This is a genomic window from Frankia canadensis (genome assembly GCF_900197875.1).
GTDB lineage: Bacteria > Actinomycetota > Actinomycetes > Frankiales > Frankiaceae > Frankia > Frankia canadensis.
Map to the genome: position 1 here is coordinate 1 of NZ_FZMO01000190.1, position 47,001 is coordinate 47,001.

30 protein-coding genes are annotated in these 47,001 nt (G+C 74.5%); 18 read left to right on the top strand and 12 right to left on the bottom strand.

Annotated elements, in window-relative coordinates; all coding sequences use genetic code 11:
- The 7 genes from C1A33_RS16140 to C1A33_RS16170 form a co-directional block, all read left to right on the top strand.
- Positions 1 to 895 (top strand): ABC transporter permease (locus tag C1A33_RS16140; protein ID WP_207770331.1); only part of this gene is annotated, 895 nt, incomplete at its 5' end.
- A complete protein-coding gene (locus tag C1A33_RS16145; protein ID WP_101832317.1) occupies positions 892 to 1,713 on the top strand; it encodes an ABC transporter ATP-binding protein in 822 nt (273 codons plus the stop codon). The genes C1A33_RS16140 and C1A33_RS16145, both read left to right, overlap by 4 nt.
- Before the next feature lie 65 nt (positions 1,714 to 1,778).
- Positions 1,779 to 2,927 (top strand): LLM class flavin-dependent oxidoreductase, encoded by a 1,149-nt coding sequence (locus tag C1A33_RS16150; protein WP_101832318.1) that lies wholly within the window; start codon positions 1,779 to 1,781, stop codon positions 2,925 to 2,927.
- 5 nt (positions 2,928 to 2,932) lie between these two features.
- Entirely contained in the window at positions 2,933 to 3,322 is a 390-nt protein-coding gene (locus C1A33_RS16155; protein ID WP_101832319.1) for a RidA family protein, read from the top strand.
- A complete protein-coding gene (locus C1A33_RS16160; RefSeq protein ID WP_101832320.1) occupies positions 3,319 to 4,410 on the top strand; it encodes an alpha/beta hydrolase in 1,092 nt (363 codons plus the stop codon). Before C1A33_RS16155 ends, C1A33_RS16160 begins: the two co-directional genes overlap by 4 nt.
- The gene (locus C1A33_RS16165) at positions 4,403 to 5,488 is read left to right on the top strand and encodes an LLM class flavin-dependent oxidoreductase (protein WP_101832321.1); all 1,086 of its coding nucleotides are present in this window, start codon (positions 4,403 to 4,405) and stop codon (positions 5,486 to 5,488) included. Before C1A33_RS16160 ends, C1A33_RS16165 begins: the two co-directional genes overlap by 8 nt.
- Entirely contained in the window at positions 5,485 to 6,060 is a 576-nt protein-coding gene (locus C1A33_RS16170) for a flavin reductase family protein (RefSeq protein WP_243407613.1), read from the top strand. The genes C1A33_RS16165 and C1A33_RS16170 overlap by 4 nt, the downstream gene beginning before the upstream one ends.
- A 21-nt stretch (positions 6,061 to 6,081) precedes the next feature.
- On the opposite strand, the gene C1A33_RS16175 is transcribed toward C1A33_RS16170, so the two are convergent.
- The 3 genes from C1A33_RS16175 to C1A33_RS16185 form a co-directional block, all read right to left on the bottom strand.
- Positions 6,082 to 6,462 (bottom strand): PIN domain-containing protein, encoded by a 381-nt coding sequence (locus tag C1A33_RS16175; RefSeq protein WP_243407614.1) that lies wholly within the window; start codon positions 6,460 to 6,462, stop codon positions 6,082 to 6,084.
- On the bottom strand, positions 6,459 to 6,731 hold the full coding sequence (locus C1A33_RS16180) for a hypothetical protein (protein ID WP_423748085.1): 273 nt from the start codon (positions 6,729 to 6,731) through the stop codon (positions 6,459 to 6,461). Before C1A33_RS16180 ends, C1A33_RS16175 begins: the two co-directional genes overlap by 4 nt.
- A 171-nt stretch (positions 6,732 to 6,902) precedes the next feature.
- The gene (locus tag C1A33_RS16185; RefSeq protein ID WP_101832323.1) at positions 6,903 to 7,511 is read right to left on the bottom strand and encodes a TetR/AcrR family transcriptional regulator; all 609 of its coding nucleotides are present in this window, start codon (positions 7,509 to 7,511) and stop codon (positions 6,903 to 6,905) included.
- Positions 7,512 to 7,618: 107 nt separating this feature from the next.
- On the opposite strand from C1A33_RS16185, the gene C1A33_RS16190 reads away from it, so the two are divergent.
- Positions 7,619 to 8,935 carry a TIGR03564 family F420-dependent LLM class oxidoreductase gene (locus C1A33_RS16190; protein ID WP_165818424.1) on the top strand — a complete coding sequence of 439 codons (1,317 nt, stop codon included), beginning with the start codon at positions 7,619 to 7,621 and terminating at the stop codon, positions 8,933 to 8,935.
- 174 nt (positions 8,936 to 9,109) lie between these two features.
- On the opposite strand, the gene C1A33_RS16195 is transcribed toward C1A33_RS16190, so the two are convergent.
- From C1A33_RS16195 to C1A33_RS37460, 3 genes are all read right to left on the bottom strand, one after another.
- Positions 9,110 to 11,329 (bottom strand): NADP-dependent isocitrate dehydrogenase, encoded by a 2,220-nt coding sequence (locus tag C1A33_RS16195; RefSeq protein WP_101832342.1) that lies wholly within the window; start codon positions 11,327 to 11,329, stop codon positions 9,110 to 9,112.
- Positions 11,330 to 11,808: 479 nt separating this feature from the next.
- Complete coding sequence (locus tag C1A33_RS16200) at positions 11,809 to 11,955, bottom strand: DUF1059 domain-containing protein (RefSeq protein ID WP_101832324.1); 147 nt, start codon at positions 11,953 to 11,955, stop codon at positions 11,809 to 11,811.
- A gap of 204 nt (positions 11,956 to 12,159) precedes the next feature.
- On the bottom strand, positions 12,160 to 14,667 hold the full coding sequence (locus C1A33_RS37460; protein ID WP_279354643.1) for a serine/threonine-protein kinase: 2,508 nt from the start codon (positions 14,665 to 14,667) through the stop codon (positions 12,160 to 12,162).
- Between the two features lie 141 nt (positions 14,668 to 14,808).
- Here C1A33_RS37460 and C1A33_RS37720 point away from each other — a divergent pair, with 141 nt between their 5' ends.
- The 3 genes from C1A33_RS37720 to C1A33_RS16220 all read left to right on the top strand — a co-directional run bounded on the left by C1A33_RS37720 (position 14,809) and on the right by C1A33_RS16220 (position 18,107).
- Positions 14,809 to 15,945 carry a flavin reductase family protein gene (locus tag C1A33_RS37720; RefSeq protein WP_115537962.1) on the top strand — a complete coding sequence of 379 codons (1,137 nt, stop codon included), beginning with the start codon at positions 14,809 to 14,811 and terminating at the stop codon, positions 15,943 to 15,945.
- 543 nt (positions 15,946 to 16,488) lie between these two features.
- Positions 16,489 to 17,349 carry a hypothetical protein gene (locus C1A33_RS37465; protein WP_165818425.1) on the top strand — a complete coding sequence of 287 codons (861 nt, stop codon included), beginning with the start codon at positions 16,489 to 16,491 and terminating at the stop codon, positions 17,347 to 17,349.
- The gene (locus C1A33_RS16220; protein WP_101832326.1) at positions 17,346 to 18,107 is read left to right on the top strand and encodes a class F sortase; all 762 of its coding nucleotides are present in this window, start codon (positions 17,346 to 17,348) and stop codon (positions 18,105 to 18,107) included. Before C1A33_RS37465 ends, C1A33_RS16220 begins: the two co-directional genes overlap by 4 nt.
- Positions 18,108 to 18,275: 168 nt before the next feature.
- Here the strand turns inward: C1A33_RS16220 and C1A33_RS16225 are convergent, their stop codons facing one another.
- Entirely contained in the window at positions 18,276 to 19,112 is an 837-nt protein-coding gene (locus tag C1A33_RS16225) for an SGNH/GDSL hydrolase family protein (RefSeq protein WP_101832327.1), read from the bottom strand.
- Positions 19,113 to 19,300: 188 nt separating this feature from the next.
- On the opposite strand from C1A33_RS16225, the gene C1A33_RS16230 reads away from it, so the two are divergent.
- The gene (locus C1A33_RS16230; protein ID WP_341477230.1) at positions 19,301 to 20,044 is read left to right on the top strand and encodes an NADPH-dependent FMN reductase; all 744 of its coding nucleotides are present in this window, start codon (positions 19,301 to 19,303) and stop codon (positions 20,042 to 20,044) included.
- A gap of 90 nt (positions 20,045 to 20,134) precedes the next feature.
- Here the strand turns inward: C1A33_RS16230 and C1A33_RS16235 are convergent, their stop codons facing one another.
- Positions 20,135 to 20,767 (bottom strand): alpha-ketoglutarate-dependent dioxygenase AlkB, encoded by a 633-nt coding sequence (locus C1A33_RS16235; protein ID WP_165818427.1) that lies wholly within the window; start codon positions 20,765 to 20,767, stop codon positions 20,135 to 20,137.
- A 288-nt stretch (positions 20,768 to 21,055) separates the two neighbouring features.
- On the opposite strand from C1A33_RS16235, the gene C1A33_RS16240 reads away from it, so the two are divergent.
- The 3 genes from C1A33_RS16240 to C1A33_RS16250 all read left to right on the top strand — a co-directional run bounded on the left by C1A33_RS16240 (position 21,056) and on the right by C1A33_RS16250 (position 24,084).
- Entirely contained in the window at positions 21,056 to 22,702 is a 1,647-nt protein-coding gene (locus C1A33_RS16240; RefSeq protein ID WP_101832329.1) for an Hsp70 family protein, read from the top strand.
- Positions 22,703 to 22,826: 124 nt separating this feature from the next.
- Positions 22,827 to 23,393, top strand: coding sequence for a sigma-70 family RNA polymerase sigma factor (locus tag C1A33_RS16245; RefSeq protein ID WP_101832330.1), 567 nt, complete (start codon positions 22,827 to 22,829; stop codon positions 23,391 to 23,393).
- 160 nt (positions 23,394 to 23,553) lie between these two features.
- Entirely contained in the window at positions 23,554 to 24,084 is a 531-nt protein-coding gene (locus C1A33_RS16250) for a DUF3592 domain-containing protein (RefSeq protein ID WP_101832331.1), read from the top strand.
- Between the two features lie 28 nt (positions 24,085 to 24,112).
- On the opposite strand, the gene C1A33_RS16255 is transcribed toward C1A33_RS16250, so the two are convergent.
- Positions 24,113 to 27,286, bottom strand: a complete 3,174-nt coding sequence (locus C1A33_RS16255; protein ID WP_423748087.1) for an AAA family ATPase — start codon at positions 27,284 to 27,286, stop codon at positions 24,113 to 24,115.
- Positions 27,287 to 27,315: 29 nt separating this feature from the next.
- On the opposite strand from C1A33_RS16255, the gene C1A33_RS36665 reads away from it, so the two are divergent.
- Complete coding sequence (locus tag C1A33_RS36665) at positions 27,316 to 27,744, top strand: hypothetical protein (protein ID WP_101832333.1); 429 nt, start codon at positions 27,316 to 27,318, stop codon at positions 27,742 to 27,744.
- Between the two features lie 109 nt (positions 27,745 to 27,853).
- On the opposite strand, the gene C1A33_RS16265 is transcribed toward C1A33_RS36665, so the two are convergent.
- Complete coding sequence (locus C1A33_RS16265) at positions 27,854 to 30,409, bottom strand: hypothetical protein (protein ID WP_133150691.1); 2,556 nt, start codon at positions 30,407 to 30,409, stop codon at positions 27,854 to 27,856.
- A gap of 79 nt (positions 30,410 to 30,488) precedes the next feature.
- Between C1A33_RS16265 and C1A33_RS16270 the strand changes: the two genes are divergently transcribed.
- Positions 30,489 to 30,773: a hypothetical protein gene (locus tag C1A33_RS16270; RefSeq protein ID WP_101832335.1), complete on the top strand. Its 285-nt coding sequence runs from the start codon at positions 30,489 to 30,491 to the stop codon at positions 30,771 to 30,773.
- On the opposite strand, the gene C1A33_RS16275 is transcribed toward C1A33_RS16270, so the two are convergent.
- Positions 30,763 to 32,088 (bottom strand): hypothetical protein, encoded by a 1,326-nt coding sequence (locus C1A33_RS16275; RefSeq protein WP_101832336.1) that lies wholly within the window; start codon positions 32,086 to 32,088, stop codon positions 30,763 to 30,765. The genes C1A33_RS16270 and C1A33_RS16275 overlap by 11 nt on opposite strands.
- A 352-nt stretch (positions 32,089 to 32,440) precedes the next feature.
- Between C1A33_RS16275 and C1A33_RS16280 the strand changes: the two genes are divergently transcribed.
- Positions 32,441 to 33,112, top strand: a complete 672-nt coding sequence (locus C1A33_RS16280; protein ID WP_165818426.1) for an EthD domain-containing protein — start codon at positions 32,441 to 32,443, stop codon at positions 33,110 to 33,112.
- Positions 33,113 to 33,138: 26 nt separating this feature from the next.
- On the opposite strand, the gene C1A33_RS16285 is transcribed toward C1A33_RS16280, so the two are convergent.
- On the bottom strand, positions 33,139 to 46,833 hold the full coding sequence (locus C1A33_RS16285) for a hypothetical protein (RefSeq protein WP_101832338.1): 13,695 nt from the start codon (positions 46,831 to 46,833) through the stop codon (positions 33,139 to 33,141).
- Between the last annotated feature and the right edge of the window lie 168 nt (positions 46,834 to 47,001).

Below are 47,001 nucleotides of genomic sequence, written 5' to 3' on the forward strand. Positions count from 1 at the left end.
GCCCGCGGCGTCGCCCCCCGTCCAGCGATCCACCGGCATCGCGGAGACCGACGCTGCCGTGGCGCCGTCCGGATCATCGGCGATCGCCCCGCCTGGCCGGCGCCGGACCGGGGTCCGCGTGGCCATCCGGCGGGTCGGCGACGTCCTGCCGGCGGCGCTGGTGTTCGTCGCCCTGTTCGCCGGCTGGGAGATCTACGTCCGGGTCAGCGGCATCTCGCCGATGACGCTGCCCGGACCGGTCCGCATCGTGCGCCAGGGCTTCGAGTTCCGGGACATCCTGTGGCGGCACACCGTCCCGACGTTCAAGGAGACGGCGGCCGGCTTCGGGGTCAGCCTCGCGGCGGCCTGGCTGGTCGCCACCGTCCTGGACTTCTCCGCCTGGAGCCGGCGGGTGCTCTACCCGCTGATGGTCGCCTCCCAGACGATTCCGATCATCGCGATCGCGCCGCTGTTCGTGATCTGGTTCGGCTTCGGCCTCCTGCCGAAGATCATCGTGGTGGTGCTGGTGACCTTCTTCCCGCTCGCGGTGAACCTGGCCGAGGGCTTCGCGTCGGCGGACGGCGACGCGATGCGCCTGCTGCGCTCGATGGGCGCCGGGCGGGTGCGCTGCTTCGTCACCGTGCGGGTGCCCAGCGCCCTGCCGTACTTCTTCGCCGGCCTGCGGGTGAGCATCGCCTACGCCGTCGTCGGCGCGGTGTTCGCCGAGTACGTGGGCGCCCAGTTCGGCCTCGGCATCTACATGCAGCAGCAGAAGAGCGCGTTCCGGACCGACCTGGTGCTCGCCGCCGTCGGCATCACGTCGCTGCTGAGCATCGCGCTGTTCTTCGCCACCTACCTCGTCCAGCGCCTGGTCATGCCCTGGCAGCGCGCCCTGCGGAGGATGAGCCGATCATGAGTGCACCCACAGCGGACGCGATCCTGGACGCGTCGCCGCGTGCCGAGCAGGGCCCGCGGCTGGAGATCCGGGGGCTCGGCAAGTCCTTCGCCGTGCCCGGCGAGGGCACGCGGTCGGTGCTGCGCGACGTCGAGCTCACCGTGCGCCCCGGCGAGTTCACCGCGATGATCGGGCCGAGCGGATGCGGCAAGAGCACCCTGTTCAACATCATCAGCGGGCTGGAGCCACCGTCGGGCGGCACGGTGACGCTCAGCGGCGAGTCGCTGGTCGGCCGGCCCGGCCAGGTCGCCTACATGCCGCAGAAGGACCTGCTGTTCCCCTGGCGGACCGTGCGGGACAACACCATCCTCGGCCTTCAGGTCGGCGGGATGCGCCGGCGGGCCGCACGCGAGCGGGTCGACGAGCTGTTCGCGACCTTCGGCCTCGACGGTTACCAGGACGCCTACCCGTTCGAGATGTCGGGCGGGATGCGCCAGCGCGCGGCACTGCTGCGCACGGTCGTGATGGACCGGCCGCTGCTGCTGCTCGACGAGCCGTTCGGCGCGCTGGACTCGCTGACGCGCACCGAGATGCAGCTGTGGCTCGCCGGGATGTGCCAGCGGTTCCAGTGGACGATCCTACTGATCACCCACGACATCCGCGAGGCCGTCTTCCTCGCCGACACCGTCCATGTGCTCAGCCCGCGCCCGGCGACGATCGTCCAGGGCATCGAGGTCGACATCCCGCGCCCGCGCGGCATCGACACGTTCACCTCGCCGGGCTTCATCGACATCGAGCGCCGCCTGCTCCACCTGCTCGAGGGCGGCGGAGCGCGCTGAGCGGCGGACCCGCCCGGGCGGCCCGCGCGACCGGCCCGCCCCCATCGCAGCGGAGGCATCACAGCATGAGCAAGCACGTCGAACTCGGGGTCTTCATCCCCGTCGGCAACGGCGGGTGGATCCCATCGGTGACCAGCCCCGACATCCGCTCCACCTACGGCTACAACCGCGAGGTGACCCTGCTCGCCGAACAGCTGGGCCTCGACTTCGCGCTGAGCATGGCCAAGTGGCGCGGCTACGGCGGCAGCACCGGCCACTGGGACTACACCCTTGAGTCGATGACCACGATGGCGGGCCTCGCCGACGCCACGAGCCGCATCCAGATCTGGGCCACCGTCCACACGATGATCTTCCACCCGGCGGTGGTGGCGAAGATGGCCGCCACCCTCGACCAGATCTCCGGCGGACGCTTCGGCCTGAACCTGGTCGCCGGCTCCAACCCGTCCGACCAGGGGCAGATGGGGCTGTGGCGCGACCTGGACCACCGCGGCCGCTACGCGCTGGCCGAGGAGTGGATCACCGCGGCCCGCAGGCTGTGGTCCGAGGACCGGGTCGACTTCGACGGCGAGTTCTACACGCTGCGGGACTGCATGTCCTACCCCAAGCCACGCCGGCACCCCCAGGTGGTCTGCGCGGGCACGTCGGACACCGGCTTCCGCTTCACGATCTCGCACTGCGACGGCTGCTTCCTGTCCGGACAGAGCCACGCCGACCTCGTCAGCCGCGCGCTGCGGGCCAAGGAGATCGCCGCCGAGCTCGGCCGGACCACGAAGACCTACGCGCTGCTGACGGTCATCCCCGGCGAGACCGACGCCGAGGCCCAGGCTCGGGTCGACGACTACAACGCCGGCGTCGACGTCGAGGCGCTGCGCACCCAGGCGTTCGAGTACGGCCAGGACGTCAGGGAGAACACGATGGCCCGGCGCATGGTCCAGAACGGCCGCGACCTGCTCGCCGTGTCGGAGGGCTCCGTGGTCGGCGCGCCGGAGACGATCGCCGCCACGATCGCCGGCCTGGTGCTGGACGGGGACCTCGACGGCATCACCCTCATCGTTCCCGACTTTCTCGACGACCTGCGCACGGTCGCCACCCGGGTGGCCCCCCTGCTCGCCGAGCGCGGCGTGCACACTCTCGCCGCCACCGCCACCGCCACGGCCGCCGCCACCGCCACGGCCGCCGCGTCGACCATGGTCGCCGCCGCCGGAAGGGGCTGACCGCCATGCCGGGCACCGCCGTCGCACCCGACGGCTTCTACCGCCACCCGTCGTTCTCCGCCGCCGTCCTCGCCACCGGCCCCACCCTGTATGTGGCCGGGCAGCTTCCACTCACACCGGACGGGCAGGTCGTCGCCCCCGGCGACATCCACGGCCAGCTCGACCGGGTGTGGACGCAGATCGAGGCGATCGTCGCCGCTGGCGGCGGCAGCCTCGCCGACATCGTCCGCGTCACCGCCTGGACGACCAGCGCCGACTGCGTCAACGCCATCGTCACCGCGCGCGAGCGCCGCTTCGCCGGGCTCACCCCGCCGGCGAGCGCCCTGCTCGTCGTCGCCGGTCTCGCGCTGCCGGGCGCGCTGGTCGAGATCGACGCGGTGGCGGTCCTGCGGTGAGCCGTCCCGCGCCCGGCATCGGCCCGACCGACGCGCCGCCGGCCGACGTGCCCCTGGTCGACGCGCGGTGGCTCGACGCGCGGCTGAGCGATCCGGACGCCGCCGCGGTCGTCGCCCAGGCCCGCGCCCGCGCCGCCGCGGCGGGCCAGGTCGCCCGCCACCTCGCCGGGATCGCCGAGGCCCGGACGCGAGCGCGTATCGGTCGCCCGCCTGCGCCGCGGTCGGACCCGGCGGTGTTCCTCATCGACTACACCCTTGTGGGCCCGGGCGGGCCGCTGCCGGTGCGGTGCTACCGGCCCCGGCACGGCCGGGAGGCGGCGACGGTCGTCTACCTGCACGGCGGCGGGTGGGCGCTCGGCGACCTGGACATCAACGACGGTGTGTGCCGGGTGCTGGCCGACCGCGGCGAGGTCGCGATCGTCAGCGTCGACTACCGGCTCGCACCCGAGCATCCTTTCCCGGCCGCCCTCGACGACGCGCAGGCGGTCGCCGACCTGGTCGCGTCCGGACGGGCGGCTCCCCCATGGCCCATGGGGCCGCTGCCGACCCGGCTGGTCGTCGGGGGTCTCAGTGCCGGCGGCGCGCTCGCCGCCGCGCTGGCCCGCCGCTGCCGCGACGGTGTCGCACCGCCGGCGGCGCATCAGGTGCTGTTCTGCCCGGTGCTCGACTGCGACCTCGACCGCGACTCCTACACCCGCTACGGCGACGGGCTGATACTCAGCCGCGACGACATGGCCTGGTTCTGGGACCTGTACGCGCCCGACCCGGCGGCCCGGAACCATCCCGACGCCAGTCCCCTGCGCGCCGCGACGCTGGCGGGCCTGCCCGCCGCGACCGTCGTCATCGCCGGTGCGGACCCACTACGAGACGAGGCCGTCGCCTACGCGCGGGGGCTGGAGGACGCCGGGGTGGCCGTACGCACCCTGCTCGTCGAGGGCGTTCCGCACGGCTTCGTCTGCATGCCCGCCATCGCGAGCGGCGCCATCGCGCTCGACGCGGCCGCCGACCAGCTTCGCGCCGCACTGTCCGCACCGACCGATCCGACCGCACCGACCGCACCGACAGGGAGAGGACACCAGCATGGCTGACAAGAACGTGGAGTACGGGGTGTTCCTGCCGGTTGGCAGCGGCGGGTGGATTCCGTCGACGACCACGCCGGAACTCGACGCCAGCTACGCCTACAACAGGCGCGTCACCCAGCTGTCCGAACGGCTCGGTTTCGACTTCACCCTCTCCCAGGCGGTCTGGCGTGGGTATGGCGGCCCGAGCGGACATTTCGATGTCAACCTCGAATCGCTGACGACCAGCGCCGGGCTCGCGGAGGCCACCGAGCGCATCGGTGTCTGGTCGACGTGCAACACCGCCCTGTTGCACCCCGCGGTCGCCGCGAAGATGGTCGCCACGCTGGATCAGGTGAGCGGTGGGCGGTCGGGGCTGAACATCGTCGCCGGAGGGAACCGGATGTCGGAGAACCAGATGGGTCTCGGGCTGTCCCTCGACAACGCCGACAAGTACCGCCGCGCCCGCGAGTGGGTCGAGGTCGTGAAGCTGCTGTGGACGGAGAAGTCGGTCGACTACGAGGGTGAGTTCTTCACCCTCACCGACTGCCAGTCCAATCCGAAGCCGCTCGTCGGCATCCCGCCGATGATCTGCGCCGCCGTCTCGGACGTGGGCCTGCGCTTCACCGCGGAGAACCTCGACGGCGCGCTCATCGAGGGCACCTCCCGGGACTCGATGATCGAGCTGGGCGCGCGGGCCCGGCGCATCGGCGAGGAGGCCGGCCGGCATCTGAAGACCTACTGCATCTTCATGGTCATTCCCGGGGAGACCGACGCGGACGCCCGCCGGCGCGTCGAGCTGTACAACGCCGGCCGGGACGACGAGGCGATGAGCCGCATGCTCGCCGAGCACGGCGTGGTCGCCCGGGACAAGAAGGCCGCCGCTGCCACCGCCCACGAGTGGAGCAACTCCACGGCGATCAGCACCGGAACCCTGATCGGCTCGCCGGAAAGCCTGACCGAGCAGCTCGCCGACATCATCAGCGCCGCCGATCTGGATTCGGCCGTGTTCATCATGCCGGACTTCATCGCCGACCTGGAGGTCCTTGGCGAACAGGTGATCCCCGCCCTGGTCCGCGGCGGCCTCGGCCACAAGGTCGCGGCGTGACCGCCGACGTCGAGTCCACCGAGAGCGCCTGGTCGGAGCTGACTGCGCTCGCGGACGGCGGGGCTGACCCGCGGATGCTGCGCCGGGCCTTCGGCTGCTTCCCCAGCGGGGTGGCGGCCATCTGCGGGAGTGACCTCGCTGCCGCGCCGGGTACGGACGGCGAGGGGGCGGCCGCCGGGCCGGTGGGCATGGCGGTCAGCACCTTCACGCCCGTCTCGCTGGACCCGCCATTGGTCTCGGTGTGCCTGCAGACGAGTTCGACGACCTGGCCGCGGCTGCGGCGGCTGTCCCACCTGGGTATCAGCGTCCTGGGCGAGGAGCACGGCGTCGCCTGCCGTCAGCTGTCGGCCCGTGAGGGCGACCGCTTCGCCGGCCTGCCGGTGATCACGACCGGGCGGGGTGCGGTGCTGCTCGCCGGGGCCAGTGCCTGGCTGGAATGCGTCCCGCACGCCGAGATGCCCGCCGGCGACCACGTCATCGCCGTGCTGCGGGTCGTCGCGATGCGCGCCGACCCGCAGATCACCCCGCTGGTCTTCCACGCCAGCCAGTTCCGCCGCCTCGCCGCCTCCTGACGGCCGAGCCCCGACGCGTCCTCAGGCCGCGAGATCGATGATCTCGATGTCCTCCCCTGACCAGTCGGACGGGACGGAGGTCGCGATAGCCACCGTGCCGACGCGTAGGGGCGTGGGCGCGGCGACGTGACGAACGTGCGCCGCCGCCCACGTCCGGTCCCTGGCGACCGCCAGGGCTGCGGCGAGATCGAGGTCGACCAAGGAGATCGCCCGCAGCGAGGCGATGTGCTCGGCGACGCCGCGCCGGGTGCGGTCGGCCTCCACCAGCGCACAGGTCGGCGCATACAGGTAGACGCCGTCGCCCTCGCCGGCCCGGCGGATCAACCGGGAGGCGACGATGTTGCCACGCCCGACCGCGAGCATCGCCGTCGCGTCCAGCACCACGTGGGTGGAGACTCTCACCACGACACCGGGATACCGGCCTGGGCGAACCGGCGCCTGAGCTCGGCGTCGGCTTCAGCCTCCTCCTCGGGTGTCGGGTTGTAGCCGCTGAAGGCGAACAGGGCGGCCAGCGCCCGCTCGGACTGCTCGCGCCGCTCCTCTTCCGTGAACACGTCGGCGGACCGGGCCAACCGCGTGAGGTAGGTCCGCACGGACATTCCCTCGTCCCGGGCGATCCGCACGAGCGCCTCGTGTACATCCTGTGGAACCTGGATGATGGCTTCGGTCACGGCCATGCTTCCTCCGCTAGGAATCCGGACGGACAGTACCCGACCACCGTACGACACGTGACCTGGAAGTGGATCTGCTTTGAAGAAAATACGGTTGCCGCCAACATGATCACCGAGGGAGGCGTACGGGTGCGGCACCCGACCCGGAACCCGCGCCTGCGGTGATGCGGCCTACAGCGATCCGCTCGGCTGGGGGCGCGCCGCGCCCACACCCAGGGAGATGGCGAGCAGTCGGTCGATGAGGTCGGTGTCGTCGGGAGCCTGCTGACTGGCCCAGGCAATGGCGTTGACGAGGCGTAGGAGGTCCGGCGCGTCCACGGTGGGCGGCGTCGTCCCGCTCCGTTTCGACCGGTCGAGGAGCTCGCCCGCTGTGGCGACGAGGGCGTCGTGGCAGGCGGCGAGGGCGTTGCCGTCACCGGGGGCGAACTCCACGGCGAGCTGCGCGGCGAGCAGACCCTGCATCGCGCACGCGTGCGCCGCGAACTCCCGCAGCCAGATCCGCAGGCCGGTATCGGGGTCCTCGTGGGTCGCCAGTTCCCGCCCACGCTGGCACACGCGCTCGACGTCGCCCCGCACGAGGTCGACCAGCAGTGCCTGCAGCGTCGGGAAGTGCCGGTAGACCGTGCCCGGGCCGACCGCGGCTCGCTTCGCGACCTCGTTGAGCGACGCACGCCCGCCGCGCTCGGTGAACACCTCCCGCGCGGCCGCCAGCACCCGGGCCCGGTTCGCGACCGCGTCGGCCCGCTGACGCCGCGGCGCCCCGGAAGCCGTTCCTGACATCCGACCTCCCATTGCCTTCCGGAGAAGTTCTCCATATCGTAGCGACCGGAAAACGGAGAACTTCTCCGGAATCCGTCAACGCGACGGACCCTCTACCTGGAGGCAGTATGGACATCGCCGTGTACGTCGGAGACGTGAGCGGCCCGAGCTCACTGGAGGAGAGCGTCACGGCGGCCCGCACGGCCGCGTGCGGCGGGGCCAGCGCGGTGTGGGCGGCGCAGGCCCTCGGCTGGGACAGCCTCACCCTGCTCGCACTCGTGGGCGCCGCCGTTCCCGAGATCGGCCTCGGTACCGGGGTGGTGCCGGTCGCGCAGCGTCACCCACTGGTCCTCGCCGGGCAGGCGCTCAGCGTCCAGGCGGCCGTCGGCGGCCGGCTCACTCTCGGGATCGGCGCCGGGGTGGGCGCCATGGTCGGGGGAGTGTTCGGTCTGCCGCACGACCAACCGGCGCGCCGAATGCGCGAATATCTCTCCGTGCTCGGTCCGCTCCTGCGCGGGGAGGCGGTCGAGCATCACGGCGAGACGCTCACCGCGGTCGGCCAGATCGACCTTCCCACGACATGCCCGCCGCCGGTGCTCCTGGCGGCGCTCGGACCCCACATGCTGCGGGTCGCCGGCGAGCTGACGGACGGAACGGTGACCTGGATGGCCGGTCCACGATCTCTTGGTCAGCACATCGTGCCCACGCTCACCCGCGCGGCGCGGACCGCCGGCCGCGATGATCCCCGCGTGGTCGCCGGCGCGTTGGTCTGCGTCACCGACGACCGCGACAGCGCCCGCGGCCGGATCGCGGCCCGCTACGCCCTGGCCGGACAGGTCCGCGAGTACCGGGCCGTCCTCGACCGTGAGGGCGTCGGTGGCGCGCAGGACGTCGCGGTGATCGGCGACGAGGACAGCGTCGCGCGACACCTGCGCGGGTTCGCCGACGCGGGTGTCACCGAACTCGCCGCCGCGCCGTTCGGCACCGCGCAGGAGAAGGCCCGCACGACCGCTGTGCTCGCCGGGCTCGCACCGTCCGGCGCCCGGCGCTCCAGGCCGCTGACGACCAGCGACCGCGTGGCGATCCACGAGCTCATCGCGCTGCACGGACACCTGGCGGACGACCGCCGGTCCGAGGACCTCGCACTTCTGTTCACTCCGGACGCGGTCTACGACGTGACCGCTTACGGCCTGGGCGCCGTCGACGGACTGCCAGCCATCGCGCGTCTCCACCACGAGCGTCCCGGCGCCCAACCCGCCGGCCACCACGTCAGCAACATCATCATTGATGATCGCCCCGACGGCACTGCCACCGTCCGATCCAAGGGGCTGGCAGTCATGGCGGACGGCCGAACCGGCACCTGCCTCTACGACGACACCGTCACCCACACCGACGCCGGCTGGCGCATCTCCCACCGTCGCGTTCGGAGCCCACGGACCGACTGACGCCAGGCCTGAACCAAACCAGCCACCGGTGATCCACGAACCCGCGGGTGACGACATCGGGTGGGTGGAACGCGTCGAGGCGGACCGGAAGGCCGGTCCGCCTCGGGTGCGGTGCTGTGGTCCCAACCGCCGCTGCCGCGGGCGGGACCGTGCCAGCAGGACTGGCTGATCTTTTCAGGCGAGGAGGGTGAGGGCCTCGTTGAAGCTGACCGAGGGGCGCATGACGGCGGTGGCCTTCACCGGGTCTGGCTGGTAGTAGCCGCCGAGGTCGACGGGCGCGCCCTGGACGGCGAGGAGCTCGTCGGCGATCGTCTTCTCCTGGTCGGTGAGGGTCTTGGCCAGGGGGGCGAAGGTCGCGGCGAGCGTCGGGTCGTCGGTCTGGGAGGCGAGCTCCTGGGCCCAGTACAGCGACAGGTAGAAGTGGCTGCCGCGGTTGTCGATGCCGCCGACGCGCCGCGCCGGCGACCTGTCCTCGTTGAGGAACGTCGCGGTGGCCCGATCGAGGGTGTCGCCGAGGACCTTGGCCCGCGTGTTGCCGGTGGTCGTCGCGAACTGCTCGAAGCTGACCGCGAGCGCCAGGAACTCGCCGAGGCTGTCCCAGCGCAGGTAGTTCTCCTTGACCAGCTGCTGGACGTGCTTGGGCGCGGAGCCGCCGGCGCCGGTCTCGAACAGGCCGCCGCCGTTCATCAGCGGGACGACGGAGAGCATCTTGGCGCTCGTGCCGAGCTCCAGGATGGGGAACAGGTCCGTCAGGTAGTCGCGCAGCACGTTGCCGGTGACGGAGATGGTGTTCTCGCCGCGGCGGAGGCGCTCGAGGGAGAAGCGGATCGCCTCGACGGGGGCCTTGATCTCCAGGACGAGGCCGGTGGTGTCGTGCTCGGGCAGGTAGGCGCGGATCTTCTCGATGAGGCGGGCGTCGTGCGCGCGGGTCTCGTCGAGCCAGAACACGGCCGGGTCGCCGGTGGCGCGGGCGCGGGTGACGGCGAGCTTCACCCAGTCGCGGATCGGGGCGTCCTTCGTCTGGCAGGCGCGGAAGATGTCGCCGGCGGCGACGGCCTGCTCGAGCACGGCCTCGCCGGCGGCGTTGACGAGCCGGACGGTGCCGGTGGTCGCGATCTCGAAGGTCTTGTCGTGGCTGCCGTACTCCTCGGCCTTCTGCGCCATCAGGCCGACGTTGGACACCGAGCCCATCGTCGCCGGGTTGTAGGCGCCGTGGGCGCGGCAGTCGTCGAGCACGACCTGGTAGATGCCCGAGTAGCTGGAGTCGGGCAGCACCGCGAGGGTGTCGGCCTCCTGGCCGTCCGGGCCCCACATGTGGCCGGAGGTGCGGATCATCGCCGGCATGGAGGCGTCGACGATGACGTCGCTCGGGACGTGCAGGTTGGTGATGCCGCGGTCGGAGTCGACCATGGCGAGGGCGGGGCCCTCGGCGAGCTCGGCGTCGAAGGAGGCGCGGATGGCGTCCCCGTCGGGCAGCGCGGCGAGACCCTTGAAGATGCCGCCGAGGCCGTCGTTGGGCGACAGGCCCGCGGCGGCGAGCACGGCGCCGTGGGCGGCGAACGTCTTCGGGAAGAACGCGCGGACCACGTGGCCGAAGATGATCGGGTCGGAGACCTTCATCATCGTGGCCTTGAGGTGGATCGAGAACAGCACGCCCTCGGCCTTGGCCCGGGCCACCTGCGCGGTGAGGAACTCCCGCAGGGCGGCGACGCGCAGCACGGCGGCGTCGACGACCTCGCCGGCGAGCACCGGCAGGGACGGCAGCAGCACCGTGGTGGTGCCGTCGTCGCCGACCAGCTCGATGCGCAGCGTGTCGTCCGCGGGGAGGACGACGGACTTCTCGGTGGTACGGAAGTCGTCGGCGTCCATGGTCGCCACGTTCGTCCGCGACGACGCGTCCCACGCCCCCATCCGGTGGGGGTGCGCCCGGGCGTAGGCCTTCACCGAGGCGGGGGCGCGCCGGTCGGAGTTGCCCTCGCGCAGCACCGGGTTCACCGCGGAGCCCTTGATCCGGTCGTAGGCCGCCCGGATCTCCCGCTCGGCGTCGGTCTTCGGCTCGTCCGGGTACTCGGGCAGGGCATAGCCCTTCGCCTGCAGCTCGGCGATCGCCGCCTTGAGCTGCGGGATCGACGCCGAGACGTTCGGCAGCTTGATGATGTTCGCCCCGGGGGTCCTCGCCAGCTCTCCGAGCTCGGCGAGCGCGTCGTCGACGCGCTGCGCGGGTTCGAGATGCTCGGGGAAGGTGGCGATGATGCGCCCCGCCAGCGAGATGTCGCGGCTTTCCACGGGTACTCCCGCCGCGGCGGCGTATGCCTGCACAACCGGCAGGAACGAGTACGTCGCCAAGGCCGGGGCCTCATCCGTGTGGGTATAGATGATCGTCGAGTCAGTCACCGACACTCCGCTTCACGTCTACTCCGTCTGGCTATCACGATATGCCGCGCATAGGCCGCCACCTCGGACGCGCACTCGGGTGTGGGCGCTCGCTCGTCGACCAACGAGCGCCATACGATCACCCTTCGTGACGGTCCCGGGCGACCGCAGACGGGGCGCGCCGGAATGCGCGCCTCACGCGGCGACCGGTTCGGAAAGCGGGGTCGACACCGGGGTCGGAGGTCCGCCGCCGGGATCGTACGGCATCGGCCCGCCCGCTGGTGTCTGCCCGGATCGTCCGGGTTACGGAGACACGGATGATCGTGACGTCGCACGGCGGCACCGACCGTCGAGCTTCCGGCCGGCGCCGGCCAGCTCGACCGGACTTCCGGCCCGCTTCCCGCCACCGGCGGGCCTACATAGCCAGACCATGCGACCGCGCTGCCCGGACGGACCGAGGTGCATCCGGGCGGCGCGGGGAGCGGTGACTCCCGGGCCGGTCAGTAGGCGAGGAAGAGGATCTGCTCGCGGGTGTAGTCGTGGCCGGGGTGCTTCTCCGACAGATGCGCCTGGGTCTTCTCCACCAGGTCGTCCTCGTCCTCACCCTCGATGTACTCGCCGCAGGGGCAGTTCAGGCGCTTCGCCACCGGCTTCTCCCGTCCTTTGCCGTGTGTTCGCCCGTACCGGACGCGCCCCGCCCGGCGGACACGTGGTCCCGGGTGTGGCGCGCCGCACGGCTTGCCACCATGATGCCAGCGGTGAACGACAGCCGCGTGGTGTGAGCGTGAAACCGCGACGACACGTCGACGTCGCCCACGGGACATCCGGGCCTCGTCCCGACCACCATCGGCTCACGGACCAGGGCGGAAGCTCCCCACGATCGTGCGCAGCTGCGCCTGGGTCGCCGGCCAGCCGTCCTCGGGGGCTCGCCAGCGCAGGGCGTAGCCATGGCCGTTACGGATCATCCCGAGGTCGAGGACGTGGATCGTGCGCCCGCCGGCGGTGAAGGTGAACTCCCAGACCGCGGCGGTTGTGCCGTCCCCGCCGTCGGCCGCGCGGATGGACAGCAGACGGTAGCCACTGGTGCTGGAGCGGACGGTGGGTTCCAGATCCCGCCAGGCGCCGATCGCCGACGCCCCGGCCTTCAGCTGCACCTCGACCAGCAGGTCGGGATAGCCTCCCGGCGCGGTGGAGACGGCGCGCCCGTCGCCGCGGACGTCTGTCCGCCAGTCGGTGGGCACCGCGACCGACCAGCCGGAGGCGTCCCGATGGCTGGCGTAGCCCCGGGGTGCGGCGGCGGGCTGCGTCGAGCTGGGGACAAGCGTCCCGAGATCGCCGGACCTCGCCGGCGATCCCGCCGAGCCCGGCGCCACCGCGGCCATTCCACCCGTCGCGGTCGCGGGGGCCTGTGCTCCCCCCGGGGCGGCGGAGGTCCCGGGAGCGCCGGACGTGCCTGGTCTGACGGACGTCCCCGGTGCCGGCGACGTTCCCGGGGCGGTGGAGGTCCCGGGCTCGGAGACGCGCGAGCCGGTCGGCGACGGGCTCGCGTGCGGCGGGCGCGACGCGGGCAGCTGTCCCGACGGGGTGAGCGTGCCGGCGATCGACGTCGGGTGCGCCGCCGGCGTCGACGGCCCGCCGCCAGCCAGCGTCAACCCGAGCACCACGGCCGCCGCCGCGAGCACGGCCGCCGCCACGGCGACCGCCACGAGCACCCCGAGCCGCCCACGCCGGCCCGACTCGGCTTCTGTCCCGGACGCCGCTCCCGTCCCCGCGCCGACCCGGCCCGAACCCGCTGCGACCCCACCAGCACCAGTAGCGGCACCGGCACCGGCACCGGCAGCAGCGGCAGCGGCAGCGGCGCCGGCCGGGGCGCCGGCCATGCCCGCCGGACGGGTCGCGTGATCACGCCCGCCCTCGGCCTGCACGGTGCCAGCGGCTGGCGCACCGCCCTCGGCGGGGTCCGCCGCGCCCGCGGCCACCCCGGCACCCTCGCCGTCACCGCCCGCCACGGCTGACGTCGCCGAGTCCGCCGGCGCAGACGTGGCGACACGCTCGTCGTCGGCGCGCCCGTCCGCGGACCGATCATCCTCAGCCGGTGTGGCCTCGGGGGACCTGGCCTCGATGGGCACGGCAGCCTCGCCGGCCACCACCGCCTCGCCGGCCACCACCGTCTCGCCGGCCACCACCGTCTCACCGGCCACCACCGTCTCACCGGCCACCACCATCTCACCGGCCACCGAGGCCTCACTGGCCGCCGCTGTCCTTCCGGCCACCGCCGCGTCACCGATGTCCGGCGCCTCGTCAGCGACGTCCTTGCCCACCGCCGACCTCGACGCGGCCGCGGTCCCCTCCGCCGAGGCAGCCGGTCCGTCCGCGGCCACCTCATCCAGCGCCGGCCCGGCCACCTCGGTCGATCCGGCCGTCTCCGTCCGCGTCGACTCGTCGACGTCGGAGTCGGACCGCGGGAGTTCGACGAGGGTCGCCTCGACGCCGATGGCCTGCTCCTCCAGGCCATCGGCGATGTCGCGCAGCCAGCCCCGGGCCTCGGCGAGGGACGGCCGCCGCGTGGGATCCGGCTCGAGCAGCGCGCCGAGCACCCCGCGCAACGGACCGCTGTGCCAGAACGGCCGGCGCCGATCCTCGACGACGGCGGCGAGGATGGCCAGCGGCCCCTCACCCTCGAACGGCGGCACACCCTCGACGGCGGAGAACAGGGTCGCGCCGAGTCCCCAGACGTCACCGGCAGTGCCGACCCGGGCTCCGCGGGCGCGCTCGGGGGCGATGTAGGCGGGCGAGCCGACGAGCGTGCCGGCCTCGGTCAGCGTCGTGTCCCCCTCGGTGACGGCGATACCGAAGTCGGTGAGCCTCGCCTGGCCGTCGGTGGTGACGAGCACGTTGCCCGGCTTGACGTCGCGGTGCACGACACCGGAACGGTGCGCCGCCTCCAGCGCGTAGGCGAGGCTGACGCCGATCCGGGCGGTCCGCAGCGGGCTGAGGCGGCCCTGGTCGCGGATGAGGTCGGACAGCGACGTCCCGTCGACGTACTCCATGACGATCCAGGTGTGGTCGTCGGCCTCGAGGACGTCGTAGACGGTGACCAGGCCGGGATGACGCAGCCGGGCGGCGGCGCGCGCCTCGCGCAGCACCCGCTCGGCGAACACCGCGTGCTCCTGCTCGGAGGCCGCGGCCGGGGTGCGCAGCTCCTTGATCGCCACCCGGCGGCGCAGCAGCAGATCCTCACCCTCGCGGACGATGCCGCTGCCGCCACGGCCCAGCATCCGCCCGAGTCGGTAGCGGCCGGCGAGCCGCCGTTCCTGGCCCGGGTTCGTCGGCATGGCCTGGTCTGCCCCCTTGTTCACGAGGATGTCACTCTATGACCCCATCCTCTGACGTCCATCCACCCTTGCGACGTGAATTACCGGCCCGCGTCGTCAGATCGCCGTGCTGGACCGGCGCGGCGGGCGTTGGCCGCGGGATGCGTGGTGTGAAGGCTGGGGGGCATGCCGAAGGACATGCCGAGCCGACCTGACCGGGCCCCCGCGACGGCGCCGCTCGCGGCCGACGGACTGCGCACGGCGTTCCGCCGACACGCGGCGGGCGTGACGGTGGTGACGTTCCCCGGGGTCGGCGGCCCCGCGGGCTTCACCGCGACGTCGGTGACCTCGTTATCGGAGCGACCGCCGCTGGTGTCGCTGGCGCTGTCGGGCCAGTCGTCGCTGATCCCGGCGTTGCGGACGGCACGCTCCCTCGTCGTCCACCTGCTCGCCCACGACCAGCGGGAGCTGGCGGCCCGGTTCGCGGCGACCGGCGTCGACCGCTTCGCCGCGCCCACCCGCTGGCGGCCGCTGCGCACCGGCGAGCCGCTGCTGCTCGATGCACCGGTCTGGCTGCGCTGCCGGATCCGCGAGCGTCTGACCACCGGTGACCACATGCTGGTCGTCGCCGAGGTCCTCGACAGCCGCGCCGAGCGCGCCGCCGCGCCGCTCGTCTATCACGACGGCGGCTACGGCACGTTCCTCGGCGCCGCCCGCTCCCCCGCTCCGACCACGCCCGCCCCTCCCGGGCCGGCAGCGCGACCGACGCCCGGGCCGGCGTCACGGCCCACGCCCGGGCCGGCATCGCGGCCCACGCCCGGCGGCGACTTCACGGTGGATGGCGACCTCGGTATCCGGGCGACGCCGTCCCGGCCGGCAGGACGGGGCGGCTCCCCGCACGCGCGCGGCCGGCAGGGCCGGCGTGGTCGCTGTAGTCGCGGGACTCGGCGGCTCCCCGCACGCGCGCGGCTGACAGCCGGCCGCCGTCGGCGCCGCGTCTCCCCGCCTCGCCCGCGGCGGCGGCGCCGGTGCCGCCGGCGCGCGGCCGTCGGGTCGAGCCGTGGAGTGGGGCACGAGGTCGCCGCGACCCCCGCTCGCGGGACCCCCGCCTGCGGACGCCCATGTCCGTCCCGGCGGACCGCCGGCGCCGCGGCCGGCGTACCCCCGTCGATCCCCGCGCGACGCCGGGCGGCTACCCACGCAAAGGGGCTACGTCTTTCCCGCGGGCCTGTTCCGGCGCACCTGACCCGGGATTTCTGTCCACGCTCCCGACATCGCGGCAATCAGACGAGGCAACGAGTCGAAGTGACGTCGGTTTCCTGATTTCCGACCGCTACGAGACCACCCTTTCCGGCCGGATCCGGACCGGCCACGCGGGCCCGCCCAGCGCATCGCCACCCACCAGAGGTGTACCCGTCGAACGATGACTCGAGGGCGGGGTGAGACATCGCCGTATCGCACTCCGCAGGGTTCCCAGACCCGGTTCCATACCCGACTACTTCCCGTCTGAGCTGGCACTTCAGACGGACCGTATGCCGGCCACTCGGCTGGCCGGACCAACGCGACGCATTCCGGTCGGAGCCATGTGCTCTCGTGTGAACAATCGCGGGAACCGGTCGTCCCACCGCTATCTTCGAGACGCCCCGCCAGCGGTATGGTGCGAACGACCAGCTATCTGGATAACATGCCGGGAGCTCTACTAGAATGCAACGGACCACGCGCTCCCTGCCGAGAGCGGGAGCTCGAACGATCGGCGCCGTCACGGCCACGGTCGCCCTGTCGCTGGGATTCCCGGGCGTGGCGTGGGCAGCCACGCCGTCGGGTCAGGATGCCGAACCCGTGACCTTGTTTCAAGGCCCACCGGGTGTGAGCACCGACGCCACCGGCACCCTGCAGGAGAAGATCCGGAGTCTGATGGGCCAGGGAGCGGCCGATCCGACGAGCCCTGAGATCGTCCGGTTCTTTCCCCCTCCGGTCCCCGTCGCGCTGCCCTGCAAGGACGGCCTGCCCGGCGAGGACCGCGCACCCTGCCCCGTCGGCGTCCCAGGGCCGATCATCCCGCCGGTGACGGTCATCGTCGGACCGATCTTTCCGCCCGGCCCCGTACCGATCCCCTGCAAGGACGGCCTGCCCGGTAAGGACGGTGAGCCCTGCCCCGTCGGCGTCCCCGGCCCGGTCTCCCCGCCCGGCCCCGTTCCCTGCAAGGACGGCGTTCCCGACAAGGACAAGCAGACCTGTGCCGGTGTCCCCGGCGGCGGCGTACCAGGCGGCGGCGTACCCGGCGGCGGCGTACCAGGCGGCGGCGTACCAGGCGGCGGCGTGCCCGGCGGCGGCGTACCAGGCGGCGGCGTACCAGGCGGCGGCGTACCAGGCGGCGGCGTGCCCGGCGGCGGCGCACCAGGCGGCGGCGTACCAGGCGGCGGCGTACCCGGCGGCGGCGTACCAGGTGGAGGAATGCCGGGTAGCGGCGTGCCCGGTGGTGGCACGTCCGGGGGCGGCGGCGGGCAGCCGGTCTCGGTCTCGCACCCGTCGGGGCCGTCGGCCGGAGCGCCCGGGGTGGGGACGTCCACTCCCTCCGCCGTCAACGCCGGCAACAGCGGCCTGGCCGCGGCGGACGACGAGCCGTCGGCGCTGACCGTCGGGGCCCTCGGCCTCGCGTTCGGGTCGGCCGGCGTGCTTGTCGGCTGGCAGCGCCGGCGGTCACGCCCGGCTCGCCGCCAGGGATGACCAACGCGGCGGATCGGCCACGCGGCGCGCTGCCGGTCCGGGCACGTCGGCGACGACTGGCCAGGCGGCGACTCCTGGCCAGTCGTCTCCTGATCGTCACCGCCGTGCTGTCCGGCGCGGTCGGTGTCACCGGAATCGTCGAGTGGGCGACGTCACGGGCACCCGGCGATGTCGGGTCGCTCGCGTCGGGTTCGGCTTCGGCGGCGATGCCGGGGGCGGCGACGCTCCCGGCCGCCGCCGGGCCGGACACGGGCACAGTCCTCGCCGCGTCCCCACTGCCGGCCGACCCTGCCGACTCGCGGGACGCCGCACGGCGGCGACCGGCGCGCGTCTCCGTGCCGGCGTCCGGCGTCGACGCTCCGGTCGTCCCCGAGCTCGCCGACCGTGCCACCAACACCCTCGATCTGCCCCGCGATCCGGCGACGGTGGGCTGGTGGGCGGCAGGCGCGGCGCCTGGTGCCCCGTCGGGGACCGTGGTGATCGCGGGGCACGTCGACTATGACGGCCAGCCCGGCGCGCTGCTCCCCCTCGCCCGCGTGGCGACAGGATCCCCGGTGATCGTCACCAGCGCCGACGGTCGTACGCACGACTATCGGGTCGTCGCCCGCGTGCACGTCGCGAAGTCGGCTCTCGCGGACACGGGGGTGTTCCGCGGTGACGGGCCGCCGAGACTGGCGTTGATCACCTGCGGCGGCCCGTTCGACCGCGCGCGGCACAGCTACCGCGACAACCTCGTCGTCCTCGCCCTGCCGGTGTGACCCCGCGGCGCCATCCACGGCGTCGCACGGGCCCCGCTCCCCACCGCCACGCGACGACGCCATCGTCTGCGCGACGGGCGCTGGCCGCGCGGTCGTCATCAGGATCCGACGGTCGCCGCCCGCCCACCGCGCGATGTGGGTGGCCTCGGGTGGGGCCTTCGCCCGGCGCTAGCCGACGGCGGTCACGTCCACACTCACCGCACCGGTCACGGCGGCGGCCGCGCCCGCCTCGGCGGAGCCCGGCTGCGGCTGGAAGGCGGTGAGCAGGGCGGCGCCGATGAGCGCGTTGCCGGCGGCCGCGGCGTGCAGGCCGTCGGCGGCGAACAGGGTCGGGTCGGCGGCGAAGGCGCGCGACACCTCGGTGCGCAGCCGGACCGGGGTGCCCCCGGCGGCCAGGACGGCGGGAGTCTGCGCCCGTTCGAGGCGGCGCCCGAGCAACCAGAGGATCTCCCGCAACGGCGGGCGCACCGCGGCGATGATGCTCAGGTCCGGTGTCGTGCCGACGATCACCTGGGCGCCGCCGCGGCGAAGGTCGGTGACGGCCGCGGCGAGGTGGCGCGCGGCTCGCGCCGGCGGGGTGCGATGGCGGATGTCGTTCACGCCGATGGAGATGACCACGAGGTCGGGACAGGCTGGGGCAATGCGGGCGACCTGACCCGCGAGGTCGGCGGCGCGGGCGCCGTCCCGGGCGGCGCTGACCACCCGCACGTGCCGGCCGCCGTCGGCGAGATGACGCGCGAGCCAGCCACCGAGGGTGTCGTCGTAGTCGTGCACGCCGGTGCCCTGCGCGCTGGAGTCCCCAAGCATCGCCAGGGTGAGCGGGGGGCGGGTCGGATTGCCGTAGAACTCACGCACCGGCGGCGCAGGGGTGGTCAGCGGGCGCACCTTGCGGTCGGCCACACTGCCCTGGAACAGGACGAGCCGCCACAGACCCACACCCGCGCCAACGACGGCACCGCCGCCCGCCGCGCCCGCTCCCATCAGGACCCGACCTCGCCCGATCATCCCGCCCTCCGCCCTGGCCCGCGCCCGTGACGGCGACGGACGGCCGGCCAGGCGGGCACGCCCGCATCGTAACCGGGCGGGCCCCGCCGGGCGCCCGCTTGACCTGAAGTCGACTTCACCCCGCAGCATCGGGTTCGCGCCCGGCCCGACGGTCGGGCGTCCGTACCCAGCACGCGGGAGGCACCGTCTTGACATCCGCCACGACCACCACGCCCGACGCGGCCACGCCCCACGCGGCCGCACATCTCGGGGATCCCCGGCCCGGCGGCGTCGGCGAGGCGCCGCGGCCGCTCACGCTCGCCGTGCTCCTCGGCAGCGTCCGCGCCGGCCGGCTCGGCCCGACGGTGGCCGCCTGGTTCGCCACGCTTGCCCAGCGACGCGACGATGTGCGCCTCGACCTTGTCGATCCGGCCGCGCTGCCGCACATCGCGTCGCCAGCCGCCGGCAGCGTGAGCCCCGGCGATCCGGGCACGAACGACGCGGGCACGAATGACGCGGGCACGAACGACGTGGGCACGAATGACGTGGGCACGCCGGCCACGCGGGAGACGGTCGGGCGCCGGCTCGCGGCGGCCGACGGTTTCGTGGTCGTCACGCCGGAGTACAACCACAGCTATCCGGCGGCGCTGAAGCACCTCATCGACGACTACCGGCAGGAGTGGTACGCCAAACCGGTCGGATTCGTCTCCTATGGCGGTGTCAGCGGTGGCCTGCGGGCCGTGGAACACCTGCGGGCGGTCTTCGCCGAGCAGCATGCCGTCACTGTCCGCGACAGCGTCAGCCTGCACGGGGTGAGCGCGGCGGACTTCGCCGACGGTGGCCGGGTGGCGGCCGACGGGGGCACGGCGGCCGCCGTCGACCTGTTGCTCGACCGGATGTCCTGGTGGGGACGGGCCCTGCGGGTCGCGCGGGACAGCGAGCCCTACGCGTAGGCCGCGCGTTCCACGTCTGGTCGGACCCGCTTTCCCTGCCACCTGGCCCGCATCTGCCTCGCCGACCTGCCGGCCTGAGCCGGGGGCGGGTCAGCGGACATCGCGGGGACGGAACTGGACGCTGATCCGGGGGCCGACGGGGCGTGCCGTCTTCGGCACGGCGTGATCCCAGGTGCGCTGGCAACTGCCGCCCATGACGAGCAGATCGCCGTGGCCGAGGTCGAGGCGGCGCACCGGGCCGCCGCCGCGCGGGCGCAGCAGCAGCGGCCGCGGATTGCCGAGCACGATGATCGCGACCATCGTGTCGACCCGGGCGCCGCGGCCGATCCGGTCACCGTGCCAGGCGACGCTGTCGCGCCCGTCGCGATACAGGCACAGCCCGGCGGTGGCGAACGGCTCCCCCAGCTCGTCGCCGTAGTGTGCCTCGAGCACGCGGTGGGCGGCGTCGAGCGCCGGGTCGGGCAGCGCGGCACCCTCGCCGTACCAGGACAGCAATCGGGGTATGTCGACGACCCGGTCGTACATCGGCCGCCGCTCGGCCCGCCAGGGCACCGCCGCGCGCAGCCGCTCGAACAGCGCGTCGGCCCCCTCGATCCACCGGCGCCGCTCGTCCACCCAGGCCCCCGGCGCGAGCAGGTGCCGCCGCACGGACGGCCCGAGCGGGCCGACCTCGACGGCGGGTGCGGCGTCGAGCAGCGACGCCTGGAACGGCGCGATCCCCACGGCCATCACGATATCAAACACACGTTCGATCTCCCACCGTTCCGACGGGCGGCGACGATGGGATCTCGAACGGTCCGCCGGGTCCCGGCCGGGTGCCGTGGCGGTCGTCCGGGGGGCACGGTGGGCACGGCGGTCACGGCCGGCTCCTGATGAGGTCGCCGGATGCAGCCCCCATAGCTGCCGACCCGGCTGGACACATAAGGGACGGACCTACACTGAAGTGCGCACAGGGAGCAGGCATGGCGTAACCACCACGTCCATCACGACATCATCCGGCGGGAGTCGACCGTGCGGTACGGCCTCGGAGTCGATCTCGGCACGAGTTTCACCGCGGTCGCCACCGGCCTGCCGCCGGGAGACGGCGGGCACGTCGGGATGGTCAGTCTCGGCAGCCACGGCGTGCTCACCCCCACCGTGGCCGTCGCCGATGCCGACGGCCGGTTGCTGACCGGTGAGGCCGCGGCGCGCCGCGCCGTGCGGGTGCCGGACCGCGCGGCCGCTGGCTTCAAGCGCCGCCTCGGCGATCCCACCCCCCTGGTGCTCGGCGGCGCTCCCTACTCCCCGACGGCGCTGCTCGCCGCCACCCTGGCTGATGCCATCGGCGCCGCGGTGGCCGCCCGAGGCGCGCCGCCCGCGGCGGTCGTGCTCACCCGCCCGGCCGTGTGGGGCCCGTACCGGATGGAGCAGTTCGACGAGGTGCCGCGCCTGGCCGGGCTCGGTTCGGTCACCATCGTCACCGAGCCGGTGGCCGCCGCCACCCACTTCGCGGCCACCCGGATGTTCACCGACGGTGACCTCGTCGCCGTCTACGACCTGGGCGGCGGGACGTTCGACACCGCGGTGCTGCGTTTCGAGACCGGGCAACCGCGCCCGCTCGGCCTGCCCGAGGGAGTGGAGTGGCTCGGCGGTGTCGACTTCGACGAGGCGGTGCTCCGCCACGTCGACACCGAGCTCGGTGGTGCGGTCGACGCGCTCGACCCGCACAGCCGCGACGACATGGTGGGCCTGGCCCGGCTTCGCCGGGAGTGCGTCCTGGCGAAGGAGGCGCTGTCGTTCGACGAGGAGACGGAGATCCCGGTGTCCCTGCCGGCGGTCCGCGCCGAGGTCCGCCTGACGCGCGCGACGTTCGAGCAGATGATCAGCCCGGCGCTCGCCAGCACGGTGGAGGCGGTGCACCGGGCGCTACGCTCGGCCGAGGTCGCCCCGCAGGATCTCACCGCCGTCCTGCTGTCCGGCGGCTCGGCCCGCGTCCCGCTGGTGGCGCGGATGATCGAGGCGGCGCTGGGCCGTCCGGCCCTGGTGGATGCCCATCCCAAGCACGCGGTCGCGCTGGGCGCGGCCCGCATCGCCGCCGCGCGGCTCGCCCCGGCACCCGTCGCGCCCACGGCCGCCGGTGCCAGCGCACCGGCCCGCTCGGAGCCGGGCCCAGCGACAACCGCGGGCCTGGAGACTGCGGCAGGCCAGGGGACGACCGCGGATTCCGACACGACGACGGGCCCAAGGACAATCGCGGCTCCCGACACGACGGCGGGCCCAGAGGTAACTTCGGGCCCCGAGACGACGGCCCGCCCAGAGGCGACGGCCGGCCCAGAGGCGACGGCCGGCCCAGAGGCGACGGCCGGCCAGAAGTCCATCGCCGGCACAGTGGCCATGACGGGTACGGAGGCGAGGGCGGGCGCGCACACGGTCCTGGACTGGGCGGCGGTGCCGGTGCAACGGGCGCAGGACGGCACGCGGCCTCGGCTGTGGGCGGACGCCGGGGCGCCGGTGGTGATGTCGCCGCGACGCCTGCTGGTGGTGACCGCGCTCGCCGTGCTGGTGCTGCTGCTCGCGGCGGTCGCCGGCGGCCTGTACGGCTACGCGCACCGCACCCGCGGCTCCGCGGCGCCGCCGCTGCTCCCACGCCCGGCCGGGGCCTCGATGGTCCTCGCCTGATCACCGCATCCCCCGGACGGGGTACGGGGGGTGGGGACAACCCCCCGCGAATCGAGGGCGGTCCCCCATGGGAGGAGGGGACGCCTCGTAGCGATGGCCACCCCGCAGGGGCGACGGTCAGGTCATGGCAGACACCCGCGCGGAGACGACACCGGACGCCGACGACCACGCGGGTCCGGCCACCCGGACACGGTTCACCGACCTCGTCCTCGGGCACCGCGCCGCCCTGCTGGCCTACACCACCGGGCTGACCGGCGGCGACCGCGGCCGGGCGGAGGACGTCGTCCAGGAGACGTTCCTGCGCGCGTGGCACCACCTGGACCGGCTGACGCCCGAACGCGGGTCGGTCCACGGCTGGCTGCGCCGGGTGGCCCACAACCTCGTCGTCGACGGCTTCCGCGGTCGGGCGGCCCGCCCGACCGAGTTCGAGTTCACCGCGGACCACGTCGATCTCGCCGCCGCGCCCGACCATGCCGACTCGGTCGCGCTGTCCGCCGCCGTCGAGGTGGTCCTCGCCCGGATCTGGCCCGAGCACCGCGCCGCCGTCACCGAGGTCTACCTGCGCGACCGCACCTGCGCCCAGGCCGCCGCCGTGCTCGGCGTGCCGGAGGGCACGGTGAAGAGCCGCGTCCACTACGCTCTGCGCTCCCTGCGCCGCGAGGTCGACCGCACCGGCCTGCGCACCCGCTGAGCGGCCAGCCACGCGGGCACGCTCCTCCATCGCGTCCGAAACTCGACATGTGACCCAGTTCACCCATCGACCGACTAGGGTGCGGTTCCGACCCCTACGCCGGCCGCCGCGCCGGTCACTGTCAGCCAGCGCTGTCGAATCCGGGCAGGTGCCAACGCTCATGCCACGGTCTCGCCCGTTCGCCGCGCGCCGCGTCGCCGGCCGGGCGGCGCGCGCGCCGCGTCGGCGCCGGTCGATGCCCCGACTCGGCTGGAGCGTGGGCGGGGCGCTGTTCGGCGTGGTCTGGATGGGGTTCGCGCTGCTGTTCCTCGCGTTGGCGATCTGGAACACGGTGGACATCGGGCAGCTGCGCGCGAGCGGCGTGCGCACGACCGGGACCGCGCTGCGCACCTGGACCGAGACGTCCACCTCGACCAGCACGGACGCGAACGGCTTCACCACGACGACCACGACGACGAGCCACTACACGCAGGTGCGCTACATCGACCGGGACGGCGTCACGCATGTCGAGACCGTCTCGGGCTCCCACCGGCCCCCGTCCGCGGTGGCCGTGGTCTACCACGCGGATGATCCCGGCTCGGTCCGGGCGGCCGGCGAGGTGAGCGGGTTCAGCTTCGGCCTGGCCATCTTCCTGGTGCTGTTCTCGGCGGGGTTCGTCCTGTTCGGCCTCACGTTCTTCCTCCGCTGGTGACGGGCGGGCGCTGTCCGCCCGCCCGCGCCTACCGGGGGGTGAGGGCGGCGGCGACGTCGGCGGCGAGCAGGTTCTGGAGGTCGGCGGTGGTGGGAGCGGGCAGGGCACGCAGGCGGCCGGCCTGGCGCACGATCACCCGGTCGAGCGTCTGGCGGGCGTAGCGGCCGTTGCCGAAGGTGTCGCCGCGCTGGACGCCGCCGAAGTGACGGCGCAACAGCTCCAGCGCGTCGCCCTGCGGCTCGTAGCCGGACGACCGGGCCATCCGCTCGAAGATCGCGACCAGCTCGTCGGCGGCGTAGGAGGCGAAGGTGATCTGGTGGCTGAACCGGGAGGCGAGCCCGGCGTTGCTGGCCAGGAAGCGGGCCATGTCCCCGGTGTAACCGGCGGCGATGACGACGATGTCGTCGCGGTGGTCCTCCATGAGCTTGACCAGCGTGTCGATGGCCTCCCGGCCGAAGTCGTGGCCCTCGCCGTGCGCGCTCAGCGTGTACGCCTCGTCGATGAACAGCACGCCGCCGCGGGCCTTCTGGAACACCTCGGTCGTCTTGACCGCCGTGTGCCCGACGTACTGGCCGACGAGGTCGGCGCGGGCCACCTCGACCAGCTGCCCGGTGCGCAGCACCCCGAGGGCGCCGAGCAGCTGCCCGTACAGGCGGGCGACCGACGTCTTGCCGGTGCCGGGCGGACCGGCGAAGACGAGGTGGCGCGACAGCGACGGCGCCGGCAGTCCCGCCTCGCGGCGCGCCTTCGCCGAGGCGATGAGGTCGACGAGGTCGGCGACGTCCCGCTTCACCTCGGCGAGGCCGATCATCGCGTCGAGGCGGCGCAGCAGACCGTCGACGGCGCGGCGCTGCTCGCCGGACTCGGCGTCGCTCACCTCCTCCCGCTCGCCGAGATCCTCGGGCAGCAGCCGGGCGAGTTCGAGCTCGGGCACGTCGGGGGTGGCCGCGAGCCGGTACGCCTGGCGGCCGAGCATCTCCTCGAACACCTGGCGGGCGACGCGGGCGTTGCCGAACGTCTCCGAGCGGGCGAGACCCGCGAAGTGGCGCAGCAGCGCCTGCTGCGTCTCGTACTCCAACGCGTAGTGGTGGCTGCGGCACAGCCGTTCGACGATCGTGACCAGCTCGTCGTTCGAATAGCTGTCGAACTCGATGGTCCTGGAGAAGCGCGACTGCAGGCCCGGGTTGGCGGCGAGGAAGGACCGCATCTGCGGGGAGTAGCCGGCGACGACGACCACGATGTCGTCGCGGTGATCCTCCATGAGTTTGACCAGCGTGTCGATGGCCTCCCGGCCGAAGTCGTGCCCCCCGTCGGGGGTCAGCGTGTACGCCTCGTCGATGAACAGCACGCCGCCGAGGGCCTCCTCCACCTTCGCGGTCGTCTTCACCGCGGTGCCACCGACGTGCTCGGCGACGAGGTCGGCGCGCGCCACCTCGACGATCTTTCCGCTCGACAGGACGCCGAGGGCGGCGAGGATGCGGCCGAACAGCCGGGCGACCGTCGTCTTGCCGGTGCCGGGCGGCCCGGCGAAGACCAGATGGCGCGACATCGGCGGGACGCTGAGCCGGGCCTCGCGCCGCCGCTTGGCCACCTGGTGCAGCCCGACGAGCGTCGCCACCTCCCGTTTGACGCCCTCCAGGCCGACGAGCGCGTCGAGCTCGGCGAGCAGCGCCGCCACGGCGTCCGACGGCGCCCCCGGCCCCGCGCCGCCGCCCGGCGACGCACCGCCCGGCGACGCACCGCCCGGCGACGCACCGCCCGGCGACGCACCGCCCGGCGACGGCTGCGGTGAGGAGGGTCCCGCGGTCGAGTCGGCCGGCCACGCACCGCCGGCCGCCAGCGCGCCCGGCGCCGATGGACCACCAGCGTCCCCACCCGCCGGCGTCGGCTGCCCCGGCAGCGACCTGCCTGGCACCTGCCCGCCCGGAGGCTGGTGATCAGGCCTCTGGTGATCAGGCCTCTGGTGATCAGGTACGGGGACGCTCGCCGCGGGGTCACCGGGCATGGGGCCGGTGGGCGACGGCGCGTCGCCCAGCCGTGCGGTGCCCCAGGCCGACGGCGCACCACCCGCCCGGGGCGTCTCGTTCGGCGGTCGCACGCTGCTGGGCGGCGGCATGCCGTCGGGCGTGAGCACGCCCGACGCCGCCGGTCCGGCCGTCGGCCACGCGGCACCGTACCCGCCCGATGCCGCCCCGCCGGCGAGATCGACGGGGACGTTGTTGTGGCCGGTGTCGACGTCGGTCAGCCGCACCTGGTGGGTGGGGGTCACCACCTCGACGGCGGCGCCGCCGTTGCCCCGCACGACACCGCCGGTGACCGTCACCGGCAACGTCGTCTCCACCAGGATCCCGGGGCCGCTGTTGCCGACCAGTTCGACGTCCGCGATCCGCGCCTGGCTGCCCGGCCCCAGGACGAGCCCCGGACCGGTGGTGCCGTGCGCCCGGACGCCGGTCAACGTCGGATGGGCATGATCGCGCACCACGATGGCGGCGTCGCGGGCCCCGTCGACCTCGATGGCGCGCAGGTCGGGCGCGGACCGTTCGACGATCTCGATCCCGACGCGGCCGCCCGTGGTCCAGACGTTGTGCAACGCCATGCGTGCCTCGCCGGCCAGCCGGACCCCCCCGCGGCGCGCCGCGCGCACCCCGCTGTCGGCGACCCGGCCGGCGCCGCCACTGGCGTGCAGGCCGTAGGTGACGTCCTCCACGGACAGACCGGTGATGTCCGGCTCCGCGTCGCCCTCCACCGCGACGCCGATCGGGCTGCCCTCGACCCGCACGCCCTCCAGCCGCGCGCCGGACCGTCCGATCAGCAGCACGCCGACGTCCGCGCAGCCGGTGAGCGTCCCGCCGCGCAGCACCGGGCGGGCGGTGTCGTCGACGACCACCCCGGCGGCGCCGCTGCCCCGCACCTCGCAGCCTTCCAGCGTCGGGGTTGAACGCCCCGCCGCGTGCAGGCCGTGGCCGGCGGGATCCGCGACGACGCACCCGACGAGCCGCGGCGCCGCCCGGTCGCGGGTGACCACCCCGTGCCCCGAGGCGTCGCGCAGCAGGCAGCGGTCGAGGACGGCGACGGCGGTGTCGGCGGCCACCAGCCCGGCCCGCCCGCCGGCCACCTCGCTGCCCACCAGCCGCAGCCTGCTCTCCTGCTGGACCAGGACGCCGAAGCCCTCCGCCGCGCCGATCCGGCAGCCTTCCAGCAGCGGCGACCCGCTGCGGCCGCGAGCACGCCGTGCCGTCGACGCCGCGGATCTCGCAGCCGCGCAGCACCGGCGCCGCCGTGCCGGCGACGATGAGCCCCGGCCCGCCGCGGGCCTCCACGACGACGTCGGCGAACTCGCCGCTGCCCGCGTCGGCGACGATCCCGGCGCCGGCGGAGGTGACGATCCGCCCGCCGCGCATCGACACCTGCCCGCCGCGCAGATGCACGGCCGCGGGCGAGCCCGCGTGGACCTCGCAGTCCTCCATCCGCAGCACGCCGCCCGCTACCTGCACGAGCGGCAGCTGCTCGTCCCCGCCGCGCAGGACCATGTCGTGCAGCGCCACCCGGCCGGAGGCCACGAGCAGGGCGGCGCCGGGCGGCACCTCCAGGACGACGCTGCCCGGGCCCTCCTCCGCGACGAGGACGACGTCGCGGGTGAACACCAGCGCCTCCCGGTAGTGCCCTGGGCGCACGGCGACGGTGTCGCCCGGACCGGCGGCGACGAGCGCGCGGGCGACGCCGCTCACGCAGTCGGCGTCCGTGGCGGAGACGGACAGGACGGTCGCGCTCATCGCGGGCTCCCTGGACGGGTCCGGTATGACTGGCTGGGCTGGTCGGGACGGCTGGTCGGGGCGGCGGGGTCATGCCCGGGCACGGGACGGCCCCCCTCCGGATCGAAGGTCCGGCCGTCGACGCCGACGCCGACAGCGCGTCGCGGCGCCCGCATCGCCGGGGCCGCCGCGGCACCGGCCCGCGTCGGCGAGCTCTCGCGCAGTCGGCGCAGCGCCCGCTCGTCGGCGGCCTGGTCGCCGCGCCCGGCGACCAGCTCGCGCAGCAGCACCCGCGTCACCGCGCCGGGGCCGCCACCCGCCTCACCGACCTCACGCCCGCGCGCCCCGGCCCGCGCCGACAGCCCCGCGCCGGCCTGGTCGACGGGCACGGCATCGGCCTGGTCCGCGGGTGCGCTCCGGTCGGCGGACACGGCCTGATCGGCGGACACGGCCTGATCCGCGGACACGGCCTGGTCGACGGCGAGGACGACGAACCGGGTGCCCGCGGCGAACAGCGCGTCCGGCAGCCGGCCGCCGGAGGCCGGGGCAAGGTCCTGCGCGAGCAGGGACGTCCGGCGGGCCGTCGAGGACCAGATGGCGTACTCCACGGTGTGCCCGACGGTGCGTGCGGCCACCGGAGACACCTCGAGGAAGGCCGGTTCGACCAGCACGTCACCGACCTGGTGGCGACCGACGACGCCGGGGTGCACATCCGCGACGGCGTGGACCGGTCCGACGATCGCGGGCAGCCGGGCGAGCCCCGCGCAGGCGCACCGGGCGACCAGCACCGCGTCGGCCGGTCCGGGGCCCTCGCCGCGCAGCACCATGTCCACCGCCGCCAGCACCTGCTCCGCGGCCGTCTGCGCGGCCTCGTTCACCGCGTCCCCCGCGGCCGCGTCTCCGGTGGCCGCGTCTCCGGTGGCCGCGTCTCCGGTGGCCGCGTCCCCCGTGGCCGCGAGGTCCGCGGCGGCGGTGCCGGCCGGTGCGCCGCACGCCGCCAGGTAGGCCCGGACGCAGACCAGGCCGGTCAGGACGTCCTGGTCGCCGGCCGCCGCGCGCAGGCCGGGATGCAGAGCGAGTGCGCTGAGCACCGCGCGCGCGTGGCCCTCGTACCGCCAGCCCAGCAGGGACCGCAGCTGGTCGCGGTCGGCCGTCGCCGACCGCGGCGCAACGGCCCACCAGGGGCGACGCCCGCCGGGTGCCGACCCGTCATCCACGCGCGAGGCCCTCGGCATGTCCGCGGTGGCGGCGCCCGGCGCCGTCGCCGGGAGGGGTGCCGGGCGGCTCTCGGCCGAGCCGCCGTCCGCGGGCCGGCCGACGGGCGGTGCGCCGCCGCCCGTGGCCGTCCCCGGTTCCGGCCCGCCGACCGCGCCGGAACCGGTGAACGCTGCCCGGGAGTGCACGCCCTGATGCCAGGGGACGGCCGCGTCGTCGGCGCCGCGGATCCTCGCCGTCGCCGCGACGGCGGCCGGGACGGCCGGCATGGCCGAGGCGAGCAGCATGGGCGCCGCCAGCGGCACGGGCGACGCTGGCGGCACAGGCGACGCTGGCGGCACAGACGTGGCAGACGGCACAGGTGTAGCGGGCGGTACAGGCGACACCGCCGGCACGGTTGTGGCTGACGGGACGGGCGTGGCGGTCTCCGTGGGCGTTCGTCCCGCCGCGTCGACGGGAGTGCCGGACCGGCCGTCGCGCGCCGCGAGGACGTGCCCGTCGAGGTCCGCGGGTGGACCGACGCCACCGCCCGGACCGGCGGGTGCCGACAGCGGGGCGCCGACCGCGCCAGGCACCGTGTCGGTCGCGGCGGCTGCCCGATGCGCGCGGGACGCGCGCAACCCGAAGCGACGGGGGCGGCGGGCCGTCCGCCGGGCCGCCGCCGGCCCGGCGCCATCCCCGGCGCCGTCGGTGGGCCTGTCCGCGGCGCCCGCGTCCGCGGCGGCGGGCAGTCCGCGGCGCACGACCGCCGGCAGTGTCAGCACGTCGCGCCCGGAACTGGCCCACCAGGTCGGCGGCGAAGGCAGGGGCAGGGGCAGGGGCGTGATCGGGATCTGCGCGCGGACCGCGACGGCGACGGATCGGGGCAGCCAGCCACCGACGTCGACCGGCCCGGCGGGTGTGCGCTCCGGTCGGGTGGGCTGCCACCGGACGAAGGTGCCTCCCGTGAAGGCGATCCCCGCAAGCTGCCAGATGCCGGCGTTGGCCGTGTGGACCGGCACGGCGAGGCTGGCGACCAGCGCGCAGGCGAGCCGGGCGAGTCGATGGGGCGCTGGCTGGGGACGCGGGAGCAGGAGCAGCGGCCGCCCTCGCCATTCGGGGCAGGCGCGGATCAGCCGGGCGAGTGTCGCCGGCGGCACCGGCCGGCCGGACACCTGGAAACCGGCCGCGCCCACCCCCAGATGCACCGCGAACAGGCCGGGTGGGGCGGGCGGGAGGCGCTGCGGGGAGGTCCAGGGTTCGATCAGGAAGCGGCCGGCCGGGGTCGCCCAGCTGTCCGCCAGCAGCCGGCGCACGACCGGATCCACCGGGTCGGCCAGGTGAGCCGGGCCGGCTGGTGCGGCTGGTCGCCGTGGCATCCGTCGCGCCGCCGACCGGCGTGCCGGCACCGGAGGGTCGACCCGCCAGGGCACGGGTCGGCCGTCGGCGGGCCAGGCGATGCCCGCGCAGCTCGGCCACGGCGGCGTCCAGGCACGACGTTCCCGGACGGGTTCCGGCCCGCCGACGGATGGCCCGGCGGCGGACTGCGCGGTCGAGAACGGCACGGTGGAAAACGGCACGGTGGCGGACGGCAGCGCCATCGGGGCCGGTACGCCCGCCGGCCCCACCCGCGGGGACGCGGCGTCCCACAACGCCCGGCCGGCCGGCGCGCTGGCGGCGGCGCCGGGTCGTGTGGCCGGCGGTGAGGCGATCGCCGTGGCCGGGCGACGGCTCACGGCATGACCGGCGCGCTCGTCGGCTCGTCCATCTGGGGAACGACCCACACCGGTTCCCGTGTGGGCCGTCCGAGCAGGTTGGCCAGCACCCGGTGCAGCGCCACCTCGTCCGCGTCAGCGGCGGCGGGGTCGGCCAGCAGGTGGCGGACCAGGTCCGGATCGGGAACGATGCCGTGCTGGTCCAGGTAGTAGGACGTGGTGTCGGTCCAGACCCACACTCCGTCCGTGCGGAAGGTCATCGGCACGACCTCGCCGCGGTCCGGGTCCAGGACGTCGGTCATCCGGGCGGACGTGCCGAGCACCGGTATGCCGAGGTCGAGCCGCCGCAGCAGGTCGGCCCGGGTGTCCGGATCGGACAGCCGCGGCCGGTCGGCGGCGAACCCAGGCCCGGTCACCGGGTCGACCTCGTCGAAGACCCGGGCGATCGTCACCTCGGCCGCCGGTCGGCGTGCCCACAGCAACGCGCCGCACAGCCGGGCGCACCCCTGGTAGGAGGGTGGCTCGACGCCGGTGGGGCAGACCTCGACCTGCGGGTCGAGCTCCCCGGTCGCGGCCAGCACCGCCCCCAGCCGGGCGGCGACCTGCGCCGGACGCGATCGTGCGAGCGGGCTCGCCGCCGGCTCAGACGGCGGTGACGGCAGTGACGGCGGTTCGACCGGGGGCATGGACGCGACGGTGACGATGTAGACCCGCCTGGGTCGCGGCCAGGACAGGCCGCCCGCCGGCACCCGCCAGGAGCGCCACAGCCCGACGGCGGTCGGCTCGTCCCGCACGGCGTCGACGATCGCCTGGTCGATGACGGACAGCGGCACCGCGCCGGGGTCGCCGGTGAGATCCCGCGGCATCGCGGCGCCGGGACCGTCGTCGGCCGGATCCCCGGAGCGGAACTCCCACGCCACCCCCACGGGCGGCACGACCGGCGCCGACGCGGCGTCCGGGAACGATCCCGGCGGCTGCTCACCCGGCCTCTGGTATCCGGACGGCTGGGAGATCGTCGAGTGGGGACCGGGAACGCCGGGAGCCGGCGCCGGGTCGCGGGTGAGCTGGTCGAGTGCCAGCACGAGGTCGCCGTCCAGGCCCGACCCGGCCAGCTCGTCGCGGATCAGGCGTAGCTCGGCATCGTCGAGATCGACCTGCCCGCCGGTCGCGGTGAACGCGATCGCCTGCGCGACGTCGAGCCGGAGGTCGGCGGCGAGCCACGCGCGCGCCTCGCAGACGAGATCATCGGGCAGCCGGCCGGCGAGGCCGAGCAGCGCCCGGTGCCAGGTCTCGGCATCGCCGGCGCTGTCGGGGGCGCCGTCGCGCTCCAGAGCCTCCGTCACCGCTCGTCCTTCCGCCAGGCGGGACGCGCTCCCGGCCGCCACGCCGACGCGCCCCGCGACCGCGTCACCGCCATCGCGTCCCTGCAAGCACGCGTGGAGGCACCGCCAGCGTTCACCTGAATGTCGGGACGCCGGACGGTGACGGCCCGGTGCGGACCGGCAAGCCGGGGACGGCCGTTGATTGACGGTCCCCCGACGATCGCATAGAAAAAACACCGAGACGCGACATCTCGCCTTACCGTCACAATGGAATGCACCGTGACAACCGGAGTCACGGCGCCGCCGGAACCTCCGAGCCGCCGCCCAGGGAGGAATTCTCATGCCCTACACGCGAATCGCACGACTCGCATTCATGTTACATTCTCCGGATGACGTCAGCCAGGAACAGTTCTTCGCGGCGTTGACGTCACGCCGGCCCAGGCTGGAAGAGCTGGCCGGCTCCCTCGACCTCGCGGTCCGCATCGGTGTCCGGCACCCGGAGGAACACTCCGGGGGAAACGGCGCCGGGAGCGCGGAGGGCGTCGAGGGAGCGGCGGAGTTCTCCACTCCCGCAGATCGCCTGGACGATCTGCGCGCGGCCGCCGGGGCGATCGGTGCGCTGCTCACCGACATCGTGGACACACGAAACTCCATCGTGCTGGTCGGGCCCGGTTACGAAACCATCGAACCACGCGCGGCGTACACATTCCTCTCACTCACCTTCCAGCGCGTACCGGGTACCACCCTCGAGCAGATGCGGACCTGGTGGCGGGACCAGCACGGGCCGCTGGCGAGTGGACTGCTCGCCCCCGAACTGCTGGCCTACGACCAGGTGCACGTCGAGCCTGAGCTGAGCGAGCTGGCCTCGCGCGACGCCGGCTTCGCCTACCGCGCGTTCGACTCCTACGACAACCTGACCTGGACCGATTACGCCGACTTCCTGCGCAGCGTCTCGAAGCCCGGGACCGGTGAGGCACTCGCCCAGGACGAGCAGGGGCACCTCGACCGGGCCACCTTCGTCGGCGGGATGATGCAGCGCGTGTAGGCGCGCCGGCGGACGGGTCGGCGGTCTCATGGTGTGCGCGTGGCGACGGCCTCGCCGCCGGAGCCCGAGGTCCCGGAACCGCCGTCGGTCAGGAGTCGGGGTGGGGTCCGCGCGCGCAGACCCAGGGCACGCAGCGCGAGGAGGGCGATCGTGCGTTCCACGAACCGGATGACGAAGGCCAGGGTGATGTCCGCGGAACCGCCGCGGTGGAAGTAGCGGCCCGAGCTCAGCTGAACGGCGATGGTGCGCGGCCCGCCGAGGAAGATGCCCGACAGCAGGGTGCCACCCCCGGCGACCGCGCCGGCCGTCAGCGCATCCCGGCCCCTCAGGGGCAGATACGCCGAGGGAAGCCCGAATGCCGACGACGTCGTGGCGGTCGCGACGAACGAGGCCAGGAAGCCGATGAGAAGCGTGGCCTGGAAGTAGTCGTAGGCGGTGCCGCGCCAGCGGGGCGGGTTCTCCGGGCCGGCCCACTCGTTGTCCCAGTGCTTGTCGTGGTTGTACGGGTTGCGGGTGTAGTGCTTGCCGCCGTCGACGTTGGCGATGCCGTCCTTCCAGGACCTCAGCGGGCTCCACGTGTCGTGCAGGAGGCTGTTCGCCGTCTTGATCGTCGCGCCGATCGCGGCGGCGGTGAAGATGCGGCCCCAGTCCTCGGATCGGAACTTCCCTCTGTTCACCGCGGCGTTCGCGAGGATCCGGGCGGGGATGTCGATCGCGAGCTCCTGGGCGAAGTCGAACGCCGCCTTCTGCAGGACGCGCCGGTCGCGGGGCACGAACGTCCCGGCCAGGCCGTCCACCGCCGCGTACTGCAGTCGGTTCGACTCCTTCCACTCCCGGAGATAGCCGCGGAACTGGTTGAGCGGGCCGCGGTACTCGAACTCCCGGCCGACCAGCGTGAACGACGTGCCGGGCAGGAGCCGCCAGCGGCCGGCGGGGCTACGCTCCCACACTCGCCCGGACAGGCTGCGATACCGCAGCAGCCGACCGTTCGCGTCGGTTTCCCGCCACTGCTTGTGGAACTTCTCCGACTCGCGGTACACGCCCGAGCCCGCGGAGGTCTCCTTGCGCTCGCGGAACACGTCACCCTGGTCGTACTCCCGCCACTCACCGGTTCCGCTCGGCTGGCCCACCAGGCGCGGCCGGATGTACTCGCGGACCCGCCCGTCGGCCTGTTCGCGCAGGACCCGCTGTGCGTCGGCCGGGTCGACGTCACGCCAGTCGGTGGCATCGGTGCCGGGCGGGACGTCGGCCTGCCAGCCACGGCCGTCCGCGGTGCGCCACTCGCGGCGCCCCGCGCTGCCCACCTTCACCGTGCCCGAGGGGTCACGGATCTCGGAGTGCCAGGCGCCCGTGCTGTCCCGCCAGGAGAACAGCGTGGCCGCCTTGCCGAGGGAACGGACGTCGCGAATCCGGGTCTGGGTGCCCGCGGTGATCTGCTGGTAGTCGCGGAAGGAGTCGTCCCAGCTGCCGGTCCACTGGTGGTTGCGGCTGCTGACGCGCAGGCCGGTGTTCGTGCCGTCTCTCCAGGTCCAGGTCGTGCCGCGGGAAGGCGTGCCGGTACCGGTGACGGCGACGGTGGCGACGCTCGGACCGTGCGGGAGGGCTGGGTCGGCGAAGGTGTCGCGGCGCCCGACGATCTCACCCATCGTGTTGCGGGTGATCATCGCTCCCGTCGTCCGAGGCGTGAAGTGGACGCCGCCCGCCGGCGGGTTCTGCTGATAGACCGGCGGGTTCGGGCCCAGGTAGGAGACGACGTTGCCCCGGGGGTCGGTGTGGCGGACGACGAGGCGGGGAGCGGACAGGCCGCCCGGCTGGATGGTGTCGATCCATCCCGGGCCGCCCCCGAGCAGATGCCGTTCGCCGATCTCGCCGGTGGTGAGGTTGCGCCAGGACAGAACGCGAGCGGCGCCCGTGGGCAGGTCGCCCTCCAGGGACGGCCAGGTGTCCGCCAGCCGGCCGATCTCGACGGTGTTGCCGTCGTCCAGCTTGAGCGCGCCGCGGACGAAGTACCCGTCCACGGTGAAGTCGGCGAACGATCCGTCCGGGGTCATCACCCGCACGCCCCGGGCGACGGTCGCGGCGGTCGTGAGGTCGGTGCCGTTCTTCTCCTCCCACCGGTACACCTGGTAGCGGCTGTCGGCGAAGAGCATGCCGGGGTTCGGGAAGTCGACCCGGCCCCACTCGGCGCCGAAGAAGCGGGCGATCTGCCGGTAGGCGGCGCCCGTCACCGCGTCCCGTGTCTGCCAGAGAAACTGCGGCGGCCGCTGCTCGGCATAGCGGGTGATCTTCAGCGTGTGGCCGCCGGCGACCGGTTCCAGGCTCCCGGTCTCCTTGGCCTGTGGAGAGATCTCCTGGTAGAGGGGCGACACGTGGGTCCCGCCGCCGGGGTCCTGGATCACCGGGGACTCGCGGTAGTGCAGGACGCGCGGCAACCGGCTCCTCGTGCTGTAGGACCGCTGCACGACCCCACCCGACCCGGTCGCGGTGACCGGCGCCACGCCTGACCCGGACGTGGTGACGGGCGCCACGCCCGACCCGGACGGAGGGGAGGATACGGTGATCAGGTCGGTGGTGCTGCGGCCGCGCTGACGGATCCCCTGCATCACGAGGCGGCCGTCGCGGTCGTAGCGGAACCAGCGCCAGGAGCCGTCGGGCTGGAGCTCGCCACGCACCATCCCCTTGTCGAGGGTGCGCCGGCCCTCCCGAACGAGGACGTTGCGAATCAGGCCGTGGGCGAGGTCCGACCAGACCGCCCCGTCGGACTCCACGCCGAAACGCCGGGTGCCACGGGCGACGGTGTCGCCGTGCAGGCCGGCGCGCCCGCCGTCCCACTCGTGCCAGTACCGGGCGCCGCCCGGGGCGCGCAGGACCTCCAGCCGACGGCCCGAGCCGAGGATCTCCCGGGAGTAGAACGGCGTGCCGTCCGCGCCGACGAGACGCAGGCTGCCGTCCTGCCCGGCGTCGGCACGGCCGGCGGCGTTGTAGGCGGGCCGGGTCCCCCCACCCGGGGCCGGGACGGTGCGCGGGCCCGCGGTGCCCGCACGGACCCACCTCGGCGGTGTGGCGGTCAGGTCGACGTCGAAGTGGGTGCCGTCGGGCTGGCCGCGCTGGTCGAGGAAGGTGATGTGTTCCCGCAGCAGCCGGCCCTCCTCGTCGACCTCCTGCCAGTCGCCGCGGTGCGGGCCGCCGGAGGCATCGGTGAGCCGGTAGCCGCCCGCCGCTCGGGTCACCGTGACTCCCGCCGGCGCTCCACGACGGTCATGCAGGGTGAAGGCCGGGCCAGCACCGGTGCCGCCGCGGTGGTCCAGGTGCAGGCGACGGCCGTCCAGTGCCGCGCCGCCGGAGGTGCGCAGCGGGACCTGCTGGGTGAGCAGGTTGCCGGCGGCGTCGAAGTCGCGGCGCTCCCCGCTCGGGGTCGTGAGCGCGAACCCGCCCAGGCCGGTGGGGCTGACTGTCCAGGCGCGCATGTTCGCGAGCAGGTCGTGGGTGGTGGCCGTGCGGGCAGCCCAGTCGATCTCGACCTGGCCGAGGTCCCGGTTGGCCTGGGTCGGATGCGCGGGGTTGGTCATCCGCACCCGTTCGGCGACGAGTGTGCCGTCCGCGGCGTAGCTCGGCCCGTCACCACGGGCGTCACGCAGGTCGACGCCTCCGCCTGGCCTCCCGGTGACTCTCCAGAGGATGCTCGGGACCGGTGCGGCGGAGACAGAGGGTGCGGGAGGCACGGCGGGTACGGGGGGTACGGCGGGCACGGCGAGGGTCACGGCCAGCGCCGGCGTGGTCGATGCGGGCGCGGCCGGGTGCAGGGTCGCGGTGGCGGCGTTCCAGTCGATCAGCATGTGCCCGGACGCCCTGCCCACCGCGGCCAGGGCGGCGGCCGGCGGGTCGGTGAGCGTGCGCCGCTCGGCTTCGAGGGTGCCGGTGGGCCCGTAGCGGAGATAGTCGCCGTGATGGCCCGGTGAGGTGTCGCGCACCTCGTAGCCGCCGCCGTGCGGGACGACGGTGCGGCCCGGGACCGGCTGGCCGGCCGGTCCCGTCAGGATGTACTGGCCGCCCGGCGCGGCGGTGAGGTCGGCGACGATCAGCTGCCCGGTCAGAGGCGCGCCGGTGGCGTCGTGCGGGACGACGACCTGGTGGCGTAGGTCGCCGGCCGCGCCGAACGTCATGCTCGCCGGGCCGTCGTCGAGGCGGAAACCGCCGCCGGGGAGCCGGGTGAGGCCCCAGGTGCGGGTCGCGCCGAGGGAGTCGACGGTGGTGGCGGTCGACGTCGTCCAGTCGAGGTTCGCGGTGCCGAGGTCGCGCAGGAGGGCGGGGCGCAGCGGATGGCCGAGCGGCGTGCTCTCGTCGACCAGGTGGCCGCCCGCGTCGACGGTCCGGTGGCCGCCGGCGGCGTCGGTGAGTCGCAGCCCGCCGCCGGGGGCGGAGGTGACCGTCCAGGTGCGGGTGGCGTCCGCCGGGTCGGTGGCCCGCGGCGGGGACGCCGACCAGTCGATGTCCAGCTGGCCCACCGGCACGGGTACCGGCGGGGCTGCCGTGATCGTGGTTGTGGTCGTGGCGGTGGTGGTCGTGGTGGTGGTGACGGGCGGCGCAGGCGCGGGTGGCGGGGGCTCGAGCAGGGTGCGGCGCTCGCCGCGCAGGCGGCCGTCGCGGCCGAACTCACGGTGGTCGCCCAGGGTCGGACCCGGGCGCCGGTCCGTCAGCCGGAACACGTCGCCGTGCCGGCTCACGTCGACCTCGGGGGGATCGCCGTCGTCGGCGTCGAGGACGTACGGGTCGGCGTCGTCGCCGCGCGTGTAGCGCACCTCCAGGGAGACGTCGCCGGGCAGGGGGGTTCCGGTCGCGTCGCGCAGGGTCAGCGTCTCGGTCTGGAGCAGGCCGAAGAAGTCGTAGTAGCGCCGCTCGTCGCTGCCGACGAGGCGGATCTGGTCGTGGAGCCACCGGACGTTGTACTGCCGCGTCGCGCCCGCCGGGTCGGTCACCGTGCCCACGGGTTCGTCGCCCGACAGGTCGATGTCCACCTGACCCGCGGGGCGCGGCGCCGGCGCGGGCGTCGACCCGTCGGCCCCGGCGGGCGGGCGGGCCGCGTCCGGGTACTCGCTCAGCATCAGCCGCTGGTGCAGCAGGTTCCCGACCTGGTCGAGGCGCAGGGTGTTCCCGCCGGGCTGGGTGAGCGTCACCCCGTCGGCCTCGCGGCGAAGATCGAACAGCTGCGCGGGACGCTCGTCGCCCATCTCGACGAGGGCCGTGCGGTCCCGGTGGTTGAGGTCGACGGATCCCAGGACGGTGAGCGCCGTGATCTCCATGCGGGTACTGGTCAGGCGCCCGTCCGGGCCGAAGGTCAGGGAGTACCCGGCGTCGAGGGTGTCGAGACGGACGCTGCCGTCGTCGTGGTGGACCAGGGTGCCGGTGTGGACGACCTCTCCGTCGGCGTCGACGAGCTCGCCGCTCGGCGCCGCGCCGTCCCCGGAGCGGGTGTCGAGGGTGCCGACCAGCTCCTGGCCGTCGGCGAGCGGCAGATGGTAGGTGTACCGGCCGTCCTCGTCCGAGGGACGCAGCCGGTCGAAGGGCACCCCGGCAGGCGGCACGACGCTCAGGAGCCCGCGCCCGTCCGTCAAGGACTCCGGTCTCGCGGAGGCCTGCCCCGCGGTGATGGAGTGGAACCACTCCTGCTGGTAAGGGCCTTCGACGTGCAGCAGTGGTCCGGTCGGCGCCGCCGGGGTGGCGACGCCGATGGGCATCCCGACCTCGGGATCGCCGGTCTCGATGATCGTCTCGTGGGACGGCGGTGGCTCCTCGGCGCCGACCACGGGCGGGTCGTCGTCGGGCGAGCCGGCGTCCGAGAGCGCATCGTCGGGCCGGCCGTCGTCGGAGAGGCCGTCATCGGAGAGGCCGTCATCGGGCGGGTTCGGCACGGACGGCGCGCTGCCCGGCAGGATCTGATGGTCGCGCAGCCAGACGCGCCAGGCGTCGTCGTAGGCCGTCCGCACATCATCGAGGTCGAGTCCGAAGGCCGCCAGCGCCGCGCCCGCCCGGGTGAGACGGTCGCCGGCCGCGTCCAGTGCCGCGACGGCCGCCACCTGCGCCGCGGTCTGCGGCCGCTTGCCCCCCGCGACCGACGCGGCCGTCGACGTCCCGGCCTCGGCGTCCGCCCGGGGGAAGACGACGTCGTGCGCGGCCTGGGCGCCTGCCAGGCCGCGGCGCGCCGCCACCAGGGTCAACCAGGCGGTGGCCACCTCCTCGATCCGCGCCGGATCGGTCACGCCGAGCCCGGGCACCCACATCGAGGCCGGCATCGAGCCCGACAGCATTACCTGGCCGTCGGCTGACGACGGGGCGCTCGGGGCGCCGGGGCCCTCCTCGACGAGGTGGCCGGAACGATCGTAGGTCTGGTACCGGCCCGCGGGGCCGTCCAGGCGCAGGCCGCCCTGCGCCGTGGAGGTCACGGTCCAGTCACGGGTCCCGCCGGTCGGGTCGGTGACGCGACCCCGCCCGGTCGTCCAGTCGATGTCGAGGTGGCCGAGGGACGCCGAGGGCGTCATGACCTCCATGCCACGTGCGATCAGCTGGCCGTTCGGGCCGTAGACCCGGAAGTCGCCCGGGCTTGACCCGATCCGGAAGCCGCCGTCCGTCTGATGCTCCACCGTCCCGGCGTAGTCGCTGACGTCGGACGCGGTCGAGCCCTCGCCGGTGCCCGCCGCACCGGCCTCGGCGAGGTGGGGCGGGGGGACGAGGGTGCCGTGGGTGTCCCGCCGCGTCCCGCCCGGCGGGGGGATCGTCGCCCGCAGGGTCCCACCGTCCGCCAGCGGCACCGTGTAGGGGATGAAGCCGTGTTCGTCCGGCAGGCCAAGCTGGTCGAACCTGACCCCGGGGGGCGGCTCGGCGTCGCGCAGCAGCTCCAGACGCGCACCGTCCTGCCCGAGTTCCTCCTCGAAGGAGGGGTCGGGCAGCAGCACCGCCAGGTCGGTGCGGGCCTCGGTGAAATCGTCCCGAGCGCGGTCGAGGGCCGCCCGCGCCGCGCGCCCTTGCCGGATCTGCGCTGTCGTGGCGGTACCTGCTGTCGTGGCGGTATCTGTCGTGGCGGACCCTGTCGTGGCGGACGGGGCGGGGTAGGTGGCGCGGTACCGGATGATTGCCTGGTGGTAGGCGGCGCGGGTGTGCGCGACCAGGGCGCTCGCCTGACGGACGGCGGGTGGTTCCCGTTCCCACTCGCCGCGCAGGCTGTCGAATCCGTACGGGTTTCCCTCGGGCCGCACCGTCGACGGCGCCGTCCGCTCGGCCCCCGGATGGCCCTCGACCACGTCGAGGAACCACTGCCGCAGGTCGTCGCCGTCCAGGACAAGCGCCGGCGAGCCCGGCGTCGTGCCGCCCGCGGCCGGCGGGCTCGACGGCTCGGCCGTGGGCAGGTGCGCGACCGTGACCGGTCGGCCGAGGTGCGCGCTCATCGCCGCCGCGGTGTTCTGCAGCCAGCGGCGCAGATCGACCGGGTCGATGGCACCCCGAACCTGTTCGGACATGGTCCTGGTGGAACTCGCGTCGATCACCAGCCCGCCGTCCGGACCCCGGTAGAGCGCACCGCTGACCCGCACGGGCACTGAGACGGTCGCCCCCGCCTCGTCGAACCCCACCGCCACGGTCGGATGGCGCAGCCCTGTCAGGCCCGCGACGAACTCCTCCCGGCTCGGCACCGGCTCGCCGCGTGCCTCGCGGGCCCGCGCCGACCACTGGTACACCTCGTCGAGGGTGTCCGGCGAGACCAGCGAGGTGGGGTCGTCGCTGCCGAGGTAGATGTCCGCGGCCGACTCCCCCACCACCGAGAACAGGAACGACGCGCCCGCCGGCGCCGCCTCCAGGTGCTTGCCGGAGAAGGCGGCGAGCGGCGTGAAGAACGGGTTCACCCGCACGAACCCCTGGTCGTCACGCTCGTTGTCCCGCAGATGCGTCGGATATTCGGCTGTACCGAAGTCGTGATCCAGATCGCCCGTCAGCCCCCCGTCCGGCAGGGTCTGCGGGGAATGCGCGGGGGCGCCGCCGCGCACTCTGGGCAACGGGCTTCCCAGCAGGGTGGCCACCACGTCGCCGACCAGAGCTGTCGACGGTGTCCGCAGGTTCGCCGGCCGCGACCGGACATCCCGGTACACCCGAAGGATCTGGTCGTCGCTGAACTCCCTACCGGCCGGCAGGGATCGCCGCACGCCGCGCACGGCTTCGCGCTCGGTGGCGTCGGCCGGGACCAGCGGCTCCGGCGGCGACACCTCCCCCGCCGGGACGGGCAGGATCTCGTCCACCGGGGCGGGCGCGGGGTCGCGGTAGGCGGGCGGGTGCGTCACCTGCTCGAGGCGTGCGCGCACGATGCGCAGCGCGTCGTCGACGGCGGTGCGCACCGTCGCGTCGTCGGGCAGTGGCCGGTTCGGGTCGACGGGGCCGACGGTCACGTCCAACCCGAGCGGGCGCAACGCCAGATACCGGACGTCGGGCGTCCCCGTGTCACGGACGACGTACACGGTCTGGTTGTCGTGCGCCGGGAGCTGGCCCGCGGTATCCGCCGGGACCTCCTCGACCCGCAGCCCCAACAGGTCGGCGATCGTGTCCAGGTCGAGGCCGGTTCTCGTCCCCCCTGCCCGCGACAGCGTGGTGCCCGGTGCGTACACGGTCTGGTGGAAGGAGGCGAGCTCGGTCCTGATCGCGGTGGCCACCGGCGCCGGGGCGGTCTGGAACAGGCGGTACAGCGCCGCGGGGCCGGAGGCCGGATGTTGGAGCGCCGCGCTGTACAGCAGGGCGGTGAGCTGGCCGTTCTCGTCGTGGGACACGCCCGGCGGGACCGGCGTGATCTGCATCGAGGGCCCGTCGGCGAAGCTCACCACACTGCCCGGACCCGGATAGGCCGGTTCCGGGATCGCCAGCTGGTCCGGGCGCCCGGCGGGGGCGTCCGTCAGCAGGACGGTCACTTCGGCGGTGAACCGGTCACGGCGCTCGGTGTACCTGGCCTGCGGACCGGCCTCGCCGGTGCTGGCCTGCGCGGGGACGACGACGAGTTCCAGCAGGGCGGGGTCGAGACCGTGTGCCGCCGCCGCGGTGACGATGTGGCGGGCGAGGATCCGCGGGACCGTCGCCTCGAGCCCGTTCGCCCCGGGCAGGGCCAACCGGCCGTCCCCCAGGCTGCCGACGACGACCGGAGTCCTCCCGCGGGCGGCGGCCTCGTCGGCGGCCTGCCGTACCCGCTGGATCGAGGTGTCCCTGACGGTGGGGTCGCCGGCGGTGGGCCGGTCGAGGTCGGGGGACCACAGGTTCAGCCCAGGTCCCCCGGAGGCGGTGGTGAACGGCGAGCGCGTCGGTGCCGCGGGTGCCTGCCGCCAGGCCGGTTCGCCGGAGTCCGGGTCCCCCTGCCGGGTCGTCTCCACCGGCATGTTCAGCTCGCCCTGCACCAGAGTGGGGATGCCGGCGTGCACCGGCGCGCCGGCCGTGCGGGACAGGCTCGCCAGCATCAGTCCGACCGTGGGAACCGTGGCCGTATTGTACCGCCGGATGATCGCCGCGAGCTGCTCCGCCGGGATGGCGAGTTCACCGAGCCCGTCGACGTGCACGGTGACCGTGTCCGGACTTCCGTCGGCGAGCACCAGGAAACGGCCCGGTGCCCGGGGCGGAACGCTCTGCCCCGGGCGGCTTCCGAGCGGTCGGACGGACAGGTCGATCCCGTACGGGCCGGCCTCGTCGGCGAGGACGCGCACCTCGACATCGGAGATCGAGGCGCCCGCCAGGTACCACTCCGAGGTGTCCAGGTGCGGGAGGTCGAAGTCCTGGTCGTAGCGGACCAGCTGGCCGGTCAGGCTGTCCCGCACATGGTCGAGGCGCGACGGGTCCTGGCTCGTGCCGGTGCCCTCCGTGGGCGGTGCCACGACCAGCACCCAGCGGTCGGCGATGACGTCGCGGAGGTCGTCGGAGACTCGGGCGTTGATCCCGACGTACACCGGCTGGCCGCCGATGCGGGCGGACAGCTGCGACGCCAGCGTCTCGAGGTGCGCGTCAACCTGCGCCCCCGGGCCCGAGCGCGTCGAGATCAGCCGGAGCGGGGGCATCGGTCGCTGGGGCTCCCCCGGGGCCGCCGCGAGGGTGCTCGACAGGACGTCCATGACGCTGCCGGGCGCGAGCGGGATCAGCTGCTCGGGGCTCCACGACGGCTGCCCGGTCGTCGCCGTGTTCACGACGACGAGAGGCAGGCCGGCCAGCGACGGGTCCATCGCGTGCAGGCTCGCGTCCCACCGGGCCAGCTCCTCGCGCCAGGCGGGCGTGTTGACGCTGCTCGAACCGAGGAGAACGGCGCCGCCCTCATACGTCGCCACGCTGTGGGCCATGGTGGTGAGCTGGCCGTGCTCGTCCAGGCGCAGGTAGCTTGGCAGGCCCTCCTGCCCGGGCGGGTTCGTGAGTCGGCCGCCGGGAACGCGATGGGTCCGGAACGGATCGAGTCCTCGTGCTGGCTGGATGTAGGCGACCGGGCTGTGGAACGCGGCGGCCAGGATGTCGACGTCGCGTCGGAAGGCCTCGGTGAAGGCGGGTTCGGTCAGCGGGGGCGGGGTCCACAGCACGACCGTCCCGACCGACCCCTGGGCGGCGGCCGCGAGCTGTGCCGCCCCCTGCTCATCGAGGGGACGCACGGTCCCGTCGCCCATCGGAACCCCCAGACCGCCGCCCGGCAGGGACGCCAGATCGAGGGCGAAGGTGCCCGCCGGATAACCGAGGTCGGGGTTCGCGTACAGCGCGCGGCGCTGCTGGAACTGGCGCGCTGTGGGTGCGGCCAGACCGGCGGCGGCCATCGGCAGCACCACCGGCGCGTCCGGCGGCCACAACCGCCCGATCGGATCGGTCACCAACGGCGTGGGCCGCCCCTGCGGGCTGTGCAGCGCCTCCCATTCCCCGAGGGACTCGTTGCGGGCGGTACTGAACACCGCCCGCAGGTGCCCGCCGCCCACCCGGGCGGTCCGAAAGCTGGCGGCCGGAGCGAACACGAAGGCCCCCGCGGCCTCGCCCACCCGCGCCCAGGTCTGCCGCTGCTCCCGGGACAGCGGCTGGCCCAGCACGATCGGCTGGCCGTTCCAGCCGTGCCGGCCGAGAAACGCCGGCATCTCGGCGGGCGGCACCGTGAACGACGTCCCGTCCAGGCGGAACAGGACGAGCTCGCCGGCATCGTTGATCTCGGGGAGGTCTCCCTCCACCTCGAACACGTCCGCCCGCGCCGCCACGCCGTCGGCCGCGGCCACCTGCGCCGCGTACCCGTCGGGTGTCGCCAGCCGCAGCCCGGCGCCGGTCGGGACGACCGCGTCGGCCGTGCGGCGCAGGGCCGCTCCGTCCACCGACGTCCACTTGCCCTGCTGCCGCGACGCCGGGGTGCCCAGCACCTGCCACGGCCGTGATCGCCCCTCGTCGTCCACCGCCCGCAGGCCGCTTCCCGGCAGGCGCCGGCCGCCGGGATCGTCGAAGGAGCCGTGGCTGTGCTCGTCGAGGACCAGAACCTCGACGTGGAAGTGGTCGGCGAACGACGAGAGCATCCCCGCCGACGCGCCCGGCCCGCCCGGGGTCCACACCCTGATGTCCTGGCCCGGCGTCCAGCCACGCCCCTGGAAGAGCTCACCGACGGAGTCCGCCCCGAGAATGCGGGCACCAGCCCGCGGGCGCCCGTACCCGAGAGTCGTCAGGCTGTCGTCCCGGTTGCGCAGCGCGAGACCGCCGCCGCGTGACGGGATCACGACGTCGAACACCCCGGTGTCCGTCCGCGCCAGCTCCTGCAGGCCCGGCAACAGGCGCAGGTACTCCGGGAGGGTCACCGACGCCATGCCGCCCGGCCAGCGCACGAACCGGGCGCCGGCCGTGCGCAGGGAACCGTCCGCGGCGACGTCCAGCCAGCGCGGCGGCCGGACGACGCCGACCGCGTCGGCCTGGCCCGGCCGCACCGCCACGAACCCGTTCCACGCGCCGCCGTCCACGGCCAGCCGGCCGTTCACCACCTGCTGCTGGCGGCCCGCCGCGGGTATCCACACCTCGGTCCGCAGCGCCTGGGCGACGCTCTCCGCCTGCGCCGCGAACGCGCGGTAGCGCGGGTCATCCCGGCCCTCGGCCGGCCCAGGATCCGGCCCCGGCGCGGCCGCGGACCCCGCCGCCGGCGCTCGCGCGGCCCAGATCTGGATCGGGCCGCCCTGCCAGCCCGCCGCCGTCAGTGCCTGCTCGAGCAGCTCGTCGGTCACCGGGACCAGGTGCCCCCCCGCCCGCTCGGGAAGCGCCAGCCTCCCGTCCTCGGCGCGCGGCAGGACGAGCGACGTGACGTTCGGCGTGCCCGCGAGACCGGCCGCGAGATCGGCCAGCCCGTCCGCGACCAGCACACCCCGCCCCGCATCGGCCGTCACGGCGAACCGGTCGAGCGCACCGGTGGCCGGGGGAGGAACCGCCGGCATCGGGATCGGGACGGCCACCGTGGCGCCCGTCAACGCGTCGAAGTGGTCGACTCCGTCGTGGTAGACGTACACGGCGGGATTCGGCGCGGTCTCCTCCCCCGGGTTCAGGTGGCCGGCCCGCATCTCGCCGGTGTTCGGGTCCGCCCGCACCACCACCACGTCGAGGCCGGTGGCATGGGCCACGATCTGGGGAATCCGGGCGGCGAACGGGGAGCGCCCCATGTCGTCGGCGCGGATCGCCCGCGCGACCAGGTCGCTGGGCCGCATACCGAGAAGCTGGCGACGGTCGGGTATCCCGGCGAGCGACGGCGTCACCTGGAGCAGGCGATGCCACTGCGGGCCGAACGGGTTCTCTGCCTCGGCGAGGACGTCCTCCAGCTGCTGGCGCAGGTCCGCCGTCCGGGCGGGATCGGCGTGGTCGGACGGATCGGGATCGGCACGGGACCCGTGCAGGACGAACCGCAGGGCGGGCGCGTCGAGATCCGCCGCGAGGTCCCGGAGCAGCACGTCACGCTCGCCGCCGGGCTGGTCGACGGTGCCGCGCAGGCTGTCCCCCGGCGGCCCGGTGTACCACCGGTACACCTGCAGGCGCGGGTCCGCGCCGTCCCTTGTCACACCTCGTGAGCCGGGCAGCTGCGCCCGCGCGCTGACGTCCAGGGCGTCGAACAGGCTGCGACTGTCGGAACGTGTCCTGCTGGTCTCGAACCGTTGACCGTCGACGCTCAGCACCTCGGGCGCGGGAACCGGCTCCGGCGCGGGAACCAGTTCGGGCGCGGGAACCAGTTCGGGCGCGCCAACCGGCTCGACGGCAGCCGCTGGATCCGTCAGGTCGGATGTGTCAACGCCGGGTTGGGAGGTGCTGGTCTCGCCGATCTGTGCGCCGTCGCCGGAGCGCCCCGGCTGGGTGGAGGCGGGCGCGCCGCCGCCCAGACCCGGGCGCCCGCGGTTCCAGTCGCGGGTGGCACGCTCGTAGGCTGCCCGCACCTGGGGGACGTCGTGGCCCAGGTCGGCCACGCCCGCCATGGCCTGGTCCAGCGCCACCCGCGCGTCGTCGAGGGCGACGGAGGCGGTGTACTGCGCGTCCGTCTGGCGCCGTTTGGGCCCGCGGACCCCCACCGTCGAGCTCGACGGACCGTCGACCGGCGGCAGCGCCGCCTCCAGGTCGTTGCGCGCCACCGTCAGGGCGTGTTCGGCGGCCATCACCTGGCCCCACGCCTCGTTCAGCCGGGCCACCTCGTCCGGATGGCGGACCCCGAGCAGCGCCGTCCACACCGGTGCGGGCACCGACCTCGACAGCGTCGGCCTGTCGCTGTCCTCCCGACCGGCCGGCCTTCCCGGCGCGGCGGGAGCCGCCTCGCCGGCGGATGGCCCGGTGGGGGGAGGTTCGGGATAGGCCGGCGGCACCCCGGGGCCGTGTGCCGGCGGCCTATCCCGAACCCCCCCCCCCCGGGC

Bases quoted from the DNA above. Each gene is read 5' to 3' on its own strand.
- C1A33_RS16155 (WP_101832319.1), top strand. From the start codon at position 2,933: ATGCCGGGCACCGCCGTCGCACCCGACGGCTTCTACCGCCACCCGTCG.
- C1A33_RS16270 (WP_101832335.1), top strand. From the start codon at position 30,489: ATGCCCGCGCAGCTCGGCCACGGCGGCGTCCAGGCACGACGTTCCCGG.
- C1A33_RS16150 (WP_101832318.1), top strand. From the start codon at position 1,779: ATGAGCAAGCACGTCGAACTCGGGGTCTTCATCCCCGTCGGCAACGGC.
- C1A33_RS16165 (WP_101832321.1), top strand. From the start codon at position 4,403: ATGGCTGACAAGAACGTGGAGTACGGGGTGTTCCTGCCGGTTGGCAGC.
- C1A33_RS16185 (WP_101832323.1), bottom strand. From the start codon at position 7,511: ATGTCAGGAACGGCTTCCGGGGCGCCGCGGCGTCAGCGGGCCGACGCG.
- C1A33_RS16220 (WP_101832326.1), top strand. From the start codon at position 17,346: ATGACCAACGCGGCGGATCGGCCACGCGGCGCGCTGCCGGTCCGGGCA.
- C1A33_RS16225 (WP_101832327.1), bottom strand. From the start codon at position 19,112: ATGATCGGGCGAGGTCGGGTCCTGATGGGAGCGGGCGCGGCGGGCGGC.
- C1A33_RS16250 (WP_101832331.1), top strand. From the start codon at position 23,554: ATGCCACGGTCTCGCCCGTTCGCCGCGCGCCGCGTCGCCGGCCGGGCG.
- C1A33_RS16265 (WP_133150691.1), bottom strand. From the start codon at position 30,409: ATGCCACGGCGACCAGCCGCACCAGCCGGCCCGGCTCACCTGGCCGAC.
- C1A33_RS16145 (WP_101832317.1), top strand. From the start codon at position 892: ATGAGTGCACCCACAGCGGACGCGATCCTGGACGCGTCGCCGCGTGCC.
- C1A33_RS16280 (WP_165818426.1), top strand. From the start codon at position 32,441: ATGTTACATTCTCCGGATGACGTCAGCCAGGAACAGTTCTTCGCGGCG.
- C1A33_RS16190 (WP_165818424.1), top strand. From the start codon at position 7,619: ATGGACATCGCCGTGTACGTCGGAGACGTGAGCGGCCCGAGCTCACTG.
- C1A33_RS37720 (WP_115537962.1), top strand. From the start codon at position 14,809: ATGCCGAAGGACATGCCGAGCCGACCTGACCGGGCCCCCGCGACGGCG.
- C1A33_RS16245 (WP_101832330.1), top strand. From the start codon at position 22,827: ATGGCAGACACCCGCGCGGAGACGACACCGGACGCCGACGACCACGCG.